Raw genomic sequence first — 57,671 nt, forward strand, 5'->3', positions numbered from 1 at the left:
AGCGGTATAGGAGCGGCCATCCCATCCTCCCAGGCTTCAAACCCGAGGACAGAATCACAGCCCTGTCCGATCCGCTACCCCACGTGAGTCCCGCTCAACGAGGCTTGGTATTAGCCGCTTCGAGGTGCTGGATCGCCCGCACGTCCCGGCTGATCAACTTGCGCGCCGCTAGCTGTTCGGCCGCGGTCTCTCCGCCGTAGGAGACGAATCGCTCGACGATGAGGTGCAGATCATGGGTCGTACGCGAGCGCTTGCGCCCGCTCAGGATCTCAAGCTCGGCCATGATCGCGGCGCGCAGCGGGCTGGCGCCGATTTGGATGTATGTCGCGTAGGCCAGGGCGATGGCCTCAAGGTGCTGGGCATCCGACGCTTTGCGGATGTTCAGACCGGCCCGCTGCAGCCAACCCGCGCTGTTGAGCGGCTGCGACCCGGCACCTTGGACCTGATGCAGGAAGCGCTCGGCGTCGGCAGCCACGGCGTCGCGGCTGCCAGCTTCAGCCTGGGTTCGTCCTGATTCGGCCGGCTCACTTGCCGGCTTTGCGGCTGCCGGCCCGTTTGAAGCCTGAGGTGATGCAGGGTGGCGCGGCGATAGGGTCGAAGGGGAGGGGGGACGAGGTCGGTTAAACCGAAACGCTGGGACCGTGTCGTTGAGCATGGCCTGGATCCATTCCGAGCAAACAGCCGCACATCGGGTGTGAGCAGCACTTCGTCAGTATGAATTGGCGACACGCTGATGGCCGACCAAAACCAGCCTCGTCCAAGAATGTCCGGCTTGCTCGACGGGACACAAACTGGACACCAGCCGCAGCGGCACAAGCTAAGTGGTTGATTTTGCTGGCGCGCCCTACGGGAATCGAACCCGTGTTTTCGCCGTGAAAGAGTGGTAACGAGTAGTTTTGCGACTGTCTGCGAACATCAGCGAACCTTCAATCTACTGCATGTACGGCATCTTTCGTCCTTGCGGATCCGCTGACATCCGCCTACGCCTTTTCCGTACGGTTTCCGTACGTGAGCGGGGAGGGTGCCATGGCCCGCACGGTACGCAACGCCAAGCTCGACACGCGTTCTGGGCGCGCAAAGCTTGCTCCTCGGAGAGAGCCTTACTGGACGGTGATCTCAGCGGGTTGTGCCGTGGGCTACCGGCGCGGCGCCCAGGGCGGGACGTGGGTCGCGCGGATGCGCGAGGGGATCAAACAACACTATGAGGCGCTGGGTGCCGCCGATGACAGCCGGGATGCCGACGGCCTGACCGTGTTCTCGTTCGCGCAGGCTCAGGAGCGGGCGCGCGTCTACTTCACCCGGAAGGCACGCGAGCTCGCTGGCCTCGATCAGGAAGCAATCGGAGTCCCCTGGACGGTCTCGATGGCGCTGGCCGACTACCTCGCTGCGCGGGAACGACGCGGTTCGAAGGGCGTGCGAGCAGACCGCTACGCGGCCGAGGCGCGGATCCTGCCGGTGCTGGGCGCGTTCGAGTTAGCGGCACTGACAACGAAGCGCATCCGTGATTGGCATCACGACCTCGCAGAGGCGCCAAAGCTGCGCCGGACCGGCGCCGGGGCGATCGCGCGAAAACTCTCCGCAGTTGATGCGACTGACCCTGAGGCTGTGCGGGCGCGGCGAGCGACGGCCAACCGAGTGCTGACGATTCTCAAGGCCGCGCTCAATCATGCCTTCCAAGAGGGCAAGACCAGCTCGGACGAGGCGTGGCGCCGGGTGAAGCCGTACCGCGAGGCCGACGCCGCCAAGATCCGCTATCTGCCTCCTGATGAGTGTCGACGCCTGCTGGATGTCTGCGAAGGACCCTTCCGCGACCTCGTGCGAGGCGCACTGGCCACCGGCTGCCGTTACGGTGAACTCGGCCGAATCCGCGTTTCCGACTTCGATGCGCAGGCGCGCACTGTGATGATCGCCAAGTCGAAGCAGGCCAAGCCGCGCCACATCGCGTTGAGCGACGAAGGCGCCGCCTTCTTCGCCGCGCTCACCTCCGGGCGGCCGCGAACCGCGCTGGTCTTCTCCCGCACCGATGGAGAACCATGGGGAGCCTCACACCAGCAGCGGCCGCTGATCGAAGCTTCAGCGCGGGCGGGCCTTGAGCCGCCGTGCACGTTCCATATCCTGCGACACACCTACGCGAGTGCCTTGGCCATGCGGGGAGTGCCGATGCGCGTCATCGCCGATCAGCTCGGGCACGCGGACACGCGTGTCACCGAAAAGCACTACGCCCATCTCACGCCGTCCTACGTGGCTGAGGCAGTCCGGCAGGCGCTGCCAGCCCTTGGCTACGGCTTAAACAGGTAGCCGAACGGCAAAGCCTTGCCGAATAATTCAGATGCGGTAATCGACCAGCAATAGATGATGTATTATTTTAAAATGACGCGATTCTTTTGTCTTACTAAAATTGAACCGACACCAACTGGAGTATGAATAAGATGGGCAAGACAGCATCTCGTGTTGCGGTTTCTGCTTATGCAATCGAGATAACAAAAACTTTTACTCCGGCCGAGTGGAATGAACTCGAATCTGCTCTAGGTCAAGTCCTGAGCGAAGAGAACAGAAGCGCGATTTCTCATCTAACAGATGATTTTCTTAATTTTCGCCGCCATGAAGGGAGGAATGTCCCTACTATCAAAGAAGTTCGCGAGAAGATTGATCTGATACGCGAGAACGCACATAGCATAATTTCGGCAATTACGGTTGATTACTCAGATATAGTAGCACAGAACACTGCAGCAGCGCACGCCGCCAGATGCATAAGAAGTACGGAGGAGGGAGACGCCGCATTGATTGGCGAAGTGCAAGCTGTCCTCAGAAGGTTTATCGTCAGCTGTGATCAGGCGCGGGAGGGTCGACCAGAGGCTAGCGACCACGGATATCAGGCCGGCGATGCTTGGAAAACGACAGTCTGGGCAATGCACCGCACTCTCGACCCGGATCATCCACCGGGGAAGGGTATCGGCAATAATGCCTACCCAATGAGCCCCATCACCAAGTTCATCGAAGCTTGGGAGAACCTTCTGCCCGGGGATGCCCGCAAGGACCCCGCTGAGAGGAGTCCGGACGCGCTGCAGGCAGCCGTGAATCGCGCCATAATGGGCAGGGGTGCCGCCCGGGACAAATAGTGCGTCGAAACTTTCCGATATTTGTCCCTCCCGGAGGCCGGTAGGGTCGAAGCAAGATCCTGGCGGATGTCACGAGCCATCTCGACATCCGCTGGAGTAAGCAGATGAATCACAGAGCCTACAGCGTCGCCGAAGCCTTGCAGCTCGCGAATGCCAGCCGCACAACGCTCTACAAGGCCATCGCCACCGGCCACCTACGCGCCGTGAAGCGTGGCAGGCGCACCTTGATCTTGGCCGATGACCTAAAGCGCTGGCTTGAGGCCTTGCCGCCGATCACCCGCACGGCCGCATAGCGCAGCGTGACTGACCAGAGACGGCCTACCGATCTGGACGGTTCTCTCCACCTTCGCGCCTGAGCAAAGAAAAGTCCCACACGAGGGCTGCTCGCGCGAGACTTGTGAAAGTTCATAGCATGTCATCCTCCTCTACCGCACGGCGCCGCTCGCGTCGAGTGCGAACTTGTGCGTCTGATCTATTTGACTGGGCGCAGCAGCAAGACCTGCTCGCACGGCCTGCCGTTCGGGCGATCTGTCAACGACTCGGCGTCAGCCCCGCCCTGGCGCTTGTCTACGCTGAACAGTCCGGCCTCTTACGGGAGGCGCGCGGTGATTAGATCGACAACACCGCAACGCATCGCCGGCACGTTCCGAGCACATCGTCCGATTCGCCCTCGTGATGTGGACCGCCTGATCAGCCTCGGGGTTCGCCCCGAGGTCCTCCAACAAAGTACCGGCCTTCGGGCAGGTTACGTTGTCTGGCTTCCGCGCCACCGCTTCGTCTTCGAACAGCATCTACCCGCAAGTCATGCTGATGTCGGCGGCGAGCGCGCCTTGCTGATCCTGGTGGCCGATCAAATCGAACAAGCCATCGACATCGTCGCCTGGGTACCCGCAACAGGCCGCCTCACGAGCTGGCTCGGCCGGGCCCGAGCTGTCGGGCAGGTTGCCGACCTTCCACCGGAGTCGCAGGACCAGATGCCGATCTGGTCAGACCCCCTCCACTGGCTGAACGCCGGTCAGCGAGGCCTCGTCCTGCTGGGCCCACACCCTGCAGCCGGACACAGCACACAAGACGACCACGGCTCGCCTAAAGCGCGGCACTCGGACGGCGCCTCGTACGCGAGTTGCCCGGTCGCACGCGGCCTATCCCTCACCTTACCTTCACCCCAGCTCGGAGCGCCCCATGACCTACGCCGGTTCTGAGGATTTCGTCGACGCCTCGGGCGAGCGCACATGCGGGAAGCTCTCGACGGAGCGGTCGACCTACATCTCCACCGACCGCTTCCGGATGAACACGGACGGCCTCACGACCGAGATCACCCGTGGCAGCGGCGAGCGGGCACGCACAGAACAGCTGTGGGTCTCAGCACCTTTCGAGATCATCGGTCGGGGTCGAGACCCGAGCGGCTGCGGCTGGTCCAAGTGGCTGCGATGGCGCGACCCCGACGGACGCCAGCACGAGCATGCAGTCTCGGACGCCGCTTTGCACGGTGACGTTCGTGCCCTGGCAGCCGACCTGGCCAGCCGCGGTCTCGTCATCGCCCGCGGCGCCCGCAACCATCTCGCCGACTACCTCGCGGAGGTGTCGGTCGACGAGCGTGTGACCACCGTCACGCGCTCCGGCTGGCATACACTCGGCGACAGCCGGCTCTTCGTCCTGCCGCATGGCGCGATCGGGCAACCACACGACGAGACGGTGATCCTCTCCGGCGCCATATCGACGGGCTACGCCGAGAGCGGAACATTGCAGGGGTGGCGTGAGAGTGTCGGCGCGCTCGCGCACGGACACAACCGGCTGATCCTGGCGATCGCGACAGCGTTGGCCGGACCGCTGCTGGAGCTGGCGGGCAGCGAGGGAGGAGGCATCAATCTGTATGGGCAGTCCAGCAAGGGAAAGACAACCGCGCTCAGAGCGGCAGCCAGCGTGTGGGGCCGCGGCTCGGCGGACCCCGGCTTTATCCGCTCCTGGCGCGCGACAGCCAACGCGCAGGAAGGTGCTGCCGCACTTGTCACGGACACGCTGCTCTGCTTGGACGAGATCGGTGTGGCGGACGGGCGCGATGCAGCGGCTGCCATCTACCAACTCGCCTCAGGTGTGGGCAAAGGCCGCTCCAGCCGGGACGGATCTCTCCGCCCGGCCGTGACGTGGCGCGTGCTGACGCTGAGCACGGGCGAGATCCCAATGGCCGCCAAGGTCACAGAGGACAAGCAGCGCCGCGTCTACGCCGGGCAGTCTGTGCGTCTGCTCGACATTCCAGCCGATGCAGGTCAGGGCTTCGGTGTCTTCGATCACGCTGGCGCCGACGGCAACGCAGCTCGGTTGGCGGAGGCGGTCAAGAGTGCCGCGCAGGCGAACTTCGGCACGGCGGGTCCGGCCTTCGTCCGTGAGATGATCCGCGTAGGGTTGGACGAGGTGGCGCGACGTGTCGCCAAAATCGTCTCCGACTTCCTCACCGCGCACGTCGACCCTGCCGCGGACGGGCAGGTCCGTCGGGCGGCCGGCCGTCTCGGCTTGATCGCGGCGGCCGGCGAGCTCGGCACCGAGTTCGGCATCTTACCTTGGGATCGGGGCGAATCGGAGTGCGCGTCAGCGCGCGCGCTCCAGGACTGGCTTGCGACACGGGGTGGGACAGAACCTGCGGAGGTTCGGGAGGCGATCGCTCAGGTGCGCCGGTTCTTCGAGGCTTATGGCGACAGCCGGTTCGAGTTGATCGGCGATGCTGACGCGCGCCCAATCTTGAACCGGGTGGGCTGGCGCAGGGGCTACGGTGAAGAGCGGCTCTGGCTAGTCCTGCCGGAGGCATGGAAGTCGGAGGTTTGCGCCGGGCTTGATCCGGTCGCCACGGCTCGCATCCTGTCCGATCGCGGGATGCTAAAGCCAGCAGGCTCCAGCAAGTTCCAGCGCTCTGAGCGCACTCCGGTCAGCAAGGATCCGATTCGGGTCTACGTGGTCACGCCGGCCATCTTCGGCGGGGACGAGGACGCCTGAGGACGTGCGCTGTCGGCCGGAAGACACCGGTTCATTCGGACGCAGTGAATAGGCCGGTGCTACAGGTGTTACAGGTGCTACAGGCGCTCTGAACCGAGCGGAACGCGCGACGTAGCACCTCCTGTGGCACCGACTCGAAGTGGAAATTCTGCAGCGCAATCAATCGTGTAACACCGTGGCACGCGTAACGGCTGGCGATCGCTACACTAGCGAGCGTTGTAGCACCTGCAGATCTGAGTGCCGGTGCCACACGGGCGAGTTGGATGACCTTATCTTCCGGTTCGGAGTTTCGTGCATCGGGGGCAACGCCGACGATTCGCCAGTAGCGAACCTTGAAATCCAACCGAGAAGCAGCCCGTCGGCTTTGCGCCCATCTCGGTCGATCAGCCGACGCTAGCGGCTTCTCCGAAGCGGTCGTTGCAGCAGCTCAGCTTGTTGGCCTGAGCAGCGCCAGGAGGCTGGCTGACAGGCCGCTCGAAAACGCAACGTCTCCGCAGCCACCCTGCTCGACGCGCCGCGCTGTCTGTGTTTGCTGACACCATCGGCCTTCCAAACGAGCCGAGCGGGGGAGGGAGCATGGGAACAGGTCGGGTTTTGGCCTGCGCGCTCGGGTGCGCACTCGGCATCGCACCAGCCCAGGCGCGCATCATCAGCATCGAGATCACCGCCGTCGAGCCGTTTGCTGAAGGCGCGGAATTTGGGTCTGCTGGCGCTTACGAGCGGGTCATCGGAGCCGCCCACGGCGAACTCGATCCGGCGGATCCAGCCAACGCCGGCATCGTCGACATCACGCTCGCGCCGCGCAATGCACGCGGCATGGTCGAGTACAAAACCGACCTGTTTATCTTGCGCCCGAAAGACCCTGCACGGGGCAGCGGCACGCTGCTGTTCGAGGTGCTGAACCGCGGCCGCAAGTTCCTATTCAACTGGGTGCTGGATGCGCCGGCCCAAGCCGCGCAGGCCGTCAACGATCCGCGCAGCGCCGTCGATGCCGGCACCAGCCTCGTCCTGCGACGCGGTGACACCGTCGTCTGGTCGGGCTGGGAGGCGGACGCGTTGCGTCAGCAGGGCGGCATGGCGATTGACGTCCCGGTAGCTTCCCAAAACGGCAAGCCGATCGTGGAGATCGTGCGCGACGAACTCGTCAGCGCCACCCGCGGGCCGCCGGAGGCGCCCTTCTATCTCACCTTCAAGGCAGCCAGTCAGAATAAGGCCGGCACGCAGCTGACCGTGCGCCGCCGGGAGGCCGACCCGCCCCGGCCCGTTCCGGCGGATGCGTGGCACTACGCGACGTCGCGGCAACTCGAACTCCTCCCCAAGGGCACCAAGCCCTTGCCGGGCTCGATCTACCAGTTCACCTACCAGGCCACTGAACCGAAAGTGCTCGGCATCGGCTTCGCCGCGACGCGCGACGTAATCGCCTACCTACGCGGCGATGCCGCCGGCGGCGCCAACCCGGCGGGCGGAACAATCCGACACGCGGTCGCTCTCGGCATCTCACAGAGTGGGCGCTACCTGCGCGACTTCATCTATCAGGGCTTCAATCGCGACGAGACCGGACACCAGGTCTTCGACGGCGTGTTGTCCCACATTGCCGGGATCGGCGGGGTCTTCCTCAACGCGCGCTTCGGCCAACCGTCACGAACGAACACGCAGCACGAAGATCATCTCTATCCGGAAAATACCTTCCCGTTCTCCGCGACGCCCCAGCACGACCCGGTGACGGGACGGACTGGCGCGCTCCTGCGCAACGACGGCTTCGACCCGCTGCTAATCGAGGTGAACACCGGTACCGAGTACTGGCAGAAAGGTGCTTCGCTGCTAACGACGGATCCGCTGGGTCGCAAGGACATCGCCTCGCCCGACCGAGCGCGCGCGTACTTGGTCTCGAGCGCCTTCCACTATGGCCGCGCTGGACTGACCTCGAATAGAGGACCCTGCGCGAACACACGCAGCACCCTCAATCCGGCACCTGTCCTTCGAGCCCTTCTGGTGGCGCTCGAGGAGTGGGTGACGGACGGCACAGTGCCGCCGGACAGCCGGATTCCGCGCTTATCGGATGGCACGCTGGTCGAGGCAGCTGAGACCGGCTTTCCTTTCATCGTCGGTGTGCCAGTCCCCACCGCGCCGAACACAATTGCGCGCTTCAGCACCTACGTCGATCCCAAGCCTGAGAGCGGGCTACAATACCGGCCACTCGTGCCGCGAGTAGATGCGGACGGCAACGACGTGGCAGGCATTCGCCTGCCGGCCGTCGCCGCACCGCGGGCGACCTTCACGGGTTGGAACCTCTACGCTGATCCCTTCCCTGTGGGCTCCCTGTGCGACCGGGAGGGAAGCCAGCTTCCGTTTGCCCGAACACGAGCCGAGCGCGAGGCCAATGGGGATCCGCGGCCCTCGCTGGAGGAGCGCTACTCGGATCTGGACGCCTACCTTGCTGCAGTGGCCAAGTCTGTAGATGTGCTAGTCAAAGATCGCCTGCTTCTGCGCGAGGATGGCGACCGCCTGGTCCAGGCGGCACGGCACGAGGCTACGCAATAGCAATTTTGGACGAGGCGCACCGCCAGTTTGGCTGTGCGCCAGCATCTACATCTGCGACGACACTGGGCTGGAGACCAAAGCGGTGTTCGAGGAGATCGCCGGCTTCTTTGACAAGCATCTGGCGCGCGAGGGCTCAGCCCGGGGCTGACGAGAGCGCATATCAGAGGGGAGTGCCTTCGTGAGACGTCACCTTGCTGTGCTGAGCTTTCTGCTGCCGCTGCTTCTATTGGGTATGGCGGCACAGGCTCAGCCCATCACGAAGGAAGATGAGCAGATCGACGGCGCTGATCCCAGCGTCCGCTTGTTTGTGCGCATGAAGATGGCGGAGGGCAACGCGCGCTTCACGGACGACAACGTCGTCGTGTTCGTGCATGGCGCGACGACCCCGTCCACGCCCGACTTCGACCTGTCCTATAAGGATTACTCCTGGGCTGATCGGCTCGCCCGGCTCGGCTACGTCGTCTACATGTTCGACAAGCGCAACTACGGCTTCTCATCTCGCGAGCCGGCCATGGACAAGCCAGCGGCCGAGAACCGGCCGGTGACGCGCTCCTACCTCGCGGTGCGCGACATCGGATCGGTGGTCGACTTCGTCCGCAAGCGCCACAGCGTGTCGAAGTTGACGCTGATCGGCTGGTCATGGGGCGCGATGACGACCGGCTACTTCGCGTCACTGCACAGCGACAAGCTGCGTCGGATCGTGCTCTACGCGCCGGCCTACGCGTTCGCGCAGCATACCAACCTCGGGGCCGGCACGGCGCTTCAGAACAAGCGTAAGCCGCTCGAATTCAATTACGGGCTCGGCGCCTACCGCCTCGGCACAGCCGCGGCCAACACGGCCCGCTGGGACGGTGAGATCCCGATCGAGAACAAGGGCGAGTACCGCGAGCAGGGTGTCGTTGACGCGTTCAACGCCGAGATGCTGGCGACCGATCCAACGAGTGGAAGCCGAACCCCGCCCAGCCTCCGTGCGCCGAACGGGGTCCTGGAGGACAGCTTCATGCAGGCCACCGGCCGTCGCATGTGGAACGCCTCCTCGATCTACGTGCCGACACTCGTCATCGCCGGGCAGTACGACACGTGGTCGTATCCGGAGGATCGCGAGGTACTGATGCGCGACCTCACGAACGTGCCGCTCAAGAAGAGCGTGATGATCCCGGATGCGACGCACTTCGTCCTGTTCGAGAAGAACCGCGAACAGTTCTTCCAGGCGATCGAAGACTTCCTGAAGTCGCCCGTCGCTGAGGTATCAAAGCCGTGAGCCGGGCGCGTCCTCGAGCGCGCATCATGACGTGGAACAAGGCGGCGATCTCGGCCGTCCGACAGCAGCTGTCAACGACTGGGATAGATCCGATGGTGACGAGACGATCCGTTCTGGCTGCGGCCGCCCAGCCCGCCTGCGTTGCCGCGCTCGCGACCGCTCCCCTCGCCATGCCCTATGCAGCCTCGGCACAGGCGCCGACACTCGCATCGGATCAGGCGCCGGGTTTCTACCGCTACAAGGTAGGCGCGGTCGAGGTGACAGCGATCAACGACGGCTTTGCCATGCGCTCGCTTGATGGCTTCATCCCCAACGCGCCGGCAGGCGAGCTGAAGAAGGCGATGGAGGATGCCTTCCTTCCCACGGACACACTTCCTCTAACCTTCACGTCCGTCGTGCTGCGCATCGGAGGCCGCACGGTGTTGGTGGACACCGGCTTTGCCGACAACGGCCCGCCCACCACCGGCCGCTGGATGACGAACTTCCGTACCGCCGGTTTTGACCCGGCGACCGTGGACGACATCGTGATCAGCCATTTCCATCCAGACCACATCGGCGGCATCCGTCGTAAGGACGGCACGGCGGTCTTCCCGAAGGCGCAGGTCCACGTACCCGAGGCAGAGTGGGCGTTCTGGACCGACGATGCCCGGATGGCCAAGGCGCCGGACGGCTGGAAGCCGACCTTCGCGGCGACACGCCGTGTGTTCGGGCCCATGACGGGAGAAGTGAAGCGCTTCGCCGCCGGCGAGGAGGTGGTGCCGTCCCTGACGGCGGTGGCCGCCCCTGGCCATACCCCCGGCCACACGGCATTCATGCTGGGCTCGGGCTCGGCCAGGCAGTTGATCATGGGTGACACAGCCAACCATCCCGCGCTCTTCGTACGAAATCCAGGATGGTCGGCGGTGTTTGACATGGACGCGGAGAAGGCTTGCGAGACCCGCGTGAAGATGCTTGACTTAGCTGCGGCCGAGCGCCTGCAGGTATCGTTCTACCATGCGCCGTTCCCGGCGGCAGGCCACATCCTCAAGGGTGCGGATGGGTACAGGTTCGTCCCGATCCAGTGGAGTCCAGTCGTCTAAACGAGGGTGGCGCTGATCCTCCCTCGGCATCTCGGACACCTCTGATACGCTCATCCTGAGCGGGGAAGGTGTCAAATGGCGAAGACGAGACGAGAGTTCACACCCGAGTTCAAACGCGAAGCGGTCGCCCTGCCGGAGAGCAGCGGCAGACCGCAGATGCAGGTCGCGGCCGAGCTCGGGATCCAGCCCTCGATGTTGCGGCAGTGGCGCGCCATGCTGAACGGGGCCTCACTCCGGCCGCGGCCTGCTGGATCGACGGGGGCCTCGCCACCAAACCCGGTCGCGTCCCCGTCCGATCAGGCCGCCGAGATCGCCCGTCTGCGGCGTGAGCTCGACCGCATGCGCATGGAGCGCGACGTGCTAAAAAGAGCCATCGGCATCTTCGCGGAGATGCCCAAGTGACCTTCGCCGTCATCGAGCAGCATGCGCGGACCTGGCCGGTGCGTCTCATGTGCCGCGTGCTCGGAGTCTCATCCAGCGGCTTTTACGGCTGGCGGTCACGGCCTGAGAGCGACCGCTCGGCCTCCAGCCGCCAGCTCCTGGACAATGTCCGGCGCATCCATGCCGCAGACCATCGGCGCTATGGTGCCCCACGCGTGCATGCCGCCCTACGGGCTGAGGGCCGGCCTGTCAGCCGGGGCCGGGTAGAGCGCCTCATGCGCCGGCATGGCATCCGTGTCCTGGTGGGGCGTCGATTCCGGCCCTGCACGACCGACAGCCGCTACGAATTCCCGATCGCGCCCAATCTCCTGAAGTAGGATTTCTCGGCCGCGCAGCCCAACACGGTCTGGTTGGCCGACATCACCTACCTGCCGACCGGCGAGGGCTAGCTGTACCTGGCTGCCGTCCTCGATCTGGCCACACGCAAGATCGTCGGCTGGTCGATGCGCGATCACATGCGCACCGAGTTGAGCGTGGCGGCGCTGATGATGTCGACCCAACGGCAGCGGCCGGCCGCCGGGTTGATCTGCCACTCGGATCGCGGCAGCCAGTACGCGGCCGAGGACTACCGGAGGCAGTTCACCGGCATGGGGGCGAAGCCGTCGATGAGCCGCACGGCTTGCTGCTACGATAATACCCTGATGGAGAGCTTCTTCCACACCCTCAAAGTCGAACTCGCCCATCAGCGACGATGGGCAACCCGGGACGAGGCCCAACGCGACCTGTTCGCTTACATCGAGGGCTACTACAATCGGCAACGCATCCATTCGGCACTCGGCTATCTCACGCCCGAGTAAGCCGAGAGGACCGCGAACTGATCTCCTTGTGTCCGCGATGCCGAGGAAGGATCATCGCGCCTATCCCGGACATTGAGGGCGCTCTCGTTCATCTCCGAAAGCCGACATCAACTAATGGTTTGAACCGCCGGCCCCCCGCATAGCTTGGGTGCCGATCAGGGCAGACGTTCTATCGCCCCTTGTAGCGGCAAGCGACCGCCGGCATCTCATGGTCATGCCTGACTCCACCCTTGACGAGGCTAGCCTCGCCCGCTTTCTCGACGCCTTCTACGCACGCGTGCGCGGCGATGCACTGATTGGCCCAGTCTTCGCGGCAGCGATCCCCGACCACTGCTGGGCTCAACATATGGCGACCATCCAGGCATTCTGGTCCTCAGTCTTGTTCAAGACGGGCCGCTACAAGGGCAATCCGTTCGGCAAGCATCTCGCGCTCGGCCAGCTTCAACCGCCCCATTTCGCTCGCTGGCTCAGCCTGTTCGAGGAAACGGCTCACGCCCACTTCCCGCGTGAGGTCGCAGCCATCCTGATTGAGCGTGCTCACCGCATCGGGGACAGCCTGAAAGCGGGATTGTTCTTCCGACCCAGCCTGCAGAGCGACTTCGCGGGTGTCGATGCGACGGTCGTTCGCGACCGAACCGGCAGTCTGGTTGAACCGCTCTCCCGTGGTTTGAACTCTCGCAAATCGTAACCGGCAGCCGCGGAAAGCAGTTGAGCAGAATTGTGTAAGCTCGCGGCACCGCTACACTGACCCGCGGGAGAAAACGCAGTCGTAAAGCGACTCAGGCCGCGAGGGGCAGCAGCGATGGCACGTATCTTGAGAGCGGCAGGCTTCAGCGCCTGGCTTGTGACAGGTTTGTGCAGCACGACCGTGCTCGGCGCGCCTTACATGATCGTCGGCAATGACGAGAAGCTCGTCTGGAACGACGAGGGCAAGCCGGTGATGTCACTTCCCGGCAAGGACAACGTGCTCGTCGTCGACCTGGCCAACCCGGAAGACCCCAAAATCATCGCCAACCTGCCTCTGAAGAACTCCGTGGTGGGTCCACCCGCCAACATCGCCATAGACCCCAGCGGCTCGATGGCCCTGGTGGCGGACTCCGTCAGCGTCATCCAGGAGGGCGAGGCGCTCAAGCAGGTGCCGGACGACAAAGTCCACGTCATAGACCTGAAGGCGAGCCCGCCTAAGCTCGCCACGACAGTGCAGGTCGGCAAGATGCCGTCAGGACTGGACATCAGCCCGAAGGGCGACATGGCCCTCGTGGCTCTCCGCGCCGACAACGCGGTCGCCGTGCTGTCGATCAAAGGTACCGAGGTGAAGCTGGTCGAAACCGTGCCTATGGGCGACATAGTCTCGCAAATCGCCTTCACGCCGGATGGCCGCCACGCCGTGGCGGTCAAGTTTCCAGCGGGAAAGGCCTCGCTGCTCGACATCGGCGCGGACGGTAAGGTGACCTACAACAAGCTCGATCTGCCGACCGGCCCCTGGCCCTACAACGTCGTCGTGAGCCCAACAGGCAAGATCGCGCTCACCGCGGACAACGGTAATTCCGGCGCCTCGGACGGCAGCGTCGATACGGTGAGCGTCATTGATCTTGAAGCTCAGCCGCCGCGGATCACGGACCGCGTCGTCGTTGGAGACGGTCCGGAAGGCATCGCCATCAGTCCGAGAGGTGATGTCGGAGTAGCGGTCATCCTCAGGGGCTCAAACGCGAGCAAGAAGGCGTATTTCTACAACAAGAATGGAAGCCTCGCCGTCCTGAAGATCGACGGGAAGGCGGTGACGAAGATCAAGGAGATTGAGGTTGGCGGGTTGCCGGAGGCAGCGGCGTTCACCCCGGACGGACGCTATCTGCTCGTCGGTAATTATCTCGACCAGGACTTCTCGATCTTACGGGTCAACGGCACTGAGATCACCGATACGGGGAAGCGGTTCAAAGTGCCTGGCCACCCCGCCTCGGCGCGAATTAGCCCTCGCTGACAGCGAGAGACTTCGCTCGCGTTGGCACTTCCCTCGCCAGCGCCATCCATCCCGCAGCGCTTTTGCGCTTGGCGCATACTGTCTGATGATCGAAGTCTGACGCTTGATACCTATATTCGAGGTCCGCAACGGATGGTGACGCGTCATAGGGTTACTGCTGGAAAGCGGACATTGAGCTTCGCGGCCATCTCGGCCATTCGGCCGCCATCACAGCCCTCTCCGAAGCGGACACTACGGTAGTGCGAGATCTAAGCCCGGATCTTGTCATTTCGGAATACTTATCAGATACGAAATAGATATCACTTTTCGGCATGGCCGTAACTATCGGCATCAAAAAATTATATAAAACGAGTCAACTTGAAGCATGAATTAAGCAGCTTCGTCGAGAGCTGACACGGGGCAACTGCGCCGCTGCCAGCTTTTGAAGCGTGGCCTGTACCGGTCACTCATCAAATTGGGCACTTGGCTGGGGACGGCAGCGCGCTGTCAATCGAGATCTGCGACGCGGCCCTTTGAGCTGCGCTGCGGCGCATGATTGACGCCAACCCGCGCTGATGATGTCGTCATCTAAAAGGCACCTGGAGGTTGCAATGAATCCAGTCAAGTCGCGTCGACGCTGGCTCCAACTCCTGCTTGGCTTGATCGTCATGATGACGATTTCGAGCCCACAATACGTCTGGACCCTGTTCGTCAAACCCTTTCAGGCCAGCACCGGTGCCTCACTCGCCGCAGTGCAGGTCACCTTCACGCTGGTGATTGTGCTGCAAACCTTTTTCTCCCCAGTGCAAGGCTATCTCATCGACCGATTTAGTCCGAAACTGATGATCGCTCTAGGTGCCGCCCTGAGTGGGCTCGGTTGGGTCATGGCCTCGAAAGCCGAGAGCCTGCTCGCCTTGTACGCCACCTATGGTCTGCTCTGCGGCCTCGGGACTGGCATCGTCTATGTCGGCATCGTCTGCCTGATGGTGCGCTGGTTCCCGGACCGCCGGGGTTTCGCCACCGGCATGGTGGCGGCCGGCTATGGCATGGGTGCCATGATCACCACCTTCCCAATCACCGATATGATCGCGGCTAGCGACTTCCGGCACACGCTTCTGGTCTTCGGGTGCATCCTCGGTGCAGTCGGGCTTCTAGCCGCTCTCGGCTTGCGCGCGCCACAGGCCGGCGAGGTGCCACTGATCGACCCAGCCGGAACCGCGAGCGATCCAGCCGACACTGCACCGAGGGCGATGCTGCGCACGCCTGTGTTCTGGCTGATGTTCGCCATGATGACGATGATGTCGACGGGCGGCTTGATGGTCACGGCCAACTTCGCCAACTTCGCCCGCGAGTTCGGCGTTGCCGACGCGCTCGTGTTCGGCTTTGCGGCGCTTCCTTTCGCGCTGACCTTCGATCGCATCACCAATGGCCTGACGCGTCCCTTCTTCGGCTGGGTGTCGGACCATATCGGCCGGGAGAACACGATGGCGATCGCGTTCGCGCTCGAGGCGGCCGCAATCGGGCTGTTGCTCTACAATCGGCAGAACGCTTACGCGTTCGCACTGCTGTCAGGCGTTGTGTTTTTCGCCTGGGGCGAAATTTTCTCGTTATTTCCCTCGATATTAACCGATACCTTCGGAACGAAGCACGCCACCACGAATTACGGCTTCCTCTACATGGCGCAAGGCGTCGGCTCGCTCCTTGGCGGTCCTGTCGCGGCGCTGATCCACGACGCGGCCGGCAACTGGGTGCCGGTTTTCGCAATCGCGATTATCCTCGACCTCATCACCGCCGTGCTGGCCTATTTCGTCCTGAAACCCATGCGGCGCGGCTGGCTTGGACGCGAGCGGGCACCAAAGCCCGCCCTCGGCCGTGCCGCAGCGGCGTAAGAGAACGAGCACCGTCGGCCCTAAAGCAACATTCGGCATTGCGCCCATTTCGGCCGCTCAGCCGCCTCTATCGGCTTCTTAGGAGCGGACGTTGCGCCACTCAGTGCGTGGCCGTTGCCGCGCTCACTCTCCAGACAGTGTTGCCGACATCGTCGGCGACGATCAGGGCGCCCGTCCGATCGAGGGACACACCGACCGGGCGTCCGCGGACCGTCTTCTTGTCCTCCGCGAGGAAGTCGGTGATCACCGGAATCGGTGCTCCGTTCGGGCGTCCATCGACGAAGTGGACGAAGATTACCTGGTAGCCGTTCAGCGGATCGCGGTTCCAGCTGCCATGCTCGCCCACGAAAGCGCCATCGGCGAATTGCGGCGACACCTTCTGACCTTGGGTGAACGCGACACCGAGGGTCGCGACGTGGGAGCTCAGTCCATAATCCGGCTTGATCGCCTTCGCGACCATGTCCGGCTTCTGCGGCTGAACGCGGTCGTCCACGTGCTGCCCCCAGTAGCTGTAGGGCCACCCGTAGAAGCCGCCCTCCTTGATCGAGGAGAGATAGTCTGGATCCGCATCCGGCCCGTTCTCGTCGCGTCCGTTGACGACGGCGAACAACTGCCCCGTTCCGGGTTGGATGGCCAGATTCGTCGGGTTGCGGATCCCGGTCGCGTAGAAGCGTTTGGCGCCGGTCAGCCTGTCGACCTCGAAGATGGTCGCGCGATCCTCCTCGATATCCATCCCGTTTTCGGCGACGTTGCTGTTGGACCCGACACCGACGTAGAGCTTTGATCCATCAGGGCTGGCGACCATCGCCTTGGTCCAATGATGGTTGATCGGGCCGGCCGGGAGATCCGCGAGCTTGGTCCCCGGCTCCTTGATCTCCGTCTGGCCGGGCTTGAACGGATAGGCGATGATCGCGTCAGTGTTGGCCACGTACAGCGTATCCGCCGCCACCGCGACCCCATAGGGCGAGTGCAGATTATCGACGAGCACCGTCTTCAGCTCTGGAACGCCATCGCCGTTGGCATCCCGCAGCAAGGTGATGCGATTGCCACCCTTGTCGGCAGAGCCGCCGCGCGCCTTGATCAAACCCGAGATGTAGTCCTTCGGCCGGAATGGCTTGGTGCCGGGGCCGTTGCTTTCGACGACGAGGATGTCGCCGTTGGAGAGCGGGTAGACGATACGCGGATGCATCAGCCCGTTCGCCATGGCCTGGATGCGCAGGCCGGCGGGAACCGTGGGCGTTTCCCCCTCCTTCCAGCCTACGGCCTGCGGTACGCTCATCGGGGGGATGAGGTACTGGTGAGGCTCTGGAATGTCCGGGTTCGACCCGTATTGCTTCGCGGGATCGCCTCCCTTGTCGTTGCAGCCGGCCAGCAGCGCGACGACCATCAGGCTGGAAGCCGCGCGGAATCGCTTCATGGTCATGCGTTGTCTCCCTGGGCGGGCATCTTGGGGCCGGTCACGCACCAGCCGCGAAGACCGGCGACGAGAAGCAGGATCGCGACGATGGCCGACACGGTGATCCCGGACGGGACGACGGACGTCCACCCATCGCGCGTATGAATGAAAACGTTGACGATCGAGAGGATCGCGGCGACAGCCAGCAGGCCGAAGTCGGGCCAACTGATCAGCCCGGCCCTACCGAGCACGAAATCGAGCACGAGGACGATTGCGGCGATTAGGGCCAGGACGAGCCCGCTGGTGATCAGCCACGCCGAGAAGTTGGCCCACTGCATCAACGCGTTGCTAAAATACATGAAGTCCGTGAACAGGGCGGCCATCAGCAAAGCCCCACCCAGTCCGACGAAAAACGAGTGTAGCGGCCTGGGTGTATGGCCCGCGCCAAGTTGCCTAGCCATTCTTTCCTCCAACGAAGCAACGACTTGAGAGAGCTCGGCCGAGCATGAGTGAAACGCGAAATCTCGGGTCCGGTGCGACCGAACTCGGTAGCTTCATTGCGAACGCGATGTTCCACCATCGTGATGCCATCGAAGCCGAACCGGCGGCCGCACGCGCATTCGCACGAAATGGGCTCGCGACGCGGTCCAGCAATTCCCTGATCGATATTTCGTCCTGTGCTGGGCTTTGGAGAGTGCCGCGTGCTCCAGAAGCAGGCGACACGGCATCGGTCAGATCTTGCCGACCGACGAGTGTCCGCTTGCTGAACCTGAAGCTCGAAGGCAGCCTGCCTAATATCCACACGACCTTGTCGAGCAGTCCTGACATCGAACGCCCGCGCCGCCTACCGACTGAACGGCACTCACCAGTAGATCTGTAGGCGCGTGATGATCGTGTCGACCGAGAATGACGTGCGGCTGAGGGCGTCAGATTGGGTCTCGCTCGGCTGCACGCGCCCATGGATGTAGTTCGCGATCAGGCGCAAATTCGGCTCGGGGTACCAGCTGAGGCCAAGGGTCACATCCCGCTCCGAACCGGCACGAAAACCTCGAGCGTTAAGGTCGATGCTGCTGTAGCGGGCGGCTACTTCGAAGACACCGATCCCGCCCCGGGAGACCCGCTGCCCCTCCGGCACGATTACACCCTTGAACGTTGCGTAAGTCGTGCCGCCCTGAGGTGTCATAGTGTAGCTGCGGCCTTTCCCGTTCAGCACTAAGCCCGCCTCGACATAGCCGCCTTGAAAACTGAGGACCGGCAATGGGCCACCAAGCCCCTCGAACCGCTCAATCTCGGCGTGGATGTACTCGGCTTGGAGCAGCAATGGGCCGTTGCGGTAGGCAAATTCCGCTCCGATGCGGGTAGCTTGTGCAACGTCGGGCAAGTCGCCGGTGTCGACGAAAGAGCGCGCGAATAACGAGGCTTCGGCTTGTGTGGAGAGGCTGAAATCGTCGTCGCTCCGAGAGCGACGGCGATAGATGCCAGCAAGCCCTAGATGCAGGATCTCGTCCTCATTCAGGATGGGCGCCACGGTAGCCCGTGCGGCCACCGCCACTCCGTCGCCGGAGATGCCGTTGCTGGCGGCATTGCCGAACACCCCTGCCGCCGCAGTCCACGCCTGCCCGTGATGCCCGATCGCAAAGCCAAACCGGCGGTCCGGCACGAAGGCGTTGGCGAGGGAGCGCTCGGCGAATAGGGTGTCGTTGTTGCTTTGCAGCCATTCGAGGCTGAATGGCACCTTCATGTTGCCGAGCGTCAGGATCGTATCCGGCAGCCCTTTCCAGGCTACGAAGGCGTCGTTGATCGGCAGAACGGGATCGCTAAAATCGTACTGGAAGGCGATCACCCAGTCGCGGCCAATTGTGAGTGTCGGTTCGAACCAGGAGCGGCGCACCGCGACATTGTCGGGGAAGGCCTCAGGTAGACCCCGCCGGCTGAAACCGGCTGCGCCGGCATCGATGTGCAGACGGCCTCCGATATTCAGCGTCACATCCGGGTCAGGGAACGTGAGGGTCAGCCCCTTTTCATCGTAGCGCAAACGCTCTCCGTAGGGGCCGACCATGCCTTCGAACGTGTCGTTCCCGGCGCTGGCAGGCGGGACGAGAGCGAGGGAGACGGCCAGGAAGGCCGCGGCGCGGCGCGTTTTGATCACGGTGTCAGAGAGCAGTTCGCCACGGCGGCGACAAGCACATGGGCCAACGTAAGCTCAAATCACGACGGTCGTGGCATGGGGGTCACGTTCCCATACCGTTCGGAACGGTTGAAAAAGGCGGACTTCTCTTGCGTCTCGGTCACGTCGCTGCGGCTGCGAAAGAGGAGCAGGGTGCGGCCACCCAGAGATCACCTGTAACGTGCAGTAAGCGGTTCGCACTCAGATGCCGTCAGTCGGAGCGGGAGCCATCCACCCCATCTGCTTTCGGGATCCGCACGGCCACGCGTGAATGACTGCGCTGGGTTGGTAGGAGCCCGTCCGCTTTTCAGGCCACCCTTCTTCAAAGTGGTCGTTCTGCTTACGGCCAGCATCTGCCACCACGCATCGCTCGCGCGAACGTCTCAGATGGGTGGTTTTGCGACCGTCCGCTTTCTGACTGCGGATGCGTTGAAGCGGACATAGGTACGAGGACAGTTCATGCCGCTCACCCGAGCTGCATTCTAGCTAATACCTAAACGGTCTCAGTAGACACAGGTGTGAAAGTCATAGCCTCGCTACGTAGGGTATCTGGATCCATAATGAACCGCTCAATTCGCTCGTAACCCAAACACGGGCGCCCCTGTAGATGAATGCGGCCTTCTTCCTTGGAAGGCCAAAAAATGCCCTGCACTGCGGCGTCCATATATTGATATACTTTGACCAGTTGGGGTGGGCCTCCAATTGTTTCGGACCGTCGCGGATCACGCAGCATGTCGCGGATTACCTCAAAGGGCTCCCAATCGATCTTAAACGGCATAGACTTGGGGCGAGTTTTGTATATCTCCAGAAATTTCTCACACGCAAGCGGTGCTTGATCGCCCGCAAACGCGATACGTCCAATAATCGTACCTCTTCTTGGTTTTCTTGAGGGGCGAAGTGAATATATATCAGGCTCACTTAAATGGACCAAAGTTTGCCCTGGATGCGCGATAAATTTTTGCTGCTTGCTATCATATCTGATTGACCATATTTCAAAACCTTTCTTAATCCAATCGTAGCCTCCAAATAGGAATTCTGCACCCGGCAACGCGTCAACCACGCCCTTCAGATGAGGAGAAACTCTAATCTCGGCAGCCATAGAGTCGAATACTTTCAGGGCATGCGATTTGAGTGAGGTCAAATCGAGCGATCTTCTTCGAGCAGGCGCGTGAGAGTCTATCGCGAGGGCAAGTTGTTGCATCATGGGATATGCGGCGCCGCTGTATCCTGCAAATGCAATCGCGCAGTCACTGCGAGGCAATGTTAGTATCTTTGGACAAGCGTCGAAATTTCTGCCATCGCCGCTTAATCGACTGTCGCTGACAAATATAAGCTCTTCGCAAGAATTGATAGTACGGATCCAAGCTGCTGAGATTGTCATAAATATCTCTGACGAGTCTAAAACATTTATAGGGTAATAGCACAAGACGTATGAACTCTAGGTAAATCTAGGGCGAGTACCGCTGCTTTCCCCATGAGCTGAAGTTGCCGGAGGGCCTACGACCGGCCGCTTTGGAGAAGCGCCGATGGCGGCCTGGATGGCTGGGTAGGGTCGATAGGAGGCCGTCCGCTTTATCGGCAGACCTCCTCCAAAACAGCCATTCCGCTTTTGATGTTGTGGACGGCTCTCCTCCCGCCTGCGGTAGTCATACAGGCTGAGCCGAAGGGAGAGCGTCGATGGCAACGATTGTGACGATTGGGTTGGATATCGCCAAATCCGTGTTCCAGATCCACGGGATCGATGCAGCCGGCGCGGTGGTGGTGCGCCGGAAGCTGTCGCGGGGCCGCGTACTGGCGTACTTCGAGGCTCTGCCGCGCTGCGTGATCGGCTTGGAGGCGTGCAACACTTCGCATCACTGGGCTCGCGAACTGACTGCATTGGGTCATGACGTGCGGCTGATGCCGGCGCAGTACGTGAAGCCCTACGTCAAGCGGGGCAAGACCGACGCTGCCGACGCCGAGGCGATCTGCGAGGCGGTGACGCGGCCGACCATGCGCTTTGTCGCGGTCAAGACGCCCGAGCAGCAGAGCGTGATGATGCTGCATCGGGTGCGGCTGATGCTGAACCGGCAGCGCACTCAGCTCTCGAACGCCCTGCGGGCTCACATGGCGGAGTTCGGCGTGGTAGCTCCGGTCGGGCGCGTGGGACTGGAACGCCTGCTTTCGATCGTCGCCGACTGCGCAGATAAGCGCATCCCCACCGACGCGCGAGTGTGCTTGGAGATGCTGGTGCGCCAGCTCGCTGTGGTGAAGACGCAGGTCTTGGAGAATGACCGCCGCATCCGTGAGAGCGCCAGAGCCACTGAGGTCGGCCGCCGGCTGATGGCGATCCCCGGCGTCGGGCCGCTGCTCGCCAGTGCCTTCGTCGCGAGCGTGGCTGATCCGCGTGTGTTCAAGACGGGCCGCGACCTCGCGGCCTGGATCGGGCTCGTGCCGAAGCAGAACTCGAGCGGCGGCAAGGAGCGGCTCGGTGGCATCTCGCGGGCGGGCAACGGCTATCTGCGTCAGATGCTCGTGGTCGGCGCGATGGCGGTCATCCGCCAAGCGCAGCGGCACGGCAACCGGCGCGCGTGGCTGCTTCAGTTGCTGGCCCGGCGCGCCACCAAGGTCGCGGCGGTCGCCTTGGCGAACAAGACCGCGCGGATGGTCTGGGCGCTGATGACGAGCGGAGAAGTCTACCGCGAGCCGGCCGTGACGGCGGCGTAGAGATCCGGCGGCCGGGGAGCGGCGCCGACGAGGTTGGGAAGGGCGAACAGGAGCTGATGCACGAAGCCGGTCAATACCGCCGGAACAGGAAAACCCAGTCTGGCCGATGCACTTCGAGTGCGTGCTTTTGGTCGGGACCTGATCCGCGCGAAAGGCATCATGGCCAGCGGCGCATGTGAGAGCCGCACCACAGGCCGAACACATGGCCGCACCGACCAGCAGATTGCAGCAGCCTCAAAGAAACCCCTTGCCAACGGAGAGCCGTCCACACACGGCCAAATCCAGCCGGCCGCTTCCCGTCCGAACGCGTCGACCCTCATCGCTACCGCGCACTGTCAGCTCGGTAGCGGCAAGCTGTGTGTGCGAGGCTAAACGCTTTCCCTAAACGGCAGAGCCGACCAGCCTGCGAACACCGCGTCCCGTCCCATGCACTCCTCGATCCGCAGCATCTCGTTCCACTTGGCCATGCGCTCAGACCGGGAGAAGGAACCAACCTTGAACTGACCTGCATCCCAGCCGACCGCCAGATGCGCGATGGTGGTGTCTTCCGTCTCGCCGGAGCGGGCCGACACGATCGTGCCGAAGCCGGCTTCGCGCCCGGCGAGTAGGGCGGCGTGGGTCTCCGTGACGGTGCCCGCTTGGTTCGGCTTGATCAAAACCGCATTGGCCGAGCAATCGCGGGCGGCCCGCCTCACACGCTCCGCGTCGGTCACCAGGAAATCATCACCGATGATCTGGCATCGCTGGCCGAAGCGCTCCGTGAACGCCCGAAACCCCTCGGTATCGTCTTCGGCCACGGGATCTTCGACCGACGCGATCGGATACGCCAGCAGCCAGCTGCCGAGCATGTCGATCAGTTGGCCCGTATCCAGCTTTCGGTCGTCGAGCGCCAGAGCATAGACGCCGGCTTCGCCGAACTCGGATGCCGCGACATCCAGCGAGATTGCCACGTCGCCGCCCGGTTTGAAGCCCGCGGCTTCGATCGCCAGCACGAGGGTGTCCAGCGCCTCCTCGTTGGAGGCGAAGACAGGCCAGTACCCGCCCTCGTCGGCCACGCCCTGGAGCTTGCCGGCCTTGCGCATCAAGCCCCCGGCTGCACGGTAGATCTCGGCCGTCCAGTCCAGGGCCTCGGCGAAGGAGGCGGCACCGGGGCACATCACCATGAAGTCCTGAACGTCGACGCGCCGTTCGGCATGGGCGCCACCCCCGAAGATCTGGATCTCCGGGAGGGGGATGCGCACCCGCCGCGAGCCGGCCAGAAGCTTCCAGACCGGAAGGCCGACGGCGCTGGCACGGGCTTGCAGCGCGGCCATGGAGGTCGCGACGAGGGCATTGCCGCCCAGACGCGACTTGTCAGGCGTGCCGTCCAGAGCGATCATCGCCGCGTCGACGGCCGGAAGGTCGCCGGCGTTCATCCCGACCAGGGTCTGGGCAATCGGTCCGTTCACGTTGCCGATCGCGCGGCGCACGTCGAGTCCGCCGAAGGCCTCGCCCGCATCGCGCAGATCGACCGCCTCACCCGAGCCGGTGGACGCGCCCGCAGGCGCGATCGCGCGCCCGACGACTCGTTCGCACAGCGTGACCTCGACCTCGACGGTCGGGCGACCCCTTGAGTCCCAAACCCGGCGTCCGTGAACGCCCGTGATGGTCGCATCGTTCACGGCAGGATCTCCTTCGCCCACTGGTCACGGATGTGGGACAGGCGCTTTGGACGGCTCGCGATCAGGTGACGGGCCACCCGCCTGACGCGCTCCCGATCGGCCTCCGTGGTGATGTACTCGGCGGGCGACTTGCCATCGATGCGGCCGAGGAACAGTGCGGGCAGAAGCCGCGCGGCACGCGCCTCCACGGCTTCGGGTGGCTCCCACCCGACGCCGGAGATGTAGGCGGCCGCCAGGGCATCGAAGGAGGCGAGGTACTGCGCCGCGTGCTGCCGCTTCCAGACGCACTTGAGGAGGAGGTGATTGAGGCAGAAGGCCAGGTCGAAGGCTGGCTCGCCGTACCAGGCGCACTCGGCATCGAGCAGCACGGGGCCGGCTGGGCCAGCGAGGATGTTCTTCGGACTGACGTCGCCGTGCACCAGGGCCAGCTTGCGCCGGAGCGTATCCCGGGACAGCGCACAGAGCTCCTCTGCGAGGTCGCCGTGCCGCCTCGCGGTCGCCTCGAGGTAGGGTTCCAGGCGGATGGCGTGGAACGTCTCATCGTTGGAGAAGCGGCGCGCGACCTCTGCCGATCGCGCGGTCGCCTCGTGAATAGCCACGACAGCCTGGCCGACCGCCGCGGCGAAGCCCGCGCTGACCCGGCCGTCGCGGAGCTCGTTCTTCCAGATTGAATGGTGTGCTGGGTCTAGATAGGTCATCGCGAACAAGCCTAGGGCGGGATCGTGTGCGAGGATGTCCGGCACGGCCTGTGGGACGGCACGCTGCGCCTCGATGAACCAACCCACCTCGCTGGCGTTGCGCGAGACCGGGGCGTTCCATTCCTGCGCGACACGCAGACGGGCTAGCGCTTTCTTGACGACGAATGTGCGCTCGCCGACCTCCACCCGGAAGATGTCCGACGCCACCCCGCCAGTGAGAGGCACGAGTTGCACCCCTTCGCCGGGCTTAACCAGTCCCGACCGGTTGAGGAACTCGCTCAACGCTGGATCGGCCACGGCTGGCGACGTCGCGCTGACACTCATGCCGAGCCTCACCCTCACCGGCGTCCGAACAGAACGCGCATTCGACGCTACGCTGCTTCGCAAGCTCGCACCACGAGCGCATTTCCAGACAGTGCCGCGCTGGCGGGCAGCAATGCGTTCCGCACGTGCTCCTGCCGGCCCCCGGCCTCGGCGCGGCGCAGGCGATCGAAGTATCCGCCAGTGACCCACATCGCCGCGTCCACGCATGCGGCGAGCCAAGCCTGGGTGCGGTTAGCCTGGCCCATATTGTCGGGTAGGCCAGGTAGATGTCTGGTTTCCTGCATCGTCTGCCCGAAACCAACCTAACAACTTTCGGCCGACCTAAGTCATCGCTCCACGCCTGCGTGAGCGTCGCAGATGGGTGGTTTTCGGCTGCTTCGCTTCTGGACAATGCTGATCAGGGCTTCACATCCGGCCTCGGGTCCGGAACGAAGCCGTCCCGGTTCGGCATGCGGATAGCCGCGAGCGATTTCGCGTCGAACACGGCGTTCTCCACCGCGAGCCCGTTCAGGTAGAGGACGTAGCCCGAGACTGCATAGACGTCGCCGTCACTGAGCGATTGCGGGGCGTTCATCGGCATCGCCCTGCGGATGTAGTCGAACAGGGTCGGCGCGTAGGGCCAGAAGCTGCCGACCGTCTTGACGGGCTTGGCCGAGGCCAGCGTGCCCTGACCACCGGCAAGTTGCTCGCCGGTGTCGCCTTCCCCCTTCTGCCCGTGGCAGGAAGCACATTGCGCCTCGAACACCTCGCGGCCGTGGGCGACGCTGCCGTGGCCCGCCGGGAGCTTCCGGCCGTCGCGGTCGATGTCGATGTTCCAGGCGGCGATCTCGGCCTCCGTCGCCGGGCGGCCGATCTCGAAGCGCTCGGCCCCCAGCGCGCTTCCAGCGATATCAACGAGGAGGAGGGTAGCCGCGAAGGCGCGGAACTCACGCGTAGCCATTGGCGACCTCGCCATCCGCCGCGATGCGCCAAGGCACGACCGCGTTGTTGTGGTAGAAGGACTTGAGACCGCGCACCGCCGTCAGATCCTCGAAGCTCGGCTGCACGTAGCCGGTCTCGTCAATGGCTCGGCTCGCGATAGTTGTCGGCGTGCCGTCCCAGGTCCAGGACAGGCGGAACCGGGTCAGGGCCCGGTTCAGCACCGGCTCCTGGAGCATCGCCTCCTGCCAGGTCTTGCCCCCGTCAGTCGTGACCTGCACACCTCGGATTCGGCCGCGCCCGGTCCAGGCGATGCCGGTGATCTCGTGGAAGCCGGCGGTGATCCTCTGGGTGCCGGAGGGCCGGGTGATGATCGACTTCGCCTCCATCACGAAGGTGAATTGCCGCGCAGTGCCGTCCGGCATCAGGTCGGTGTACTTGGAGGTCTCCTCGCGGGAATAGGCCGGCTCCGCGCTCACGTTGAGGCGGCGCAGCCACTTCACGTTCATGTTGCCCTCGAAGCCGGGCAGTAACACCCGCAGCGGGTAACCCTGTTGCGGGCGCAGCCGCTCGCCGTTCTGGCTGTAGACCAGCAGCGCGTCGTCGAGACATTTCGCGAGGGGTATGCTGCGGGTGAGGGCGGCGGCATCCGCGCCCTCGGCTACGACCCATTGGGCCTCCGGCCTGAGCCCGGCTTCCCGCAGAACCGTCGCCAGACGCACTCCAGTCCATTCGGCGCAGCTGACGAGCCCGACGAGATCCGAGGCGGTCTTGCCCTTGATCGCCTCGAAGCCCGGATTGCCCGAGCATTCCAAGAAGTAGATGTGCGACTCGGACGGGAAACGTCGGATGTCCTCCATGGTGAGGATCAGGGGTCGCTCCACCAGCCCGTGGATCAGCAGCCGGTGCTTGGCGGGGTCGATGTCCGGGATACCGCCATGGTGGCGTTCGTAGAACAGGCCGTTCGGTGTGAGGATCCCGTCGAGATCCTGCAGGGGCGAACGGCTCGAAGCCGAGGTATATTGCTTCAGCCCCTTCGGCACGTTGCGGGTAAGCCCCGCCTCGAAGCGCGAGGGGGTGCCGTAGGTTTGGCTGCCGACATCCGCACCGGGCGCCCTCATCCAGTCAGGGATGCCAGGCGGCGCCGCCTCTTCCGCGTGAGCGGTGCCGGCCACCGCGCCTACGGCCGCCGCCGCGCTCTGGACGAGAAAGCGCCGCCGGGCGGGGATCGTCGTGTCGTTGTCGCTCATGGCATCGCGATCTGATCTCTTGCCAGTCTCTCGCTGACAGCCTTCGAAGGGGCGTCATACGGCTCCTCGTTTGGACGAGCGCGGGACAGACTACGGGCATTCCTGATATGAGTATCCTGTATGGAAGCGAGAAAAGTTGATGGTGAAGGCAGGATGATATCGATCCTGCTCAACCGAGGGCTTGCCCCCGGCACTTCCGTGTGTCGCCATTTCAGACCGCGTTCGAGGAAGCCGATTGATCCCTGAACGCCGTCACTATTGTCGTTCTCGAACAGGCCGCTTTGCAGACTTGCAACCCTAACCGATGCAAAACCCGATCCTTAGTAGCGGCGGAACATACATCCGATTTCGCGCGCCTCACGACCGCGCGTGAGCGACTGCGCTGGGTCGGTAGGAAGCTGTCTGCTTTTCCGGTCGACCTTCTCCGAAGCGGACCGGCAGCTTTCGGCCAAACTACGCCATGCCGGCTCACCAATGGGATAAAACCAGTGGTTCGGCTTTGCGCCCATTCACGTCATTCGTGCCGACTTGATCGCTTCTTGATAGCGGACATGGCGCTCGACTACTAATCGCTGCGGTTTTGCGCGAAACATGGGCTAACGAACACACAAGTTCGCGATGTAGCTAGCTTCGAGCGGGGTAGCGTCCACGGACGGGGTGTAAATTCGGGGCCCGTTTCGGCGGGGATTGGGGTGGCCATCAGGGCCGGCGGCTAAGGTGGAGTTTGCGGACTTCAACCCAAGCCGGGAGCACCCGATGACCGACGACAGAATGGCATTGATCGAAGCCTTCCAGAAGGCCGACGACGGCAACTTCCTGCGTGGCCTGGCCGAGACGGTCCTGCAGATCCTGATGGAGGCCGACGTGGATGGTCTGATCGGGGCTGGCCGCTACGAACGATCCGGCGAGCGCAGCACCTACCGCAACGGCTATCGGGAACGCAGCCTCGACACGCGGCTGGGCTCACTCAACCTGAAGATCCCGAAGCTGCGCACCGGCAGCTACTTTCCCGGCTTCCTGGAGCCGCGGAAGACCGTCGAGAAGGCGCTGGTGGCCGTGATCCAGGAGGCGTGGATCGCAGGCGTGTCGACCCGGCGCGTCGACGACCTCGTTCAAGCCATGGGGCTGTCGGGCATCTCGAAGTCCTCCGTGTCCAAGCTGTGCAAGGACATCGATGAGCGGGTGAACGCCTTCCTCAAGCGCCCGCTGTCGGGGGCGTGGCCGTATCTCTGGCTCGATGCCACCTACCTCAAGGTCCGCGAGGGCGGGCGCATCGTCTCCGTGGCCGCCATAGTCGCCGTGGCGGTGGACACGGAAGGCCGACGCGAGATCATCGGGCTGCACATCGGACCGTCCGAGGCTGAAGTGTTCTGGACCGATTTTCTACGCGACCTGGTCAAGCGCGGGCTCTCGGGTGTGCAGCTCGTCATCTCGGACGCGCACGAGGGGCTCAAAGCCGCCATCCGCCGCGTTCTGAAGGCGACCTGGCAAAGATGCCGGGTTCATTGGACCCGCAACGCGCTCGCCTACGTGCCGCGCGCTCAGCAGACCATGGTCGCCGCCGGCCTACGCCAAGCCTTCCAGCAGCCCGACCAGGAGGCGGCCCGTGCCGCTCTCCACCATCTTGCCGAGCAGCTTCACAATCGCTGGCCGAAGCTCAAGAGCTTCATCGATGCCACGAGCGAGGACGTGCTCGCCTACCTGACGTTCCCGGTCCAGCACCGGACCAAGTTGCACAGCACGAACCCACTCGAACGGCTCAACAAGGAGATCAAACGGCGCGCCGACGTTGTGGGCATCTTTCCCAACACCGACTCCATCCAACGCCTGATCGGGGCCGTGTTGCTGGAGGCCAACGACGAGTGGCAGCTCCAGCACCGCTACATGCAGATCGAGGGCATGGCCGGCTTCACCCCAAGCCTGCTCGACGAGACCCTCACAGCAATTCCACCGCAAGCTGCCTGACCGATGGCTGCTCCAAATCCACTCCGAATTTCCACCTCATTGACGGACACGACCTCGAGCGGCTCATTGAGTGGCGTCTTGAGTACATCCGCTGAAACAGAGGCTTCAATGACGATCTGAGCCCCACAGCTGCCGCCGCGCGAGTTGCTATTCAGCGCTTCCTGACGGCAGCCCGGCGATCTTCCCTGCGGCATGCAGAAGCTCGACAGGAAGCATGGCGATGATCGTGCTGTTATGCTCGACGCCGATCTCTGTCAGGGTCTGAAGTCGCCGCAGTTCTAAAGCACCCGGCGCGGTCGCGATCATCGCCGCCGCCTCAGCAAGTTTCTGAGCCGCTTCGTTCTCACCTTCAGCCTTGATGATGCGCGCTCGCTTCTCGCGGATCGCCTCAGCCTCACGCGCGATGGCGCGCTGCATCTGCTCAGGGATATCGACATCCTTGATCTCGACTGCGTCGATCTCGATCCCCCAGCGCTCAGCTGCGGTTGAGAGCAGTTCGAGCAGACGCTTGTTGATGGCGACCCGGTCCTTCAGCATCTGATCGAGGTCACTTTGGCCGATGGCGTCGCGCATTCCGGTCTCGGCCGCCTGGATGATGGCCGAACGCCACGACTCGACCGCTGTGACCACACGAGCAGGGTCGACGGCTCGATACCAGAGTACCGCGTTCACTTTGACGGCGACCCCGTCGCGGGTGATCGTCTCCTGGGTCTCAAGCTGCACGGTGATGGTTCGGGTGTCCACCTTCACGACGCGGTCAACGAACGGGATCAGCCAGTACCAACCCGGCCCTTTGGTCGTTCCGAGCCGACCGAGGCGAAAGAGCACCGCTCGCTCGTACTCCTGATTAATGCCGAGCGTCTTGAGGGCGAGCCCCAGTAGAACGACCGCTATGGCAGCGACGATCGCGTAATTCATTCCACGCCCCCAGAGCCGGTGTAGTTACAGCGGCAGAAATATCAACCCATGTTGAGCCCCCAGCGCAGGTGCGGCGAGCAGCCTCAGAGACCCGATTTAGAGCGTGTTATGAACCTTCCAGCGAGGATCACTTACGCCCGCTGACGCGCATCTGATACAGATGCACTGCCTAGTCTTTGAATGGCTTGGCGCCCAGGATCGGATGCTTCGTTCATGAAGACAACCGTCGTGCGGATGAAATTAGCTGGCTCTAGACGTCAATTGGATCAACGGCTTACCAGAGCACAGGTTCATAACACGCTCTAGGACGTTTCCGAACCCTCGGAGTTTCGGACTACGCATGTTAATCGCCACTGCGCTAAGCCTTGGCAACGATCCACCATACCTTGCAGGCAGCCCGTTCAGCCATTCGGCGGGCCCACGGTACCGGCTACATAAGCCTGCCGGGATCCGACCGGCTTTGGCTGCCCTGTTGTGCTGTGGCGTGCCATCTGACGCTCGATCTCGACGTTCAACTCGGCCCCGAGCAACACGATGCAGCCGCTTCGCGACCTCGTGGCAGACTATCGGCGAGCACCGGACGGTGCATCGCGTGAATGCGCCGCCCTCGCCAGTTGACGCCGGCGCCGTTCGCGCCAAGCTAGCGCGGAACACCGTCTTGGAGGCTCGATGCGCGTCACAACCGCCACGCTACTGGTTCTCGCGGCCACGACGCTCGCGGCTCAGGCCGGATCGCCGCTTCCAGGCCGCATCGAGATCCACGCGGTCAAAAGCCGAACCGTCACCGGCGATGAGTTCCTGCGTGCTGACGCGCCCGGGCGCGACGTCATCCTCGGTGGCGAACTCCGGCTTCCGGTTGGCGCACCGCAGAAGGTGCCCGTCGTGATCCTCATCCACGGCTCGGGCGGGATCAGCGCCGGTCCTGACGCGTGGGCGCGCACCCTCAACGAAGCGGGCGTAGGTGCGTTCATCCTCGACACGTTCACCGGTCGCGGCATCGTCAGTACCATCGAGGATCAGGAGCAGCTCAACTCTCTGGCCATGATGGTCGACGCCTATCGCGCCCTCGACGTACTCGCGGCGCACCCGCGGGTCCGAGCCGACCGCATCGCGGTCATGGGCTTCTCGAAGGGGGCAGTCGCGGCCGTGTACTCGGCCTCTGAGCGCTTCCGCTCGACGTACGGAGGCGCGAACGGTTTCGCCGCCCACATCGGATTTTACACCCCCTGCAACGTAACCTACCGCGACGACACAAGGTTGGTTCAGCGCCAATCCGCCTCTTTCACGGCATTAGCGACGACTACGTGAGCGTCGTGCCGTGCCGGGACTATGTGGCCCGGCTGAAGGCGGCTGGGGCAGATGTGGCGCTGACGGAGTACCCGGACGCGCAGCACAGCTTCGATACGCCGACCAGCCCGCCCCTCGTTGGGATCCCGAAGGCGCAGAGCACCCGCAATTGCCGGCTGAAGGAAGGCGACGAGGGCACAATCCTCAACGCGGCGACGAGCGAGCCCTACAAGCTTGGAACGGATGCTTGCGTGGCAACGGGTGCGCATGTCGGCCATAATCCGACCGCAACGGCTGCTGCGCGAGAGGCCCTCGTCCGGTTTGTGCAGGCGGTGTTGCTGCAGTGAGAAGTGGCTCAGGACTATCGGCCTCCCCACAAGCAGACCCGTAGTGGATCCTGGCATCGATAGTGTGGCCTCTGACGGCGCTCGCCCGCACTCAGCCGTTGCCGCGCTCACCGTTTCGCCCTCACACTGCGCAACTTGAGCGGAGGAGACGCAATGGTGAGACCTACACTCCTGGCGGTGGTCGCCTGCGCCTGCCTGTTTGGGGATTTGTGGTCCGAACAGAGCTACGCTCAGCAACACACGCCAACACTCGAGCCGTCCCTTGGTGCCGTTGTCGAGGATCTCGTCGTCGCCAACCACATCCTCGCTGATCAAGGCGTGGTGGATGGCTTTGGACATATCAGCGCCCGACATCCCACGAGGCCTGATCACTTCCTGATGTCGCGCTCTGTGGCGCCGGCGCTGGTCCGACGCGACGACATCCTGGAGTTCGACCGCGACGGCGAGCCGGTCGATGCGAGGGGCCGACAGGTCTTCCTCGAGCGGTTCATCCACAGCGCAATCTATCGGGTACGCCCAGATGTGCAGTCAGTGGTGCACACCCACTCGCCGGCCGTGATCCCCTTCAGCGTCAGCCAGGTGCCGATGCGCGCCACCTTCCACCTGGCCGCCTTTCTGAGCTCCGGAGTTCCGGTCTTCGAGATCCGCGAGGCTGGTGGAATGACGGATCTTCTGGTTCGCAACGATCAACTCGGCAGCGCGCTGGCTACAGCACTGGGCGAGCACGCCGTCGCGCTCATGCGCGGGCACGGCGACGTCGTCGTGGGTCCGACGATACCGATGGCGGTGTTCCGCGCCGTTTACACCGAGGTGAACGCCCGGATCCAGGCACAGGCGATCACCTTGGGAGGCACGGTGACCTACCTGGAGCCGGAGGAAGGGCGCCAGGCCAGCAGGGCCGTTGACCAGATCCACATGCGCGCTTGGGACCTGTGGAAGCGCAAGGAGTCCAATCCGCATCCTTGACTGTGATCAGGCGCAATCGCGCATGACGCCCGGCGTACCTAATGGTCGCCGAGTCACCCCGGCAGCCGTGCGTCATTCAGAGAATTGCACGCGCACGACAATGGGCTGTTTCGCTTGGCGATGGCCACGGCAAGCGGAGTATTAGATATTTAGATATAAGGTAGGAGGAGGCGGGCGCTGGCGTCGCGTAGCCGGACCAGGAGCGAACGCCTTGCCAGATCTGCCTGTGTAAGGCGTCGTGCCATCTTGTTCTCCATAGTTCCTGTGATCTGCTCCGCTAGGTCTGCATCATAGATCTCAACGTTAAGCTCGAAGTTGAGACGAAAGCTGCGCATGTCCCAGTTTGCGCTACCAACAAAGCACCAAATTCCGTCGATGACGAGTAGCTTCGAGTGATCAAACGGTGGCTCATCCAGCCACACCCGAACGCCATTTTCGAGCAAGAGGCCGACGTGAGCTCGCGTGGCCCAGTCAACTAAGCGGTGATTGCTGGTCTGCGGGATGATGATATCGACAGTTATCCCCCGAACTGCCGCAAGTGACATGACACTGGTCACGACCTCGTTGGGCAAGAAATAAGGCGTTACGAGCCGAATGCTTTTCTGAGCACAGGTGAGCGCCTGAAGCACAACAAACTCAATTTTCTCGATATCAGCGTCAGGCCCGGACGTAACAACACGGGCCATAGCCTCGCCTGCCGAAGCGAGACTTGGGAACCAGCGCTCGCCATCGAGCTTCTCACCCATCGCGAATGCCCAGCTCCGCGCAAATGCTCTTGCAAGCTGTCCGACCACAGGTCCTTCGAAGCGAAAGTGGGTATCGCGGACGGGGCGCCGCGGATGTGAGGCGACGCGGTTCTCATCGGCGATGTTGATGCCCCCGGTAAATCCGATCGCTCCGTCGACGATGAGAAGCTTTTTGTGCGTGCGCAGATTGAGGAACGGCATGCGCCATGGCAGCGCCGAGTGCATGAAGAGCGCGACTGGCACGCCAGCTCTACGCAGGCGCCGGTAAATTCTATGAAAGAAATAGCCGCTGCCGATGCCATCGATCAGCACACGGACCTCCGCTCCTCGCGCCTTCGCGGCGACCAAGGCCTCAAAGAATGTCCCGCCCACCTCGTCATCGCGGAAGATGTAGCTCGACAACGCAACTGAGTGTTGAGCCGTGCCGATTGCAGCCAGCATGGCCGGATAGGCCTCATCCCCGTTGTGCAGCCGCTGGACGGAATTGCCCTCCTGGATCGGCAGCCGGGTGATTTGCCGAACAGCATGCTCGAACGTTTGGTAGGCTGACGGTACGGGAGCCGCCCGCGCTGGCGCCGCTTCAGCCCGCGTAGATAGCTTCATGTCTAATTGGCGCGCACGTCGCGAGACTCGGTTGACGCCGAACAGGGCATACAGGGCGGATCCAGAGATCGGCGCGAGCCAAGCGAGGCCAATCCAGCCGATAGTTGCTCCAACCTCACGCCTGTGGAGCAGCACGTGAACCATCACCGCAAGCGAGAGCGCGAAGCGAGATAGCGTCACTACATCCGATCGAACAAAAGCGGACAGATTAATCCATCTAAATATAATCTCCTCCACTTGCGTTCCTTCAACTTAAAATGCGCATATCAGGCACGCGAATTCTATGAAAATCTAAAGAAAGTTCTGGGATTAGACTGCTATTGTGCGAGCGGGTCAGGGCGCAGTTGTAGCCGGAACACCTTGGGCGACGCCTCTGTGCCGCCCTCGCCGTGGAAGTTCGCCCGAGTGCCAGAGGTGGTCCACAGGCCGCGCCCCTTCCAACCGGCTGCAGCATCGTCGACGCGCCCATCCACGTTCTTCGTGAAGAAGCCCAGCGGGTAGGGAACCCGCAGGCTCACGAACTCCCCGTGCACAAGAGCGAGAAGCCGCTCGCCGCCGTTGGCCGAGGCGATGGGCACGTTCGCGCCGAGCCCGAGCACGTTGTAGCGATCGACCCAAACATAATAGGCATGCTCGGCACTGTCGGAGGCGTCGAGATCGCGGAATTGCGGGCCCGGAAAGCGGTAGAGGGTCCAGCCCTCCCGACAGAGGCGCCCCTCCGCCGCTTCCGGTCCGTTAAGCGGGCCTTTGCACTTCGTGCGGTCGAAGCTAGCGAGATGCCCGCTCGACAGCGCGGTCCACACCACGCCATCGAGGCCGATATCCAGCCCACGTGGGCCAAAGCTGCCCTCCGGCGGCCGGTAGATCTCGGCTAGCGCAGTTCGGGCCGGGTCGGACCCGGGGTTCAAGCGAATGACGTAACCGGGTTGGTCGATGCGCGAGAAGCCGCGATCCATCGACTGGCCCCAGATCGTGTCGTCGACCGGGCTCGGCATGATGCCGTAGAAGGCCGCCATCACACGCTTGTCCTTGGCCGAATCGACGGGCTGGTCGGCGGCTACGAAGTCGTCGCGCCGGCCATTACCGTTGGTGTCGACGATGAGCGGGGTCCAGCCCTGCGCTTTGACGGCGTCGTGCGTCTCCAGGAATAAGCGCGTGTTGAGCCATCCGACCACACCGCTTGCCGGACCACCGGCGCTCGTCCAGAGCGTGTCGTTCCGGTCATGCCCGAAGTAGAGGTGGTGTGTGGTGAAGCAGGTGTCGATCAACTCCCAGTGTCCAGTGGCAGGGTCGTACATCGAGAGCTGGCGGACTGACTGCTTAAGCGGCGCAACTGCCGCGGATGGGTGAGTTTGGCAGAAACCCGGGTTTTCCGGCGGTCTCAAGCGTGCGGTGAACCACACCTTCCCGGTGCCATCCATCATCACGTTGTGGATGCTCGTGTGCCCGTCCCAGATCGGCTCCTCACCCCAGTAGGCAGATGGGCTGCGGGCGGCATCGAGCGACGAGGGCGTTTTCGGGTCGAGGTAGGGGTGTCTCACCTCACCGGCCACGTTCCGGACTGGATCGAGCGTCGGCACCAGATCCGTGCTCTCCTCCGGTGAGCCCCAGATCAGCCCGTTGGCATTGAGCCGAGGATCGCGCTTGTCGGTCGAGATCGCGTCGTGTTGATAGTGCTTCGGCGAGGCCCAATCCCACATCGTGACGACGAGGTTGCGCTCCATGCCCTTCGGACGCTCAGGTTTGTCGAAGGGCAACTCGCCCGCGGCGATGCGGTCGGTCCAATCGGCGAACATGCTGTAGGCCTTCTCCGGACCGAGACTGCCGAGGGCGACAGCCATGTACTCCATGGCTTGACCGGCTTGCGTGCGCAGCGCCCAGGCGGTGTGCGAGTCGTTCTGCGTCCTGAAGAAGGCCGGGATCTGCCGTATCCCGCGCGAGCCCAACGCGTGACAGGACTGGCACATGTTCTTGATCGTATCGACCCAGGCCTCCTGAGAGACCATCGTGCTTGGGATGCCGTTGCCCTGATCACCGGTGCCTGGAAACGCAGATTTCGGTGGGATGTTGAGCAGGGAGTACCAGTACATACCAGGGTAGTATTGGGCTGCTTCGGCTTCTGAGGGGGCTGCCACTGCCGTGAGCGCGAGGGACTCGCCGGGCCGAGCCTCTCTCTTGGCCGAATCCACCAAGCCGTAGCCGCGCACCCAGACCTGATAGGTCGCGCCGGGTAGATCGGGGAGCGCAAAGCGACCCTCGTCGTCCGTGACGACGACCTGGGCGTACTTGGTGGGCAGGTCCTGCGTCTCGGCGATGACCCAGACGCCCGCCTCGGGACCGCTCGGACCGCGAACCGTGCCGGCGATTGAGGACGGGGCAATGTTTGTATCGGCAGCTTGCACGTGGCCCAATGCGGCGAGCAGCAACGCGAGCCCGGCAGCTGTGCGAACGACCACGGTAATCTCCTCAGTTCTGGCGGGCACGCCCCGCCGGCCGCGACTCGCACTGTTGACAAGCTTCTCCTCCAGCCATGTAGGCGGGACCGCCGCTGCGGCGAGCGCCGAGGAAAGGTTTGGGGAGACACGTCCTTGCGCAACATGCGCCGGGGCGCCGGGTCGTGTCGGGGCCAGAGGGTGAGTTCGGCAGGCTTGTCGAGGTCGGTCGACGGTGTCACGGAATTGAGCTTGGGACGAGACATTATGATCGAGATCAAGCGCGTCGGAGTTATCGGCGCCGGGCAGATGGGTACCGGCATCGCTCAGGCATGCGCGACCGCGGGCTTCGCCGTGCGTTTGAACGACCGCGAGGAGAAGCGCATCGACGCGGCGTTCTCCAATATCGACACGAGCTTGGCCAAGCTCGTGTCGAAGGGCAAGCTTGAGGAGCGCGCAAAATGCGAAGCGCGCGAGCGCATCATTCCGGCTTACAGCTTCGCGGACTTCGCGGAGTGCGATCTCGTGATCGAGGCGGCGACAGAGAACGAGGCGACGAAGTGCCAAATCCTATCTAAGCTGTGCAACGCGCTGTCTTGCGAAGCGCTGGTTGCCACCAACACTTCGTCCATCTCGATCACGCGGCTCGCCGCCATCACTGACCGGCCGGAAAAGTTCATCGGCATCCACTTCATGAATCCAGTGCCGGTGATGCAGCTCGTCGAGCTGATCCGCGGCATCGCGACTGAGGAGCAGACCTACGAAGCGGCCAAGGCATTCGTTGCCAAGCTCGGCAAGACGTCGACGATGTCCGAGGACTTCCCGGCCTTCATCGTCAACCGCATCCTGCTGCCGATGATCAACGAGGCTGTCTACACCCTCTACGAGGGCGTTGGTTCGGTGGAGTCGATCGACAACGCGATGAAGCTCGGCGCGAACCATCCTATGGGCCCGCTGGAGCTTGCCGACTTCATTGGGCTGGATACCTGCCTGTCGATCATGCAGGTCCTCCATGAGGGACTGGCTGACTCAAAGTACCGGCCTTGTCCGCTTTTGGTGAAGTACGTCGAGGCCGGCTGGCTCGGTCGGAAGGCCAAGCGGGGCTTTTACGATTACCGCGGGGCTGAACCGGTCCCGACACGCTGATTTGCCCCGCTACACCATTATTTCTGCGTTTTCCTCAACAGCCGACCTCCGGAGCGAAACGCGGAAGGTCTGGACCGGTCACTCTGAGGCTTTTACCTGAGCCTCGCAGAACGTCCGCTTACCTGCAGTTTTAGTCTCGAAGCGGCCAGATGGCTTTCGGCCAAACCCAATCGTTCGAGAGGCCTGAACCGAACTGCATGCAAGCGGACGTTCCCACCTCCCGCTTCGAGTCGCTTTGAGACGACCCGTTGAGCCGTGACGGAGGTCTGCTTTTTCAGTTTGAACGCTGAAGTCTCGCGATGCCAGCCTCGGCGCAACACCCTTCGACCGACAAACCGTCCTGTGATTTGACCCCTCCTGCCTGTCTGGTATCCCACGCCAGCACTGCGCGCCGGGAGCAAGATCAATGGCTGGTCGAGACTTAGCCAGCGGGGCAAGTCGGCGAACCCTGCTTCGCGGCGTCGGATGCGCTATCGGCGCCGTGCCGCTGCGCGTCTTCGCCGCTCCGAATACCGTCAGCCCGGTCATGGCCAACCTCAGCGCATATATGAGCGCAGCCGGAGATCGCGCGCTTCCCGACGAAGTTGTCGAGAAAGCCAAGCACCACATCCTCGACACGTTCGCCGCCATGGTGTCGGGTTCAGGGCTCCCGCCCGCTAAGGCTGCCTACAGCTTCGCGGCATCCTATGGTGGCTCCGGCGAGGCCACCCTCGTAGCAGCCAAGACGACGGCCGACCCGCTGGTGGCGGCCCTGGTCAACGGCATGCTGGCGCACTCGGACGAGACCGACGACTCGAACGAGTTCTCGCAGTCGCATCCAGGCGCAGCCATCGTCCCAGCTGCGCTCGCCGCCGCCGAGAAATTTGGGATCGGCGGCACGCGCTTCTTGCGCGCCGTGACACTGGGCTACGACGTGGGTCCGCGCGTCACCCTTAGCTTCGATGCGATCCCGTTCCGCAACAATAGCCACAAGAGCACCCACGCCATCGCGGGCGCCTTCGGGGCGGCGGCCGCCGCGGCCTGCGCGGCCAAGCTCGACGCTCAGCAGATGCGCTGGGTACTCGACTACGCGGCCCAGCAATCCTCCGGGATCGGCGCTTGGACGCGCGATACGCAGCACATCGAGAAATCCTTCGTGTTCGCCGGAATGCCCGCGCGCAGCGGGCTCACCGCAGCGCTGATGGTGCACGCCGGGTGCACAGGCATCGACGACATCTTCTCCGGTGCGGACAATTACTTCCTGGCATATGCGCCCGACGCACGGCTCAGCGAGCTCACGGCCGAACTGGGCGAGCGCTACGAGATTGCCCGCACGAACATCAAGAAGTGGACAGTGGGCTCTCCGATCCAGGCGCCGCTCGATGCTCTCAGCAACATCCTGCGCAAGCAGTCCCTCGATCCTGACGCGGTGAAGAGCGTCGTCGTCCGCGTGGCGCACACTGAGGCGCGCATCGTCGACAACCGCGACATGCCTGACATCTGCCTGCAGCACATGGTGGCGGTCATGCTGCTGGACGGGACGGCCTCGTTCAAGGCGGCTCACGACAAGGACCGCATGGCCGATCCGACGGTTCTGCGCACGCGCGCCAAGGTCAAGCTCATTCCGAGCGACGAGCTGGAGCGCCTCGAACCCGCACGCGCCGCCATCGTGGAGATCGCGCTGAACGACGGAACGGTCCTGACGGACAAGGTGCTGGCGGTCCGCGGCACGGCTGACAACTCGATGCCGCGCGAAGAGGTCGTCGGGAAGTGTCGCGACCTGATGGAGCCCGTTCTCGGCAATGAGAAGGCCTCGGCGCTGATTGATGCTGTCATCGGGATCGAGAAGGTCGGGAACGTGCGCGACATCTGCAGCTTGCTGCGCGTGGGCTGATCCCTCGAACGACCGTCGCGCCTGGAGCTGAGTTTGATTCAGCTGCAACGGTGCAGATTGCGAGGTCGCCGGATCGGATGCGTGTGAAGGACCCCCGCCCTTCGTCGATAGCCAAGCCCGAGAGAACTCGTGAGGGCAAGTGACGCCCGAGCCTTCATGAGCCCCGAGGGTCAGAAGTCAGTGGGCTTGTGCCAGGGGCGGCGTGCTGGACGGCAAGCGGTGAGGCCCCGTGGCCTGCTCGTAGGCGTAGGCAAGGCCTAGGAGGTGCCCCTCGTCGAAGGGACGACCGAGGAGGTCCATGCCGACCGGCACCCCCAGTGGCGCGGTCTCTGTCGGCGTCGAGAATCCAGCTGGGACGTCGATCGCCGGGTAGCCGGTCAGGCCCGCGATGATGCCATTGCGATCGGCCTGGTTCGGCTCGGTGGTCGGCACCACCAGTCGCTTCTGGAGCGGGTAGGCCAATGCGTCGAGCTTGTTCTCGTTGAACACTGCCGCGAGGTGGTCTTTGAACGCCGCGATGCGCTGAAGACGGGCCTTGTACTCCGGCTCGTTCATGCCGTCTCCGCGCGCCTGAGCGGCGAGCAGGAATTTCTCCAAGGCGGGCTTGTTGTACTTGCCCGAGGCGATGATGCCGGCGAGGTCCTTCTGCGGAGCGTTGGGTACCGAGGCAAGGTAGGCGTTCATGAGCGCCTTGAACTCGTAGGTTTGGACGTCGTCCGCTGCACCCAGCCGGTCAGCCTCAAGGGCCGGATCGTCGATATCGACGAGCACCGCGCCGGCTGCACGAAGCCGGTCCAGTGCTGACTGCATAACCCGGTTTACCTCGGCGTGCTCCGGCTTCGTGCCAAACAAGACCTTGACCACACCGATGCGGGCGCCCTTGAGGGCGTCGGGCTTGAGGTCGGCAGTGTAGTTTCCTTTCACCTTGTCCGGGTCAGCCATGACCTGCAGCATGGCTGCCGCATCAGCGACAGTACGGGTGATGGGGCCGATAGCATCCTGGGTCTTGGAGACCGGCATGATGCCGTCGAGGGTGATCAGGGCTTGGGTGGCGCGCAGGCCGACGAGGTTGTTGGCCGAAGCCGGCGAGCGGATCGAGTTCACCGTGTCGCTGCCTGTACCTGCGAGCGCCATGCCGCTGGCGACCGCTGCTCCAGTCCCACCGCTGGAACCGCCCGGAGTCCTGGTCAGATCGTAGGGGTTGAGTACCTGGCCGCCGAGCGAGCTGATGGAGGTGCCGCCCAAGGCGAACTCCTGCATGTTCGCCTTCGCCAGGATGATGGCGCCGGCCTTGCGCAACCGGGCTACGACCGCAGCGTCCTCCTTGGGCTGTGCGCCCTCTAGCGAGGAGGAGCCACCCGTCGTGGCCATCTCGGCCGTGTTGTAGTTGTCCTTCAGCACCAGTGGGACGCAGGCGAGTGGTCGCGTGGCGAGGTCGCCGCGGGTCTGATCGACGGCGTCGGCCTGCTTGAGGGCGTTACGGTTGCTCTCGCGGATGGCGGCGAGCTTCGGGCCGGCCTGATCATAGGCGGCGATTCGATCCAAGTAGGCTTGAACGAGGCCGTGACAGCTGATTTGGCCGGTGGCGAGGGCTTTGTGCACCTCGGCGACCGTCGCCGTTTCGGCGGCGAATCGGTCCTGAGCTTGTGCGGCAATCCCGAGTGAGGTGACGAGGGTGACCGCGAGTGCAGCAGTGGCCTTGGACATGAACAAGCCCATCAAGCAGAAGGGGGCTGTTGTTTGGACCGCTTCGTCGGTTCGGACAAGCATTTTGCTTCGGTGCAGCATTCATTAAGGCTGGTGACAGACCACCGACCGCCACGTTTTGTGGAAAAATCCGCCGCAGCCATAAACAGCCACTTGGAGCGCAGCCATCTGTCGCTGCGACTGAGCCACTTACTTGAACACATCCTCGTGATCTATGTGCTTCGAGGTTGCTGCACACGATCTTGTCGATACTTTTACTGTTTTCGATTAGAGGCAAGAAGGCCCAAGATGCTAAGCCGTAAGCAGTTTCTGATTGGTTTGTCGGCACTGGGTAGCGGGTCGGCGCTGACTGGACTGGTTTCGCAAGACACAGCTGCTGCGGAGCAGAAGCCCAGTTCGGCCGCGCACGTGCCGGGAGTGACAGAGGAGGCTGCCAACTTCGTGGTCTCGACCCGCTTCGAGGACTTGTCCCCAGATCTGATCGCGCTCGGCAAGAAGCACATCCTCGACGCGGTCGGTCTCGCCATCGCCGGCGAGAAGGCCGAGACCGGCCCGATTGTACGCCGCTACCTCGCCAATCTCGGTGTGCTGAATGGACCGTCCACCGTCCTCGGCACGGACCTACACGCCGGTCCGCGCTTCGCCGCCTTCGCCAACGGCGTCGCCATCCATGCTGACGACTTCGACGACACGCAGCTCGCCGTAGCCAAGGACCGCGTCTACGGCCTGCTCACCCATCCCACAGTGCCAAACCTGCCTGCCGCCCTGGCGATGTCGGAGGCGCTCGGCAAATCGGGACGGGACTTCATGCTGGCCTATCACCTCGGCGTCGAGGTCGCCACGAAGCTCGCAGAGGCGATCGCGCCGCGGTCCTACGAGAGCGGATTCCACTCCACGAGCATGTGCGGCGCGTTCGGTTCGGCGGTCTGCGCAGGCAAGCTGCGCGGCCTCGACGCCAAGCAACTGCGCAACGCTTTCGGCGTGGCCGGAGCGGAAGCCGGCGGGCTGCGCGAGAACTTCGGCACGATGACCAAGCCGTTCCAGGCCGGTCACAGCGCAGAGGCCGGCATCGTGGCAGCCGATCTCGCAGCGCTGGGCTGGACCGCCGCCGAGGACATCTTCGAGGCCAAGCGCGGCTTCTTCGCGGCCTTTGGTGGCGGCTGGGATCCGGGAGCGATCACTAGCAAGTTCGGCAAGCCATGGTCGCTGCTCTCGCCCGGCGTATCGATCAAGCCCTATCCCTCCGGCTCGCTCACTCACCCAGCGATGGACGTGATGGCGGAGCTGATCGCGCAGCACGGCATCCGAGCACAGGATGTGGCGCAGGTCAGGGTCGGCACCAACAGGCAGATGCTCAACACGCTGATCCATCACCGGCCCAAGACGGGCCTGCAGGCCAAGTTCAGCATGGAGTATTGCATGGCCGTGCTGCTGGTCGACGGCAAGGCGGGGCTCAGCGAGTTCCAGGACGACGTGATCGCCCGGCCTGACCTGCAGGCCCTGATTGCCAAGGTCGATTTCTACAACAATCCGGATGCCGACGCGGCCGGCGCCGACAAGATGCGCAGCTTCGTTGAGGTCCGGCTTGCGGACGGTCAGACCTTCTCTGGGCAGGGGGACTTCGCCCGCGGCAGCCCACAGAAGCCGATGAGCTTCGACGACACAGTCCGCAAGTTCCAAGGATGTGCCAAGTTCGCCGGGTTGCCTCAGGACAAGGCTGAGCGGCTCGTGACTGCCGTCCAGACCCTCGAGACCGTGACCGATATGCGCTCAGTCTTCACCGGTATTTTCACCTGAGAGCCCGTCCGATAAGTGCCCTCATAAGGGGCCCGGCAGGTGGCTTTGTGCCCTCATCGCCCAGGGCAAGAATGCTGCCGGTGGAGCAGCCTATAGCCTCATGGACGACTTATCGGACGAGCTCTGAGGCATCGAGGCTCGCTCGCGCGCTTCTCAGGCCTGTTGAGCGCCCTCTGAACTATTCTGATCGGCCTCTTGCCGGACGGACAGCAGGCCATGATCAATGTCTGAGGCAACGCGTGCGGCGTGCGTCCGCTTCGCTGCTTCGGTCGCTCCAAAGCGGGCCGGCTGATTTCGGCCAAACTTCGTCACGCCCGATCACCATCGAGCGCAACAGCGGACGTTCGGCTTGGCGCCCATCCTGGCCAATCAATGGCCTATGGCGGCTTCTCCGAAGCGGACGCTGCAGCAGCTCAGCTTGTGAGTCTTGACTGCGTCATTCGCTGGCCTTCGTCGGTGAGCCGTGCATCACTCTTCCGTGCGACGCAGATCAGAACCTGGGCACGGTCATAGCGCTATAACGCCCCCGCAAAACGGACAGTCCAGAGCTTTTGACTCACCCTCGATCCTTGAGGCCCACTTCATGAGCGTACCGACCGTGCGAGCGCGAAGACTGCTTGAGCAAGCACCCCATCCTGCGACCGCAGCTGGTCATAGACGGTGAAGTGGTTGGCGCGCGGAACAGGGATCAGGGCACCTGCCTCATGATGGTTGGCGCGGTAAGCCTGGAAGGTGCGGCTGTTCTCAACCAGCGGCGGCAACTCACCCGTGCCGTAGCCCAGCGCCAAAGGTTTGTTGACGGGTGCCAGACGCAGAGGCGACAGCGTCGTGACCTCCTCGTCCGTGAGATGCAGCTTGTCGTTCAGGTAGGTGTCGCGCAGGGGACCAAGCTCGTAAATGCCGGAGATGGCTAGCCCAGCCCGCACGCTTGGATGATCCAAGGTCATCGCGCATAGGTGCCCACCGGCAGACCAGCCGGAGAGGATCACGGGCCCGGCGATGCCGCGCGACGGCCCCTCAGCTGCCAGCCAGTCGAGGGCATGGCGCACCTCATCAACAATCTCGATCAGGGTCGCGTCTGGCGCGAGGGTGTAGCCGGGCATGGCTGCGGAGAACCCAGCGGCCAGAACTCCCTCCAGCATACAGGAGAAATTCTCGCGCGAGCGCGTCTGCCAGTACCCGCCATGGATGTGGACGAGGCAGGGGGCCGAGCGCTCGGACGCGGGGAACAGGTCCCATTTGTTGCGCGGCTTTGGCCCGTATGGAATGTCCACCAAACTCGCGAACCGTTCGCGGAGCTTGGCCGAGTCCTTGGTCCAGCCATCCACGATCTTGGCGCTATCGGTGACTGCGGCCGAGTTGTTGTAGGCGCTGTCGCGCTGGGCGCGGTTCATGGTTGCCCAATTGTCAGGACCGGCGACCAACGACTGCGCACTGGCTGTCGTAGCAAAGCCGGTGGCAGCGAGGGCAGTCGCTGTACCCATCAGCAGGTGACGCCGGTTTGTATCGCTCATGCCGCAGCTTAGCTCGAAGTTCCGGCGAAGCCTATGCCGTCGTGCCTTGCCGCATGGCGCATTAGCGCGCCTCAATCCGGAACTTTACTGGGCCCGCGGGGCGCAGGGTGATCGAAGGGAAAGGCACGACGGGCCTGTCTTGCGACGGCAGCAGACGGCATCGTCGTGCGATCGACGCCAGGATCAGCACTGCCTCCATCACCGCGAAGCGTTGCGCGATGCAAACCCGCGGACCGCCGCCAAATGGCATGTAGGCAAAGCGCGGTAGCTGCCTGTCGGCGCGCTCGACCCAACGCTCGGGCCGAAATGCCAGTGGCTCTGCCCAAAAGCGCGAGTCGCGGTGCAGCACCCAAGGACACGTGTACAGTGGCGTCCCTTTCGGGATCGCATGGCCGCCAATCTCGCAATCCTGCCCCGCCTCGCGGCCGATCAGCCACGCGGGTGGGTACAACCGCAGGCTCTCGTTCACGACCTGCTCGGCCAGGGGCAGGCGGTGCAGGTCCTCGAACGTGACGGGTCCATCACCCAGCACGGCATCCGCCTCGGCGGTCAGAGCGGCGCCGACCTCAGGATGCTGCCCGAGCAGGTACAAGGCCCATGTCAGTGCCAAGGCCGTCGTCTCGTGCCCCGCGAGCAGGAAGGTCACCGCCTCGTCGCGCAGCTGTCGATCCGACATCGGCGCGCCGGTCTCATCCCGTGCATCGATCAGCGCGTCGAGGAGGTTCTGCCCGGCCGCGGCTTCGCGTCGCCGCTTCGCGATGATGCGGGTCGCCACGTCCTCGATGCAGGCCAGCCCACGCCGGTAACGGAGGTGGCCGGGTAGCGGCACGGCGTCGGGGATGAGGATGGGCCGAACCATGCGCGCGGCCATCTCGCTAGTCAGGTCGGCAACAGCGGTTTCAATCCGCGGGATATCAGCCTCGATGCCGACGCCGAATAGCGTCTCGGCAACGATGCGCAGGGTGAGCGCCATCATATCGGCGTGCAGGTCACGGACCTCACCGATGCGCCAGCTATCGAGCATCCGTTCCGTCGCTTGGACCATGACACCGGCATAGGCCGTCAGTCGCGCTGGCGTGAAAGCCGGAGCACACAGGCGGCGTTGGCGCTGCCAGAGAGAACCATGGCTGGTCACCAGCCCGTCGCCGAGGACCGCCGTGAATTGCCGCCACAGGAAGCTGATCTTGGGGAAGTTGCGATGCTCTGTGACGAGGACGCGCTCGATCAGATCCGGATTGTTGAGGAATAGGGCGCGGCGCGGGCCGAGGCGGAAGGGGACGGCGTCACCGTAGATAAGCGCACAGTTCGTGAAGAAGGTGAGAGGATCCCTGCGCAGACCGAGTAGGTTGCCAATCAGCGGCAGACCTCTCGGTCCAAGAGGCTTGGAGGTCGTGGGAGAGCCGGCGATAGGCGAAAGCGTAGTCAACGGGGGACCTCCTGCGCCGAGGCACTCCGGTACGCTAACTACTCCTTTGGGGTTCGGCAAAACCTCGGCACGCTCCAGCACGGCTTGGGATCCACCTTTAGAGGAACTAAGCACAAGGCACGCCTTCCAGCGGGCCTCACGGCGTCGGCGAGGCTGCGTTGCACCGACATTCGGCTTTGCGCCCAAGCCAGTTGGACAGCACTCAGCAAACGGTCGGCCTGAACTGACGTGCTCGGCAACCGCTACACATGTGCAAAAAGTTCCATGCAGCGCTCGCTCGGCTCAAGGCTGAGCTTCGTCTTCGGACCACTGAGCAGAGGCAACGCCAATGCTGATATCGCCGTCGCCCAGACCGGGCGTCGCACTACCGAGACAACCCATGTCTACCCTCATCCGCGCCGGCTTCTCGCTCGGCGCCGTCGCAACCTACGTCGGCCTATCCCGCCTCGCCTCCATTGAGGCCGGTATCGCGGCCGGCCGCGCCGCCGTCAAGCAACTGTCCGACAGTGACCTCGCCCCCCTGAAGACGAGTGCTGCCGCCGATCTGGCGAGCGGATCCTCGCTGCCGTTTTTGGCGCTACTCGCCGTGCTGGCGCTCATCTGGCTCGTTCCCGGACGCCGAGCGCCACTGGCCGCAGGTCTGCTGGGCCTCGGCATCGTGGCCGCGCCTGAGCCGTCACGCGCCTACTTCAGCAAGTACGACTACGGCGAGTACATCGAGATCCTGCCGAACCAGTCGGCGTTCATGATCCCGGAGAGTGGAGACACGAAGACGGCGCAGGCGCAGTTCGGCTCGGAGAAGTTCCTCGCCGAGAGCAAGGTCGCAGCCAAGCGGGTGCAGATCCCGCACACCAAGCTGCCGAACACCGGCACGCTGTCAGACTACTACGTTCCGGCAGCCCGCCTGATCATCGTCGACCGCACGCCCGTCTCGCGCGAGTGGACGACGTCGGCAAACCGCGGCACGTCGAGTACCGACCAGGGCTTCCGGTTCGAGACCGCCGACTCGATCGGCTTGTCTACCTCGGTGGTCATTTCCGCCTTCGTCAAGGAGGAGGACGCGGCCAAGTTCCTGTACTGGTTCGGCACCAAGGCGGCCGCTCAGGACACCGACGAAGCGCGCTTCGCCTCGGTGCTCTACGGCCGCTCGCTCGCCGAAGTGGTCGACGGCAACGTGCACCGCACCGTGCAAGCCGCACTGGCGCGCGAATTCGGCAGGCGCTCTACGGACGACGCGATCCGCCAGAAGGCTGAGATCATGGCCGCCGTCGAGAAGGCAGTGGTCGATCAGTTCGCGCCGATGGGCGTCACAGTCACGACGCTGGGCTTTGCAGACGAGCTGAGCTTCGCGAATGCGGCGATCCAGGCCGCGATCGACGACACATTCATGGCCAACAAGCGGGCACAATCAGCTCAAGCGCAACTCGCCACGCTGCCGATCCAGGAGCGGATTCTCGACATGGAGATCCGTCGCTCGGACGCGCAGGCGCGGCAGACGCTAGCGGGGCGCTGGAACGGCAACGCCTCGGGCTTCCTGCCCTCCTGGATCGTGATCCCGAGCGATATCGTCGGGATGATCAAGGGCTGGTTTGGCGGTGGCGAGCCGAAGCCCGCGATGCCGGCCGCCAAGGGCTGACGAAAGACTCTGAATCAACTGACGGTCCAAGTTGGATCGAAGTGGGCGGGTCCGCTCTTGCGGCAAGCCTACTCCGAAGCAGCCATTCTGCTTACGGCCAAACCCAGTCATTCAGGCGCTGAGTAGAACTGCCCGAAGCGGACATCTCCGCCTCTCCCTCAGCGGCAGAGGCGCCACCATCACGCGCGTGCCTTCCCGTCCTGTGTGGTATCATGATACCGTAATCAGGCGGGCGTGGAGGCAGCCGTCGTGAGCACTTCAGGTAAGAACGCGGGATCTACGCAGAACCAGCAGGTGCGCGGCAGGCCGTTCGCGCCCGGTAACCGCGGTCGGCCGAAAGGCGCCCGCAACAGGAGCACGCTGGCCGTCGAGCAGATGCTGGACGGCGAGGCCGAGGCCCTCGCCCGCAAAGCCATCGAGATGGCGCTCGATGGTGACGGGCCGGCGATGAAGCTCTGCCTCGACCGCCTGCTCTCGCCGCGGCGGGATCGGGCTATCACCTTCGCGCTGCCGGTCATCGAGAGCGCGGCCGACCTGCCGAGAGCGACTGAGGCCATGCTGCAGGCGGTCGCGTCTGGCGAGATCACGCCGTCCGAGGCCGCCGACATCGGCAAGGCAGTCTCGGCTCACATCGAGGCGGTCACCGCAGCCGAGATGGCGCAGCGCCTCGCCCGCCTGGAGGAAGCCGGCGCATGAGCGCCAACCTCGCCAGCCTGGAGCGCCGCCTGCGCAGGCTGGAGGAGCGCCGCACCGGCGAGGACGCGGTCTACGTCGCCTGGGGGCGAACGGCCGCCGAAGCCGATGCGGTCCTACGGCATGCGAGAGACACCGGCATTGTTGCGCACTGGGACGAGGCCATCGCCCTGGTCTGGCGCGACCCTACGCCGGCCCCATCCTCCCGTTGGCTCGTGCTCGGGCGGGAACACGAGAACGAGTTGAGCGACCGCGAGCTGAGCCTTCTGGTCGACGCCTTTGAGGAGGAGGCGGTGCGCCGGGAGCGCGAGGTGGCGGCTGCCAAAGGCGCGGATCTGCCCGACCTCGACGACACGGATGTGCGGATCCGGATCCTGCGTCGCGAGAGCCGCGACCTGCCGCGCGACCTTCGGTTCATGGCCATCCGAGAGAACCCGGAGCCGGTGATGCACTGGTCAGCCCGAGGCTCGGGTCTCGTGCGGGCGTGCCAATGCCCGAGCTGTTTGTCTGGTGAGACCTCACCGCAGGTGCAGTACCCGGCCCACCAAGCTCGCTTCCGCGCTTGGCTTAAGCGGTACGCACCCGAGGACGAGCTGTACGTATGAACTTCGTCGACATGTGTCGCCGCTAAGCGCGATTGGAAGCTGTACGGCGGGCCGGGGCGCCAACCGGCGGCTTTTCGGACCGTCCTGTCGGAGATCCGGCTGGCGACTTCGACGTGACTGACACTCTGGCTGACCGGCAGCGCTGGGTTGCGGAGGGCAAGGGCAGCATCTGCAACGGTGTGCTCTACCTCGTCAGCACAGAGATGGCCGTCAATGGGTGGGGGCGCGGTACGTCACTGAGGACTGAGAAGCATGGCCTACAGCTAGCCCATCCAGCCATATCGGACACGAGCAAACGTGCACGGACAAAACCAGTTTTTCCGTAAATTTTCCGTACGACCACCCATTTACAAGCGCGAAAGCAAGCTAAGTGATTGGATTTGTTGGCGCGCCCTACGGGAATCGAACCCGTGTTTTCGCCGTGAAAGGGCGACGTCCTGGACCGCTAGACGAAGGGCGCTTTGGCTAGGCTGGGGTTCTATAGTCGGAGCGGGGGCGGCCGGCAACCGTCGAAGCGTCGCGGAATCGAGGTTTGACCGCGGGCCGGCTTGCGGCGATGGAGGAGGCATGCCTCAGCCCCCCCCACGCATGACCCTCGTCCTCGGCGGGGCGCGGTCCGGCAAGAGCGCCTACGCCGAGGGGCTGATCGAGGCCTGCCCCGGCCCCTGGCTCTACCTCGCCACCGCGCAGGCCTTCGATGACGAGATGGTCGCTCGCATCGCACAGCACCGCGCCCGGCGGAGCGAAGCGTGGCGCACCCGGGACGTGCCGCGCGCCCTGCCGGAGGCGATCACCGCGTCCGAAGGACCCGTCCTGGTCGATTGCCTGACGCTCTGGCTCACCAACCTGATCCTGGCGGAGTCCGACGTGGCGGCTGCCGCGGAGCAACTGCTCGCCGCCTGCGCGGGCGCCCCGGGGCCGCTGGTGCTGGTGGGCAACGAGGTCGGGCTCGGGATCGTGCCCGACAACGCCCTCGCCCGCCGCTTCCGCGACGCGGCCGGCCGCCTGCACCAGCAGCTCGCCGCCCAGGCCGACCGGGTCGTGCTCACCGTGGCCGGCCTGCCGCTGATCGTCAAACCCGGAGCCTCCGCGTGAGCGACGACAGGAGCGACGACATGAGCGACCGCATGAGCGACGACGCGACCCGCCACCGCGCGAAGATGGAGAAGCGCAAGGCCGTGCAGGACGCCGAGGTGGCGGCCAAGACCGTGGAAAAGGGCCTGCTCCTCGTCCATACCGGCCCCGGCAAGGGCAAGAGCACGGCGGCTCTGGGGCTGATGCTGCGGGCGCTCGGCCGCGGCTGGCGGGTCGGCATGGTGCAATTCATCAAGGGCGGCTGGGACACGGGCGAGCGCCACGCCATGGCGGCCTTCGGCGAGCGGGTCGTGTGGCACACCCTCGGCGAGGGCTTCACCTGGGAGACCCAGGACAAGGCCCGCGACATCGCCGCCTGCCGCCACGCCTGGGAGGTCGCCGAAGGCCTGATGGCCGATCCCACGATCCGCCTGCTCGTCCTCGATGAGCTGAACATCGCGCTGCGCTACGACTATCTCGACCTCGATGCCGTCGTCGCCGCCCTGCGGGCGCGCCGGCCGGACCTGCACGTGGTGGTCACCGGCCGCAACGCCAAGCCGGCCCTGGTCGAGGCCGCCGACCTCGTCACCGAGATGGGCAGCGTCAAGCACCACTTCGCCGCCGGCGTGAAGGCGCAGGAAGGGATCGAGTTCTGAGCTCGCCGCGCGCGAAGGCGCCCAAGAAGGCCCTGATGATCCAGGGCACCGGCTCCGATGTCGGCAAGTCGCTGCTCGTGGCGGGGCTGGCGCGCGCCTTCACGGAGCGGGGCCTGAGGGTCCGGCCGTTCAAGCCGCAGAACATGTCGAACAACGCCGCCGTCACCGCCGACGGCGGCGAGATCGGCCGGGCGCAGGCGCTCCAGGCCCGGGCCGCCCGGGTGGCGCCCTCCGTGCACATGAACCCGGTCCTGCTGAAGCCGCAGAGCGAGGTCGGCTCCCAGGTGGTGGTGCAGGGCCGGATGGTCGCCACCGTGAAGGCGCGCGATTACCAGGCCTGGAAACCCCGGCTGATGTCCGCCGTCCTGGAGAGCTTCTCACGCCTCGCGGAGGACGCCGACCTCGTCCTCGTCGAGGGCGCGGGCTCGGCCTCCGAGGTCAACCTGCGCGCGGGCGACATCGCCAATATGGGCTTCGCCCGGGCCACCGACACGCCGGTGGTGCTGGTGGGCGACATCGACCGGGGCGGCGTCATCGCAAGCCTCGTCGGCACGAAGGCCGTGATCGACCCGGAGGACGCCGCGATGATCGCCGGCTTCCTCGTCAACCGGTTTCGCGGGGATCCGAGCCTGTTCGCCGACGGGATGCGGCTGATCGCCGAGCACACCGGTTGGGCGGCGCTCGGCCTCGTGCCGCATTTTCCCGAGGCCGCGCGCCTGCCGGCCGAGGACGTGCTGGGGCTCGCCGGCTCGGAAGCGCGCGGGCCCGGAGCCGTCACGGTGGCGGTGCCGGTGCTGCCGCGCATCGCCAATTTCGACGACCTCGATCCGCTGCGGGCGGAGCCGGGCGTCCGCGTCACGCTGGTCCGGCCCGGGACACCGATCCCCGCCGAGGCCGCGCTCGTGCTGCTGCCGGGCTCCAAAACCACGATCGACGACCTGGAGGCTTTTCGCCAGGAGGGCTGGGACATCGACCTGCGCGCCCATGTCCGGCGGGGCGGGCGGGTGCTGGGACTCTGCGGCGGCTACCAGATGCTGGGCCGGAGCCTCGCCGACCCGCACGGGATCGAGGGGGCGCCCCGCACGGTGCCAGGCCTCGGTCTGCTCGAGGTCGACACCGTGATGACGCCGCAGAAGCGCCTCGCCGCCGTCACCGGCACGAGCCTGCCCGACGGCGTGCCGTTTGCCGGCTACGAGATGCATATCGGTGCGACCGAAGGGCCCGACGCGGCCCGGCCGCTGCTGCGCTTCGCCGACGGGCGCCTGGACGGGGCGGTCTCGGCGGACGGGCGCGTGGCCGGGACCTACGTCCACGGCCTGTTCGCGCAGGATGCGCAGCGGGCGGCCTGGCTCGCGCGCCTCGGGACGGCCTCGGAGGGTGCCGGCTACGAATCCGGGGTCGAGGCGGCGCTGGACGGACTCGCGCGACACATCGCGGCCCATGTCGACTGCGACCGCCTGCTGGCGCTTGCCCGGTAGGCGGGGCGTGAGCCAGGGATGACTCCGTGTCATGCAGGTCCCGCCACGAAGGACCGCACGCGCCCAGAGGAACGCCCCATGCCCCCCACGCCATTCCCCGCCGGGGAGGATCTCGCCGCGAGCACCGTCCGCACCGTGACCCTGCGGCTGATGCCGCTGCTCGGCCTGCTCTACCTGATCGCCTATATCGACCGGCAGAACGTCTCCTACGCCAAGCTGGAGATGGTGGGCAGCCTCGGCCTCTCCGAGACCGCCTACGGGCTCGGGGCCTCGCTGTTCTTCCTCGGCTACTTCCTGTTCGAGGTGCCGGCTAACGTCTTCCTGGAGCGGGTCGGCGCGCGGATCTGGTTCGCGCGGATCATGATCACCTGGGGGATCGTCACGGTGCTCCTCGGCTTCACCCAGGGCACGGCGATGTTCTACGTGCTGCGCTTCCTGCTCGGCGCCGCGGAGGCCGGCTTCTTTCCCGGCGTGCTGTTCGCCCTGACCCTGTGGTTCCCGCATGCGCACCGGGCGCGGATGATCGGCTGGTTCATGATCGCCAGCGCGGTCGCCAACGCGGTCGGCGCGGCGGTGGGCGGGGCGCTGCTCGGCCTGAACGGGCTCCTGGGCCTCCAGGGCTGGCAATGGGTGTTCCTGGCCACCGGCGCGCCGGCGATCCTCATGGCCGCGGTGGTGCTGGTCGTCCTGCCGGACGGCCCTGAGACCGCGCCCTGGCTGTCGCGGGCCCAGCGCGACTGGCTCGCCCGGACGCTCCGGGCGGAACGCGAGGACGGCGGCCATGTCGACCACGGCAATCCCTTCGCCGCGCTCCTCGACCGGCGGGTGCTGATGCTGGCGGGCGTCTACATCTCCCTGCCGCTGGCCGCCTACGGCCTCGGCTACTGGCTGCCCACCGTGGTGAAGGGCTTCGGGGTCTCGAACCTGACGAACGGCTTCCTCAACATCATCCCCTGGATGGTCACGGCCCTCGCCCTCTGGTGGGTCCCGCGCCACGCCGCCCGCACAGGCGCGCAGGGCAACGCCCTGACCTGGCACGTGGTCGGACCGGCGCTGGTCGGGGCGGCGGGCCTGGCGCTCTCCGTCGTCCTGCCGGGCAACGCCGTGAAGTTCGCCTGCTTGTGCGTGGCCGCCGCCGGGACCTTCGCGGCCCAGCCGGTCTTCTGGTCGATGCCCGGGACCTTCCTGCGCGGCGCCTCGGCGGCGGCCGGGATCGCGGCGATCAACTCGGTGGGCAATCTCGGCGGCTTCGTCGCCCAGAACGCCGTGCCGTTCATCCGCGACCAGACCCGGAGCGACCTCGTGCCGATGCTGTTCCTGGCGGCGTGCCTGGCGGTGGGGGCGGGGCTGATGTTCGTGGTGCTCTCCGCCCTGCGCCGGGACGCCGCCCGGCGGGCGGTACCGAATGCGGTGCGGCCGGCCTGAACGGGGACCGGCCTCGTGCGTTATCGTTCCTCAGGCCGACTCCGTCGGCAGGATGATGCACCCCGCGCCCCGCGGGACATCTTTGAGGAGGGTACCGCGATGAGCCAGGGATTTCCGCTCATGATTCTCGCGTTCGGAACGCTCGGCGGCATCTGGTTCCTGGCCGCCGCGGCCCGGAAGCAGGTCGCCGACGCCAAGGGCAGCCCGGAGCGCTCCAACCTGATCCACCAGCACGGCGGCGCGCCGCGGCCGAACATGCCGGGCACCGAGCACTGAGGCGCCTTCAGCCGGCGGCGATCCGCCGGCAATGCTCGAGGGCGGCGCCGATCAGGTTGTCGCTGGCCTCGGGCGTGCGGAACGCCGAATGCGCCGAGAGGGTGACGTTGGGCAGGCCGGCCAGCGGGTGATCCGCCGGCAGGGGCTCGATCGTGAACACGTCGAGTCCGGCCCGCGCCACGCGGCCGGCGCGCAGGGCCTCGATCAGGGCGGGCTCGTCGATCACCGCGCCCCGTGCGGTGTTGATCAGCATCGCGCCCGGCTTCATCGCGGCGATCCGCGCCGCCGACAGGAAGCCGCGGGTCTCGTCGGTGAGGAGCAGGTGGAGCGAGACCACGTCGCTCGCGCCGAGCAATTGCTCCAGGGATACGAAGGCGACACCGGGATGCGTCTTCGGGGTCCGGTTCCAGGCGAGCACGCGCATGCCGATGCCCTGGCAAAGCCGCGCCATCTCGGCCGCGATCCCGCCGAACCCAACGAGGCCGACCGTCTTGCCGGTGAGCTGGATCGCCTCGGTGCGCAGCCAAGTCCCGGCGCGCATCGCCCGGTCCATCTCGGGCAGCCCCCGGGCGGCCGCCCACATCAGCGCGAAGGCGCATTCGGCGACCGCCGTGTCGCCGTAGCCCTTGATGGTGTGGACGGTGACGCCGAGGGCGTCCCGGAGCGCCTCCGGATCCATGTAGCTGCGGGCGCCGGTGCCGAGGAACACCACGTGCCTCAGGCCCGCGCAGGCCCGGGCCACGTCGCCGGGCAGGGCGGTGTGGTCGATCACCGCGATCTCGGCCCCGGCCAGGATGCCGGGCAGGTCCTCCGGGGCGATGCCCGGGTTCTCGTGGATCGCGACGGGTGGATCGTCCGGCCGCAGCAGCCGCCGGGCCACCGCCGCCAGGGTCTCGCTGGCATCCACGAACACCGCGCGCATCGGCGCCTCCGCGTCTGGTCTTGCCCGCCAGGATGCGTCCGGAGGGCGGGCCGTGCCAAGGCCTGGATCGAGGGAAGGCTGGATCGAGAGAAGGCCTGGATCGAGAGAAGGCCTGGATCGAGGGGCGGTCTGGCTCAGCCCATCAGAGCGAGGCAGAAGCCGAGAAGCCCCAGCACGAGCCCGCCCTGGAGCCAGCAGGCCGTCCGGTAGAGCGCCAGCGCCTGGGCGATGTCGTCGGGCGTCGCCTCGGTGCGGCCGCCGCCCATATGGGCGTCCGGGACCAGGGCGCCGTCGTAGACCCGCGGCCCGGCGAGCCGCAGGCCCAGCGCCCCCGCCATGGCGGCTTCCGGCCAGCCGGCATTGGGCGAGCGGTGCCGGCGCGCGTCGCGCATCATCGCGCGGAGCGCCCCGCCGGCGTCGGCGCCGCGCAGGATCGCCGCTCCGGCGATCAGCAGACCGGCGAGCCGCGCAGCCGGCAGGTTCACGCCGTCGTCGAGCCGCGCCGCCGCCCAGCCGAAGGCCTCGTAGCGCGGGCTGCGGTGGCCGATCATGCTGTCGGCGGTGTTGATCGCCTTGTAGAGGGCGCCCCCCGGCAGGCCCAGGCAGCCGATCCAGAAGGCCGGCGCCACGATCCCGTCGGAGAAATTTTCCGCGAGACTCTCGATCGCGGCCCGGCAGACCGCGGGCCCGTCGAGGCGCTCGGGGTCGCGCCCGACGATCATCGATACCGCCCGGCGCCCGGATTCCAGGCCGCCGGTGCGCAGGCCGGTCTCAACGGCGGCGACGTGCTGGTGCAGGCTGCGCTGCGCCGGCAGGCTCGCGCAGAGCAGGCCGAGGAGGAGCAGGGCGGGGAGGGCGCCCGTCAAGCCGGCGAGCCCGGTCAGCGCCCAGGCCACCGTACCCACCACGGCGAGGAGGAGCGCCAGCGCGCCGCAGCCCGCGATCCGCCGCCGGCGCTCCGAGCCGCGGTTGAGGCCGCGCTCCAGGGCGGCGATCAGCCGGCCGATCCAGGTGACAGGGTGACCGACCGCCCTGTAGAGCGCGTCCGGATAGCCGGCCGCCGCCTCGATCCCGAGGGCGACGGCGAGGACGGCGAGCGTGTCAGCGAACGTACCGGGCAGATGGACCATTCGGTGTGGAGCGTTCCCGCGCGTGAGGTCGCCCCGATCGCGCATGGCGGCGATCTCGGCGCACTCCGACAAGCCTTTCCCGACGCGCCGGAGCCCTGGCTCGACCTCTCGACGGGGATCAACCCGGTCCCCTATCGCGTGCCGCCGGTGGAGGCCAGCGCCTGGACCCGCCTGCCCGAGGCCGGCGAGGTTCGCGCGCTCCGGGAGGCCGCCGCCGCGGCCTACGGCGCGCCGGATTCCGACCACGTCGTGCCCGCGCCCGGCACCCAGATCCTGATCGAGACCCTGCCCCGGCTCCTGGCGCCGACCCGGGTGGCGGTCCTCGGGCCGACCTATGCCGAGCACGCCGCCGCCTGGGCGCGGGCCGGGCACGCTGTGACGGAGACCTCGGACATCGACGCCCTCGGCGAGGCCCGGGTGGCGGTGATCGTCGATCCCAACAACCCGGACGGGCGGACCCATCCCCTGGCCGAGCGCCGGGCCCTCGCGGCGGCGCTCGCCGCCCGGGGCGGCCTGCTGGTCGCCGACGAGGCCTTCGCGGACCTGGAGCCGGTGGAGAGCCTGTGCCCGCACGCGGAGCCGGGCACCGTGGTTCTGCGCTCCTTCGGCAAGGCCTACGGGCTCGCGGGCCTGCGCCTGGGCTTCGCGGTCGCCGAGCCCGAAACGGCGGCCCGGATCGCCGCGGCGCTGGGTCCCTGGGCGGTGTCGGGCCCGGCCCTGACGATCGGGCGCGCGGCCCTGTCGGATGCGGGCTGGCGCGCGGAATCCGCGCGGGCGCGGGCCGCCGATGCGGCGCGCCTCGACCGGATGATCGCCCGGGCCGGGGGCCGGATCGTCGGCGGCACGTGCCTGTTCCGGACCGCCGATTTCCCCGACGGGCCGGACCTCTACCGGCGGCTCGCGGCGGCCGGGATCGCGGTGCGGCGCTTCGCCGGGCGCCCGGAGCGCCTGCGCTTCGGCCTGCCGTCCGACAAGGCGGCCTGGTGCCGGCTGTCGCGGGTGCTCAGGTAGAGCGGCCGCCGGGCGGGTGTCGGTGCGGGTGCGGGTCGCGGGCCGCCACGATCACGGCCAGCGCCGAGAAGGCGAGCCCGACCGCGCAGACGCCCCGCCAGCCGACCAGCAGGAAGGCCTGCGAGCCGGCATAGGCGCCGAGCGCCCCGAACACGAACAGGGTCGTGAACAGCACGGTGTTGATGCGGCCCCGCGCCCCCGGGACCAGCGCGTAGGCGCGGGTCTGGTTGGCGATCAGCGCCCCGTTCATGCCGATGTCGATGAGCAGCACGCCGAGCGCCACCGCCAGCAGCGACCACGTGCCCCCCGCCCAGAGCACCACGAAGGAGAGGGCGACCAGCAGGCTGCCGCCGAGGACCACGGGCTTCGCCCCCCGCCGGTCGGTGAAGCGGCCCGAGATCGGCGCCACGAAGGCCCCGCAGACCCCGATCACCCCGAACAGCCCGGCCCCGGCGGCGGTGAGACCGAAGGGCGGCCCCTCGACCAGCAGGGCCAGGGTCGCCCAGAAGGCGTTGAAGCCGGCAAACAGCAGCGCCTGCGACAGGCTGGCCGTGCGCAGGACCGGCTGCGTGCGGGCCAGATGCAGGATCGACAGCATCAGGGCGCGGTAGCGCAGCGGGTGCGTCTGCGCCGTGTGGGGGAGGGTGACCCGCGCGATGCCCGCCATGGCGAGCGCCACCACGGACGCGACCAGGAAGACCGGCCGCCAGCCGAGATGCGCCCCCAGGAAGCCGCTCGCCGTGCGGGCGAGCAGGATGCCGGTGAGGAGCCCGGTCATGACTTGGCCGACGATCCGCCCGCGGCTCGCGTCCGGGGCGAGTTCGGCCGCGAACGGGACCGCCTGCT

44 protein-coding genes, 1 tRNA gene and 2 pseudogenes (1 of these 47 running past the window's edge) are annotated in these 57,671 nt (G+C 65.2%); 28 read left to right on the plus strand and 19 right to left on the minus strand.

What is annotated here, in order from left to right:
- Window positions 1-94: 94 nt before the first annotated feature.
- Window positions 95-475, minus strand: coding sequence for a hypothetical protein (locus tag MFF58_RS15525; protein ID WP_238289528.1), 381 nt, complete (start codon window positions 473-475; stop codon window positions 95-97).
- Between the two features lie 551 nt (window positions 476-1,026).
- Here MFF58_RS15525 and MFF58_RS15530 point away from each other — a divergent pair.
- From MFF58_RS15530 to oxlT, 11 genes and pseudogenes are all read left to right on the plus strand, one after another.
- The gene (locus tag MFF58_RS15530; RefSeq protein WP_238289530.1) at window positions 1,027-2,298 is read left to right on the plus strand and encodes a tyrosine-type recombinase/integrase; all 1,272 of its coding nucleotides are present in this window, start codon (window positions 1,027-1,029) and stop codon (window positions 2,296-2,298) included.
- A gap of 131 nt (window positions 2,299-2,429) precedes the next feature.
- The gene (locus tag MFF58_RS15535; RefSeq protein ID WP_238289532.1) at window positions 2,430-3,119 is read left to right on the plus strand and encodes a hypothetical protein; all 690 of its coding nucleotides are present in this window, start codon (window positions 2,430-2,432) and stop codon (window positions 3,117-3,119) included.
- Between the two features lie 104 nt (window positions 3,120-3,223).
- Window positions 3,224-3,412 carry a helix-turn-helix domain-containing protein gene (locus tag MFF58_RS15540; RefSeq protein ID WP_238289534.1) on the plus strand — a complete coding sequence of 63 codons (189 nt, stop codon included), beginning with the start codon at window positions 3,224-3,226 and terminating at the stop codon, window positions 3,410-3,412.
- An 889-nt stretch (window positions 3,413-4,301) separates the two neighbouring features.
- Window positions 4,302-6,107: a DUF927 domain-containing protein gene (locus tag MFF58_RS15545; RefSeq protein ID WP_238289536.1), complete on the plus strand. Its 1,806-nt coding sequence runs from the start codon at window positions 4,302-4,304 to the stop codon at window positions 6,105-6,107.
- A gap of 576 nt (window positions 6,108-6,683) precedes the next feature.
- Window positions 6,684-8,648: an alpha/beta hydrolase domain-containing protein gene (locus MFF58_RS15550; protein ID WP_238289538.1), complete on the plus strand. Its 1,965-nt coding sequence runs from the start codon at window positions 6,684-6,686 to the stop codon at window positions 8,646-8,648.
- Between the two features lie 178 nt (window positions 8,649-8,826).
- The gene (locus tag MFF58_RS15555; protein WP_238289540.1) at window positions 8,827-9,909 is read left to right on the plus strand and encodes an alpha/beta hydrolase; all 1,083 of its coding nucleotides are present in this window, start codon (window positions 8,827-8,829) and stop codon (window positions 9,907-9,909) included.
- Window positions 9,910-9,935: 26 nt separating this feature from the next.
- Window positions 9,936-10,988 (plus strand): MBL fold metallo-hydrolase, encoded by a 1,053-nt coding sequence (locus tag MFF58_RS15560; protein WP_238289542.1) that lies wholly within the window; start codon window positions 9,936-9,938, stop codon window positions 10,986-10,988.
- A gap of 75 nt (window positions 10,989-11,063) precedes the next feature.
- Window positions 11,064-12,226: pseudogene (locus tag MFF58_RS15565) on the plus strand (IS3 family transposase).
- 214 nt (window positions 12,227-12,440) lie between these two features.
- Window positions 12,441-12,815: pseudogene (locus MFF58_RS15570) on the plus strand (group III truncated hemoglobin); the annotation flags it as partial.
- Between the two features lie 213 nt (window positions 12,816-13,028).
- Window positions 13,029-14,204 (plus strand): YncE family protein, encoded by a 1,176-nt coding sequence (locus tag MFF58_RS15575; RefSeq protein WP_238289543.1) that lies wholly within the window; start codon window positions 13,029-13,031, stop codon window positions 14,202-14,204.
- 590 nt (window positions 14,205-14,794) lie between these two features.
- On the plus strand, window positions 14,795-16,072 hold the full coding sequence (oxlT, locus tag MFF58_RS15580) for an oxalate/formate MFS antiporter (protein ID WP_238289545.1): 1,278 nt from the start codon (window positions 14,795-14,797) through the stop codon (window positions 16,070-16,072).
- A gap of 100 nt (window positions 16,073-16,172) precedes the next feature.
- Here oxlT and MFF58_RS15585 read toward each other — a convergent pair whose 3' ends face one another.
- The 4 genes from MFF58_RS15585 to MFF58_RS15600 all read right to left on the minus strand — a co-directional run bounded on the left by MFF58_RS15585 (window position 16,173) and on the right by MFF58_RS15600 (window position 21,016).
- Entirely contained in the window at window positions 16,173-17,489 is a 1,317-nt protein-coding gene (locus tag MFF58_RS15585; RefSeq protein ID WP_435404751.1) for a PQQ-dependent sugar dehydrogenase, read from the minus strand.
- Window positions 17,490-17,491: 2 nt separating this feature from the next.
- Complete coding sequence (locus MFF58_RS15590; protein WP_308445448.1) at window positions 17,492-17,929, minus strand: DUF2231 domain-containing protein; 438 nt, start codon at window positions 17,927-17,929, stop codon at window positions 17,492-17,494.
- A 401-nt stretch (window positions 17,930-18,330) separates the two neighbouring features.
- A complete protein-coding gene (locus tag MFF58_RS15595) occupies window positions 18,331-19,617 on the minus strand; it encodes an OprO/OprP family phosphate-selective porin (protein WP_238289551.1) in 1,287 nt (428 codons plus the stop codon).
- A 511-nt stretch (window positions 19,618-20,128) separates the two neighbouring features.
- Complete coding sequence (locus MFF58_RS15600; protein WP_238289553.1) at window positions 20,129-21,016, minus strand: hypothetical protein; 888 nt, start codon at window positions 21,014-21,016, stop codon at window positions 20,129-20,131.
- 296 nt (window positions 21,017-21,312) lie between these two features.
- Between MFF58_RS15600 and MFF58_RS15605 the strand changes: the two genes are divergently transcribed.
- On the plus strand, window positions 21,313-22,341 hold the full coding sequence (locus MFF58_RS15605; protein ID WP_238289555.1) for an IS110 family RNA-guided transposase: 1,029 nt from the start codon (window positions 21,313-21,315) through the stop codon (window positions 22,339-22,341).
- Between the two features lie 368 nt (window positions 22,342-22,709).
- Here the strand turns inward: MFF58_RS15605 and eno are convergent, their stop codons facing one another.
- The 4 genes from eno to soxC form a co-directional block, all read right to left on the minus strand.
- Complete coding sequence (eno, locus tag MFF58_RS15610) at window positions 22,710-24,002, minus strand: phosphopyruvate hydratase (protein WP_238289557.1); 1,293 nt, start codon at window positions 24,000-24,002, stop codon at window positions 22,710-22,712.
- A complete protein-coding gene (locus MFF58_RS15615; protein ID WP_238289559.1) occupies window positions 23,999-25,024 on the minus strand; it encodes a phosphotransferase in 1,026 nt (341 codons plus the stop codon). The genes eno and MFF58_RS15615 overlap by 4 nt, the downstream gene beginning before the upstream one ends.
- Window positions 25,025-25,421: 397 nt before the next feature.
- Window positions 25,422-25,964, minus strand: coding sequence for a c-type cytochrome (locus MFF58_RS15620; RefSeq protein ID WP_238289561.1), 543 nt, complete (start codon window positions 25,962-25,964; stop codon window positions 25,422-25,424).
- Window positions 25,951-27,192 (minus strand): sulfite dehydrogenase, encoded by a 1,242-nt coding sequence (gene soxC / locus MFF58_RS15625; protein ID WP_238289563.1) that lies wholly within the window; start codon window positions 27,190-27,192, stop codon window positions 25,951-25,953. The genes MFF58_RS15620 and soxC overlap by 14 nt, the downstream gene beginning before the upstream one ends.
- Window positions 27,193-27,948: 756 nt before the next feature.
- On the opposite strand from soxC, the gene MFF58_RS15630 reads away from it, so the two are divergent.
- Window positions 27,949-29,157, plus strand: a complete 1,209-nt coding sequence (locus MFF58_RS15630; protein WP_238289565.1) for an IS256-like element ISMex14 family transposase — start codon at window positions 27,949-27,951, stop codon at window positions 29,155-29,157.
- Window positions 29,158-29,304: 147 nt separating this feature from the next.
- On the opposite strand, the gene MFF58_RS15635 is transcribed toward MFF58_RS15630, so the two are convergent.
- Window positions 29,305-30,075, minus strand: a complete 771-nt coding sequence (locus tag MFF58_RS15635; protein ID WP_238289567.1) for an SPFH domain-containing protein — start codon at window positions 30,073-30,075, stop codon at window positions 29,305-29,307.
- A 669-nt stretch (window positions 30,076-30,744) separates the two neighbouring features.
- On the opposite strand from MFF58_RS15635, the gene MFF58_RS15640 reads away from it, so the two are divergent.
- From MFF58_RS15640 to MFF58_RS15650, 3 genes are all read left to right on the plus strand, one after another.
- Window positions 30,745-31,383: a dienelactone hydrolase family protein gene (locus MFF58_RS15640; protein WP_238289569.1), complete on the plus strand. Its 639-nt coding sequence runs from the start codon at window positions 30,745-30,747 to the stop codon at window positions 31,381-31,383.
- Entirely contained in the window at window positions 31,380-31,709 is a 330-nt protein-coding gene (locus MFF58_RS15645; protein WP_238289571.1) for an alpha/beta hydrolase, read from the plus strand. The genes MFF58_RS15640 and MFF58_RS15645 overlap by 4 nt, the downstream gene beginning before the upstream one ends.
- Window positions 31,710-31,862: 153 nt before the next feature.
- A complete protein-coding gene (locus MFF58_RS15650) occupies window positions 31,863-32,675 on the plus strand; it encodes a class II aldolase/adducin family protein (RefSeq protein ID WP_238289574.1) in 813 nt (270 codons plus the stop codon).
- Between the two features lie 149 nt (window positions 32,676-32,824).
- Here the strand turns inward: MFF58_RS15650 and cls are convergent, their stop codons facing one another.
- Both cls and MFF58_RS15660 read right to left on the minus strand, forming a co-directional pair.
- Window positions 32,825-34,261: a cardiolipin synthase gene (gene cls / locus MFF58_RS15655; RefSeq protein WP_238289576.1), complete on the minus strand. Its 1,437-nt coding sequence runs from the start codon at window positions 34,259-34,261 to the stop codon at window positions 32,825-32,827.
- 80 nt (window positions 34,262-34,341) lie between these two features.
- A complete protein-coding gene (locus MFF58_RS15660; protein ID WP_238289578.1) occupies window positions 34,342-36,480 on the minus strand; it encodes a carboxypeptidase-like regulatory domain-containing protein in 2,139 nt (712 codons plus the stop codon).
- Window positions 36,481-36,720: 240 nt separating this feature from the next.
- On the opposite strand from MFF58_RS15660, the gene MFF58_RS15665 reads away from it, so the two are divergent.
- Together MFF58_RS15665 and MFF58_RS15670 are read left to right on the plus strand one after the other, a co-directional pair.
- Window positions 36,721-37,602, plus strand: coding sequence for a 3-hydroxybutyryl-CoA dehydrogenase (locus MFF58_RS15665; protein WP_238289675.1), 882 nt, complete (start codon window positions 36,721-36,723; stop codon window positions 37,600-37,602).
- Window positions 37,603-38,083: 481 nt separating this feature from the next.
- Window positions 38,084-39,475, plus strand: a complete 1,392-nt coding sequence (locus MFF58_RS15670; protein ID WP_238289580.1) for an MmgE/PrpD family protein — start codon at window positions 38,084-38,086, stop codon at window positions 39,473-39,475.
- Between the two features lie 177 nt (window positions 39,476-39,652).
- On the opposite strand, the gene MFF58_RS15675 is transcribed toward MFF58_RS15670, so the two are convergent.
- A complete protein-coding gene (locus MFF58_RS15675) occupies window positions 39,653-41,182 on the minus strand; it encodes an amidase family protein (RefSeq protein ID WP_238289582.1) in 1,530 nt (509 codons plus the stop codon).
- A gap of 33 nt (window positions 41,183-41,215) precedes the next feature.
- On the opposite strand from MFF58_RS15675, the gene MFF58_RS15680 reads away from it, so the two are divergent.
- Window positions 41,216-42,979, plus strand: a complete 1,764-nt coding sequence (locus MFF58_RS15680) for an MmgE/PrpD family protein (protein ID WP_238289584.1) — start codon at window positions 41,216-41,218, stop codon at window positions 42,977-42,979.
- Between the two features lie 581 nt (window positions 42,980-43,560).
- On the opposite strand, the gene MFF58_RS15685 is transcribed toward MFF58_RS15680, so the two are convergent.
- Window positions 43,561-44,493 (minus strand): alpha/beta hydrolase, encoded by a 933-nt coding sequence (locus MFF58_RS15685; RefSeq protein ID WP_238289586.1) that lies wholly within the window; start codon window positions 44,491-44,493, stop codon window positions 43,561-43,563.
- A gap of 61 nt (window positions 44,494-44,554) precedes the next feature.
- Window positions 44,555-45,919: a cytochrome P450 gene (locus MFF58_RS15690; protein ID WP_238289588.1), complete on the minus strand. Its 1,365-nt coding sequence runs from the start codon at window positions 45,917-45,919 to the stop codon at window positions 44,555-44,557.
- A gap of 379 nt (window positions 45,920-46,298) precedes the next feature.
- Between MFF58_RS15690 and MFF58_RS15695 the strand changes: the two genes are divergently transcribed.
- The 3 genes from MFF58_RS15695 (at window position 46,299) to MFF58_RS15705 (ending at window position 48,853) form a co-directional block, all read left to right on the plus strand.
- Window positions 46,299-47,555, plus strand: coding sequence for an SPFH domain-containing protein (locus MFF58_RS15695; RefSeq protein ID WP_238289590.1), 1,257 nt, complete (start codon window positions 46,299-46,301; stop codon window positions 47,553-47,555).
- Between the two features lie 249 nt (window positions 47,556-47,804).
- Window positions 47,805-48,251 (plus strand): DUF5681 domain-containing protein, encoded by a 447-nt coding sequence (locus MFF58_RS15700; RefSeq protein WP_238289592.1) that lies wholly within the window; start codon window positions 47,805-47,807, stop codon window positions 48,249-48,251.
- Window positions 48,248-48,853, plus strand: coding sequence for a hypothetical protein (locus MFF58_RS15705; RefSeq protein ID WP_238289594.1), 606 nt, complete (start codon window positions 48,248-48,250; stop codon window positions 48,851-48,853). Before MFF58_RS15700 ends, MFF58_RS15705 begins: the two co-directional genes overlap by 4 nt.
- A gap of 384 nt (window positions 48,854-49,237) precedes the next feature.
- Here MFF58_RS15705 and MFF58_RS15710 read toward each other — a convergent pair.
- Window positions 49,238-49,313: transfer RNA gene (locus tag MFF58_RS15710), tRNA-Glu, on the minus strand.
- Between the two features lie 107 nt (window positions 49,314-49,420).
- On the opposite strand from MFF58_RS15710, the gene cobU reads away from it, so the two are divergent.
- The 5 genes from cobU to MFF58_RS15735 all read left to right on the plus strand — a co-directional run bounded on the left by cobU (window position 49,421) and on the right by MFF58_RS15735 (window position 53,762).
- On the plus strand, window positions 49,421-49,948 hold the full coding sequence (gene cobU / locus MFF58_RS15715; RefSeq protein WP_238289596.1) for a bifunctional adenosylcobinamide kinase/adenosylcobinamide-phosphate guanylyltransferase: 528 nt from the start codon (window positions 49,421-49,423) through the stop codon (window positions 49,946-49,948).
- 32 nt (window positions 49,949-49,980) lie between these two features.
- The gene (cobO, locus tag MFF58_RS15720; RefSeq protein ID WP_238289677.1) at window positions 49,981-50,583 is read left to right on the plus strand and encodes a cob(I)yrinic acid a,c-diamide adenosyltransferase; all 603 of its coding nucleotides are present in this window, start codon (window positions 49,981-49,983) and stop codon (window positions 50,581-50,583) included.
- Window positions 50,584-50,618: 35 nt separating this feature from the next.
- Window positions 50,619-52,061 carry a cobyric acid synthase gene (locus MFF58_RS15725; protein WP_238289598.1) on the plus strand — a complete coding sequence of 481 codons (1,443 nt, stop codon included), beginning with the start codon at window positions 50,619-50,621 and terminating at the stop codon, window positions 52,059-52,061.
- Window positions 52,062-52,139: 78 nt separating this feature from the next.
- The gene (locus MFF58_RS15730; RefSeq protein ID WP_238289600.1) at window positions 52,140-53,486 is read left to right on the plus strand and encodes an MFS transporter; all 1,347 of its coding nucleotides are present in this window, start codon (window positions 52,140-52,142) and stop codon (window positions 53,484-53,486) included.
- A 99-nt stretch (window positions 53,487-53,585) separates the two neighbouring features.
- Window positions 53,586-53,762, plus strand: coding sequence for a hypothetical protein (locus MFF58_RS15735; RefSeq protein ID WP_238289602.1), 177 nt, complete (start codon window positions 53,586-53,588; stop codon window positions 53,760-53,762).
- Between the two features lie 7 nt (window positions 53,763-53,769).
- Here the strand turns inward: MFF58_RS15735 and MFF58_RS15740 are convergent, their stop codons facing one another.
- Complete coding sequence (locus tag MFF58_RS15740; RefSeq protein WP_238289604.1) at window positions 53,770-54,684, minus strand: NAD(P)-dependent oxidoreductase; 915 nt, start codon at window positions 54,682-54,684, stop codon at window positions 53,770-53,772.
- Window positions 54,685-54,818: 134 nt separating this feature from the next.
- Window positions 54,819-55,814: an adenosylcobinamide-phosphate synthase CbiB gene (gene cbiB, locus MFF58_RS15745; protein ID WP_238289606.1), complete on the minus strand. Its 996-nt coding sequence runs from the start codon at window positions 55,812-55,814 to the stop codon at window positions 54,819-54,821.
- Between cbiB and cobD the strand changes: the two genes are divergently transcribed.
- Window positions 55,806-56,825, plus strand: a complete 1,020-nt coding sequence (gene cobD, locus MFF58_RS15750) for a threonine-phosphate decarboxylase CobD (protein ID WP_238289609.1) — start codon at window positions 55,806-55,808, stop codon at window positions 56,823-56,825. The genes cbiB and cobD overlap by 9 nt on opposite strands.
- On the opposite strand, the gene MFF58_RS15755 is transcribed toward cobD, so the two are convergent.
- A protein-coding gene (locus MFF58_RS15755) for an MFS transporter (protein WP_238289611.1) crosses the window boundary here: on the minus strand, window positions 56,818-57,671 show its 3' portion. 334 nt of this gene lie beyond the right edge of the window; 854 of the gene's 1,188 nt are visible here — the last part of the coding sequence; its start codon lies beyond the right edge, outside the window; its stop codon occupies window positions 56,818-56,820. The two genes, cobD and MFF58_RS15755, sit on opposite strands and share 8 nt — an antisense overlap.

Origin of the sequence: Methylobacterium longum, assembly GCF_022179385.1 — a bacterium.
Lineage (GTDB): Bacteria > Pseudomonadota > Alphaproteobacteria > Rhizobiales > Beijerinckiaceae > Methylobacterium > Methylobacterium longum.

Bases quoted from the DNA above. Each gene is read 5' to 3' on its own strand.
- oxlT (WP_238289545.1), top strand. From the start codon at position 14,795: ATGAATCCAGTCAAGTCGCGTCGACGCTGGCTCCAACTCCTGCTTGGC.
- MFF58_RS15695 (WP_238289590.1), top strand. From the start codon at position 46,299: ATGTCTACCCTCATCCGCGCCGGCTTCTCGCTCGGCGCCGTCGCAACC.
- MFF58_RS15630 (WP_238289565.1), top strand. From the start codon at position 27,949: ATGACCGACGACAGAATGGCATTGATCGAAGCCTTCCAGAAGGCCGAC.
- soxC (WP_238289563.1), bottom strand. From the start codon at position 27,192: ATGAGCGACAACGACACGACGATCCCCGCCCGGCGGCGCTTTCTCGTC.
- MFF58_RS15590 (WP_308445448.1), bottom strand. From the start codon at position 17,929: ATGGCTAGGCAACTTGGCGCGGGCCATACACCCAGGCCGCTACACTCG.
- MFF58_RS15575 (WP_238289543.1), top strand. From the start codon at position 13,029: ATGGCACGTATCTTGAGAGCGGCAGGCTTCAGCGCCTGGCTTGTGACA.
- MFF58_RS15705 (WP_238289594.1), top strand. From the start codon at position 48,248: ATGAGCGCCAACCTCGCCAGCCTGGAGCGCCGCCTGCGCAGGCTGGAG.
- MFF58_RS15730 (WP_238289600.1), top strand. From the start codon at position 52,140: ATGCCCCCCACGCCATTCCCCGCCGGGGAGGATCTCGCCGCGAGCACC.
- MFF58_RS15675 (WP_238289582.1), bottom strand. From the start codon at position 41,182: ATGTCCAAGGCCACTGCTGCACTCGCGGTCACCCTCGTCACCTCACTC.
- MFF58_RS15550 (WP_238289538.1), top strand. From the start codon at position 6,684: ATGGGAACAGGTCGGGTTTTGGCCTGCGCGCTCGGGTGCGCACTCGGC.
- MFF58_RS15725 (WP_238289598.1), top strand. From the start codon at position 50,619: ATGATCCAGGGCACCGGCTCCGATGTCGGCAAGTCGCTGCTCGTGGCG.
- cobU (WP_238289596.1), top strand. From the start codon at position 49,421: ATGCCTCAGCCCCCCCCACGCATGACCCTCGTCCTCGGCGGGGCGCGG.
- MFF58_RS15560 (WP_238289542.1), top strand. From the start codon at position 9,936: ATGACGTGGAACAAGGCGGCGATCTCGGCCGTCCGACAGCAGCTGTCA.
- MFF58_RS15735 (WP_238289602.1), top strand. From the start codon at position 53,586: ATGAGCCAGGGATTTCCGCTCATGATTCTCGCGTTCGGAACGCTCGGC.
- cbiB (WP_238289606.1), bottom strand. From the start codon at position 55,814: ATGGTCCATCTGCCCGGTACGTTCGCTGACACGCTCGCCGTCCTCGCC.
- MFF58_RS15540 (WP_238289534.1), top strand. From the start codon at position 3,224: ATGAATCACAGAGCCTACAGCGTCGCCGAAGCCTTGCAGCTCGCGAAT.
- MFF58_RS15585 (WP_435404751.1), bottom strand. From the start codon at position 17,489: ATGAAGCGATTCCGCGCGGCTTCCAGCCTGATGGTCGTCGCGCTGCTG.
- MFF58_RS15605 (WP_238289555.1), top strand. From the start codon at position 21,313: ATGGCAACGATTGTGACGATTGGGTTGGATATCGCCAAATCCGTGTTC.
- MFF58_RS15685 (WP_238289586.1), bottom strand. From the start codon at position 44,493: ATGAGCGATACAAACCGGCGTCACCTGCTGATGGGTACAGCGACTGCC.
- MFF58_RS15530 (WP_238289530.1), top strand. From the start codon at position 1,027: ATGGCCCGCACGGTACGCAACGCCAAGCTCGACACGCGTTCTGGGCGC.
- MFF58_RS15600 (WP_238289553.1), bottom strand. From the start codon at position 21,016: ATGACAATCTCAGCAGCTTGGATCCGTACTATCAATTCTTGCGAAGAG.
- MFF58_RS15740 (WP_238289604.1), bottom strand. From the start codon at position 54,684: ATGCGCGCGGTGTTCGTGGATGCCAGCGAGACCCTGGCGGCGGTGGCC.
- MFF58_RS15615 (WP_238289559.1), bottom strand. From the start codon at position 25,024: ATGAGTGTCAGCGCGACGTCGCCAGCCGTGGCCGATCCAGCGTTGAGC.
- cobO (WP_238289677.1), top strand. From the start codon at position 49,981: ATGAGCGACGACGCGACCCGCCACCGCGCGAAGATGGAGAAGCGCAAG.
- MFF58_RS15635 (WP_238289567.1), bottom strand. From the start codon at position 30,075: ATGAATTACGCGATCGTCGCTGCCATAGCGGTCGTTCTACTGGGGCTC.
- MFF58_RS15535 (WP_238289532.1), top strand. From the start codon at position 2,430: ATGGGCAAGACAGCATCTCGTGTTGCGGTTTCTGCTTATGCAATCGAG.
- MFF58_RS15640 (WP_238289569.1), top strand. From the start codon at position 30,745: ATGCGCGTCACAACCGCCACGCTACTGGTTCTCGCGGCCACGACGCTC.
- MFF58_RS15545 (WP_238289536.1), top strand. From the start codon at position 4,302: ATGACCTACGCCGGTTCTGAGGATTTCGTCGACGCCTCGGGCGAGCGC.
- cobD (WP_238289609.1), top strand. From the start codon at position 55,806: ATGGACCATTCGGTGTGGAGCGTTCCCGCGCGTGAGGTCGCCCCGATC.
- MFF58_RS15620 (WP_238289561.1), bottom strand. From the start codon at position 25,964: ATGGCTACGCGTGAGTTCCGCGCCTTCGCGGCTACCCTCCTCCTCGTT.
- MFF58_RS15650 (WP_238289574.1), top strand. From the start codon at position 31,863: ATGGTGAGACCTACACTCCTGGCGGTGGTCGCCTGCGCCTGCCTGTTT.